Origin of the sequence: Streptomyces sp. NPDC047022 (genome assembly GCF_040644155.1) — a bacterium.
Lineage (GTDB): Bacteria > Actinomycetota > Actinomycetes > Streptomycetales > Streptomycetaceae > Streptomyces.
In genome coordinates, this window is sequence record NZ_JBEYVV010000030.1 from 1 (window position 1) to 56,755 (window position 56,755).

At 69.0% G+C, this 56,755-nt stretch carries 47 protein-coding genes, 7 pseudogenes and 1 riboswitch (1 of these 55 cut by a window edge); of the genes and pseudogenes, 23 read left to right on the forward strand and 31 right to left on the reverse strand.

Going from position 1 to position 56,755, the window contains the following annotated elements:
- The 3 genes from ABZ845_RS25240 to ABZ845_RS25250 all read right to left on the reverse strand — a co-directional run.
- The coding region (locus ABZ845_RS25240; protein WP_360983397.1) for a polysaccharide deacetylase family protein at window positions 1-1,286 on the reverse strand (1,286 nt) is incomplete at its 3' end.
- Window positions 1,287-1,399: 113 nt separating this feature from the next.
- Window positions 1,400-2,131 (reverse strand): hypothetical protein, encoded by a 732-nt coding sequence (locus ABZ845_RS25245; RefSeq protein WP_360983399.1) that lies wholly within the window; start codon window positions 2,129-2,131, stop codon window positions 1,400-1,402.
- A gap of 156 nt (window positions 2,132-2,287) precedes the next feature.
- Window positions 2,288-2,782: a DUF1877 family protein gene (locus ABZ845_RS25250; protein WP_360983401.1), complete on the reverse strand. Its 495-nt coding sequence runs from the start codon at window positions 2,780-2,782 to the stop codon at window positions 2,288-2,290.
- A 530-nt stretch (window positions 2,783-3,312) separates the two neighbouring features.
- Between ABZ845_RS25250 and ABZ845_RS25255 the strand changes: the two genes are divergently transcribed.
- Both ABZ845_RS25255 and ABZ845_RS25260 read left to right on the forward strand, forming a co-directional pair.
- Window positions 3,313-3,945 carry an RNA polymerase sigma factor gene (locus ABZ845_RS25255; protein ID WP_360983403.1) on the forward strand — a complete coding sequence of 211 codons (633 nt, stop codon included), beginning with the start codon at window positions 3,313-3,315 and terminating at the stop codon, window positions 3,943-3,945.
- A gap of 86 nt (window positions 3,946-4,031) precedes the next feature.
- A complete protein-coding gene (locus ABZ845_RS25260; RefSeq protein ID WP_360983405.1) occupies window positions 4,032-4,850 on the forward strand; it encodes a hypothetical protein in 819 nt (272 codons plus the stop codon).
- Window positions 4,851-4,884: 34 nt separating this feature from the next.
- Here the strand turns inward: ABZ845_RS25260 and ABZ845_RS25265 are convergent, their stop codons facing one another.
- A complete protein-coding gene (locus ABZ845_RS25265; RefSeq protein ID WP_360983407.1) occupies window positions 4,885-5,091 on the reverse strand; it encodes a TetR family transcriptional regulator in 207 nt (68 codons plus the stop codon).
- A 172-nt stretch (window positions 5,092-5,263) separates the two neighbouring features.
- On the opposite strand from ABZ845_RS25265, the gene ABZ845_RS25270 reads away from it, so the two are divergent.
- Together ABZ845_RS25270 and ABZ845_RS25275 are read left to right on the forward strand one after the other, a co-directional pair.
- Window positions 5,264-7,231 carry a SpoIIE family protein phosphatase gene (locus ABZ845_RS25270; RefSeq protein ID WP_360983409.1) on the forward strand — a complete coding sequence of 656 codons (1,968 nt, stop codon included), beginning with the start codon at window positions 5,264-5,266 and terminating at the stop codon, window positions 7,229-7,231.
- Window positions 7,232-7,503: 272 nt separating this feature from the next.
- Complete coding sequence (locus tag ABZ845_RS25275; protein WP_360983411.1) at window positions 7,504-7,842, forward strand: alcohol dehydrogenase catalytic domain-containing protein; 339 nt, start codon at window positions 7,504-7,506, stop codon at window positions 7,840-7,842.
- On the opposite strand, the pseudogene ABZ845_RS25280 reads toward ABZ845_RS25275, so the two are convergent.
- Together ABZ845_RS25280 and ABZ845_RS25285 are read right to left on the reverse strand one after the other, a co-directional pair.
- A pseudogene (locus ABZ845_RS25280) lies at window positions 7,797-8,096 on the reverse strand (glycosyltransferase family 2 protein); the annotation flags it as partial. The gene ABZ845_RS25275 and the pseudogene ABZ845_RS25280 overlap by 46 nt on opposite strands.
- 269 nt (window positions 8,097-8,365) lie before the next feature.
- Window positions 8,366-8,971, reverse strand: a complete 606-nt coding sequence (locus tag ABZ845_RS25285) for a methyltransferase domain-containing protein (protein ID WP_360983413.1) — start codon at window positions 8,969-8,971, stop codon at window positions 8,366-8,368.
- Between the two features lie 383 nt (window positions 8,972-9,354).
- On the opposite strand from ABZ845_RS25285, the gene ABZ845_RS25290 reads away from it, so the two are divergent.
- A complete protein-coding gene (locus ABZ845_RS25290; RefSeq protein ID WP_360983415.1) occupies window positions 9,355-9,966 on the forward strand; it encodes a hypothetical protein in 612 nt (203 codons plus the stop codon).
- Window positions 9,967-10,005: 39 nt separating this feature from the next.
- On the opposite strand, the gene ABZ845_RS25295 is transcribed toward ABZ845_RS25290, so the two are convergent.
- Entirely contained in the window at window positions 10,006-10,926 is a 921-nt protein-coding gene (locus tag ABZ845_RS25295; RefSeq protein ID WP_360983417.1) for a helix-turn-helix domain-containing protein, read from the reverse strand.
- Between the two features lie 224 nt (window positions 10,927-11,150).
- On the opposite strand from ABZ845_RS25295, the gene ABZ845_RS25300 reads away from it, so the two are divergent.
- Window positions 11,151-13,706 carry a BTAD domain-containing putative transcriptional regulator gene (locus ABZ845_RS25300; RefSeq protein ID WP_360983419.1) on the forward strand — a complete coding sequence of 852 codons (2,556 nt, stop codon included), beginning with the start codon at window positions 11,151-11,153 and terminating at the stop codon, window positions 13,704-13,706.
- A gap of 78 nt (window positions 13,707-13,784) precedes the next feature.
- Here the strand turns inward: ABZ845_RS25300 and ABZ845_RS25305 are convergent, their stop codons facing one another.
- Together ABZ845_RS25305 and ABZ845_RS25310 are read right to left on the reverse strand one after the other, a co-directional pair.
- Window positions 13,785-14,213, reverse strand: coding sequence for a VOC family protein (locus ABZ845_RS25305; protein ID WP_360983421.1), 429 nt, complete (start codon window positions 14,211-14,213; stop codon window positions 13,785-13,787).
- Between the two features lie 102 nt (window positions 14,214-14,315).
- On the reverse strand, window positions 14,316-15,557 hold the full coding sequence (locus tag ABZ845_RS25310; RefSeq protein WP_360983423.1) for a protein kinase: 1,242 nt from the start codon (window positions 15,555-15,557) through the stop codon (window positions 14,316-14,318).
- Window positions 15,558-16,347: 790 nt separating this feature from the next.
- Between ABZ845_RS25310 and ABZ845_RS25315 the strand changes: the two genes are divergently transcribed.
- Both ABZ845_RS25315 and ABZ845_RS25320 read left to right on the forward strand, forming a co-directional pair.
- Window positions 16,348-16,701 carry a hypothetical protein gene (locus ABZ845_RS25315; protein WP_360983425.1) on the forward strand — a complete coding sequence of 118 codons (354 nt, stop codon included), beginning with the start codon at window positions 16,348-16,350 and terminating at the stop codon, window positions 16,699-16,701.
- Between the two features lie 385 nt (window positions 16,702-17,086).
- On the forward strand, window positions 17,087-17,941 hold the full coding sequence (locus tag ABZ845_RS25320) for a hypothetical protein (RefSeq protein ID WP_360983427.1): 855 nt from the start codon (window positions 17,087-17,089) through the stop codon (window positions 17,939-17,941).
- A 258-nt stretch (window positions 17,942-18,199) separates the two neighbouring features.
- On the opposite strand, the gene ABZ845_RS25325 is transcribed toward ABZ845_RS25320, so the two are convergent.
- From ABZ845_RS25325 to ABZ845_RS25335, 3 genes are all read right to left on the reverse strand, one after another.
- Complete coding sequence (locus ABZ845_RS25325; RefSeq protein WP_360983429.1) at window positions 18,200-20,680, reverse strand: peptidoglycan recognition protein; 2,481 nt, start codon at window positions 20,678-20,680, stop codon at window positions 18,200-18,202.
- 342 nt (window positions 20,681-21,022) lie between these two features.
- Window positions 21,023-21,253 carry a hypothetical protein gene (locus tag ABZ845_RS25330; RefSeq protein WP_360983431.1) on the reverse strand — a complete coding sequence of 77 codons (231 nt, stop codon included), beginning with the start codon at window positions 21,251-21,253 and terminating at the stop codon, window positions 21,023-21,025.
- 21 nt (window positions 21,254-21,274) lie between these two features.
- On the reverse strand, window positions 21,275-22,333 hold the full coding sequence (locus ABZ845_RS25335) for a hypothetical protein (protein WP_360983432.1): 1,059 nt from the start codon (window positions 22,331-22,333) through the stop codon (window positions 21,275-21,277).
- Between the two features lie 179 nt (window positions 22,334-22,512).
- Here ABZ845_RS25335 and ABZ845_RS25340 point away from each other — a divergent pair, with 179 nt between their 5' ends.
- The 5 genes and pseudogenes from ABZ845_RS25340 to ABZ845_RS25360 all read left to right on the forward strand — a co-directional run bounded on the left by ABZ845_RS25340 (window position 22,513) and on the right by ABZ845_RS25360 (window position 30,709).
- A complete protein-coding gene (locus ABZ845_RS25340; RefSeq protein ID WP_360983434.1) occupies window positions 22,513-23,631 on the forward strand; it encodes a hypothetical protein in 1,119 nt (372 codons plus the stop codon).
- 289 nt (window positions 23,632-23,920) lie between these two features.
- Window positions 23,921-24,760 (forward strand): annotated as a pseudogene (locus tag ABZ845_RS25345) (RNA repair domain-containing protein); the annotation flags it as partial.
- A gap of 1,054 nt (window positions 24,761-25,814) precedes the next feature.
- Window positions 25,815-27,674 (forward strand): ABC transporter ATP-binding protein, encoded by a 1,860-nt coding sequence (locus ABZ845_RS25350; RefSeq protein ID WP_360983436.1) that lies wholly within the window; start codon window positions 25,815-25,817, stop codon window positions 27,672-27,674.
- On the forward strand, window positions 27,671-28,609 hold the full coding sequence (locus tag ABZ845_RS25355) for a serine/threonine-protein kinase (protein WP_360983438.1): 939 nt from the start codon (window positions 27,671-27,673) through the stop codon (window positions 28,607-28,609). Before ABZ845_RS25350 ends, ABZ845_RS25355 begins: the two co-directional genes overlap by 4 nt.
- A 1,038-nt stretch (window positions 28,610-29,647) precedes the next feature.
- Window positions 29,648-30,709, forward strand: coding sequence for an alpha/beta hydrolase-fold protein (locus ABZ845_RS25360; RefSeq protein WP_360983440.1), 1,062 nt, complete (start codon window positions 29,648-29,650; stop codon window positions 30,707-30,709).
- A 26-nt stretch (window positions 30,710-30,735) separates the two neighbouring features.
- On the opposite strand, the pseudogene ABZ845_RS25365 reads toward ABZ845_RS25360, so the two are convergent.
- The 4 genes and pseudogenes from ABZ845_RS25365 to ABZ845_RS25380 form a co-directional block, all read right to left on the reverse strand.
- Window positions 30,736-31,098, reverse strand: a pseudogene (locus tag ABZ845_RS25365) (cyclic nucleotide-binding domain-containing protein); the annotation flags it as partial.
- 267 nt (window positions 31,099-31,365) lie between these two features.
- Window positions 31,366-32,061, reverse strand: a complete 696-nt coding sequence (locus tag ABZ845_RS25370; RefSeq protein ID WP_360983442.1) for a hypothetical protein — start codon at window positions 32,059-32,061, stop codon at window positions 31,366-31,368.
- A 307-nt stretch (window positions 32,062-32,368) separates the two neighbouring features.
- Window positions 32,369-34,108 carry a SpoIIE family protein phosphatase gene (locus tag ABZ845_RS25375; RefSeq protein ID WP_360983444.1) on the reverse strand — a complete coding sequence of 580 codons (1,740 nt, stop codon included), beginning with the start codon at window positions 34,106-34,108 and terminating at the stop codon, window positions 32,369-32,371.
- Window positions 34,109-34,432: 324 nt separating this feature from the next.
- Window positions 34,433-35,170, reverse strand: coding sequence for an ANTAR domain-containing protein (locus tag ABZ845_RS25380; RefSeq protein WP_360983446.1), 738 nt, complete (start codon window positions 35,168-35,170; stop codon window positions 34,433-34,435).
- Window positions 35,171-35,299: 129 nt separating this feature from the next.
- On the opposite strand from ABZ845_RS25380, the gene ABZ845_RS25385 reads away from it, so the two are divergent.
- Entirely contained in the window at window positions 35,300-35,680 is a 381-nt protein-coding gene (locus ABZ845_RS25385; RefSeq protein WP_360983448.1) for an ArsR family transcriptional regulator, read from the forward strand.
- A gap of 248 nt (window positions 35,681-35,928) precedes the next feature.
- On the opposite strand, the gene ABZ845_RS25390 is transcribed toward ABZ845_RS25385, so the two are convergent.
- Together ABZ845_RS25390 and ABZ845_RS25395 are read right to left on the reverse strand one after the other, a co-directional pair.
- The gene (locus ABZ845_RS25390; RefSeq protein WP_360983450.1) at window positions 35,929-36,594 is read right to left on the reverse strand and encodes a glyoxalase; all 666 of its coding nucleotides are present in this window, start codon (window positions 36,592-36,594) and stop codon (window positions 35,929-35,931) included.
- A pseudogene (locus tag ABZ845_RS25395) lies at window positions 36,594-36,677 on the reverse strand (AraC family transcriptional regulator); the annotation flags it as partial. The gene ABZ845_RS25390 and the pseudogene ABZ845_RS25395, both read right to left, overlap by 1 nt.
- A 618-nt stretch (window positions 36,678-37,295) precedes the next feature.
- Here ABZ845_RS25395 and ABZ845_RS25400 point away from each other — a divergent pair.
- Window positions 37,296-37,991 (forward strand): DUF998 domain-containing protein, encoded by a 696-nt coding sequence (locus ABZ845_RS25400; protein ID WP_360983452.1) that lies wholly within the window; start codon window positions 37,296-37,298, stop codon window positions 37,989-37,991.
- A 180-nt stretch (window positions 37,992-38,171) separates the two neighbouring features.
- Here ABZ845_RS25400 and ABZ845_RS25405 read toward each other — a convergent pair whose 3' ends face one another.
- Both ABZ845_RS25405 and ABZ845_RS25410 read right to left on the reverse strand, forming a co-directional pair.
- A complete protein-coding gene (locus ABZ845_RS25405) occupies window positions 38,172-38,486 on the reverse strand; it encodes a WhiB family transcriptional regulator (RefSeq protein WP_360983526.1) in 315 nt (104 codons plus the stop codon).
- Between the two features lie 134 nt (window positions 38,487-38,620).
- Window positions 38,621-38,831: riboswitch (cyclic di-AMP (ydaO/yuaA leader) on the reverse strand.
- 316 nt (window positions 38,832-39,147) lie between these two features.
- A complete protein-coding gene (locus tag ABZ845_RS25410; RefSeq protein WP_360983454.1) occupies window positions 39,148-39,546 on the reverse strand; it encodes a MerR family DNA-binding protein in 399 nt (132 codons plus the stop codon).
- Window positions 39,547-39,621: 75 nt separating this feature from the next.
- Here ABZ845_RS25410 and ABZ845_RS25415 point away from each other — a divergent pair, with 75 nt between their 5' ends.
- Window positions 39,622-40,575, forward strand: coding sequence for an alkylmercury lyase family protein (locus ABZ845_RS25415; RefSeq protein WP_360983456.1), 954 nt, complete (start codon window positions 39,622-39,624; stop codon window positions 40,573-40,575).
- 412 nt (window positions 40,576-40,987) lie between these two features.
- Here ABZ845_RS25415 and ABZ845_RS25420 read toward each other — a convergent pair whose 3' ends face one another.
- Window positions 40,988-41,413, reverse strand: coding sequence for a DUF4267 domain-containing protein (locus ABZ845_RS25420; protein WP_360983528.1), 426 nt, complete (start codon window positions 41,411-41,413; stop codon window positions 40,988-40,990).
- Window positions 41,414-41,771: 358 nt separating this feature from the next.
- Here ABZ845_RS25420 and ABZ845_RS25425 point away from each other — a divergent pair.
- Window positions 41,772-41,968 (forward strand): annotated as a pseudogene (locus tag ABZ845_RS25425) (IS5/IS1182 family transposase); the annotation flags it as partial.
- Window positions 41,969-42,002: 34 nt separating this feature from the next.
- Here ABZ845_RS25425 and ABZ845_RS25430 read toward each other — a convergent pair.
- Window positions 42,003-42,353 (reverse strand): antibiotic biosynthesis monooxygenase family protein, encoded by a 351-nt coding sequence (locus ABZ845_RS25430; RefSeq protein WP_360983458.1) that lies wholly within the window; start codon window positions 42,351-42,353, stop codon window positions 42,003-42,005.
- 172 nt (window positions 42,354-42,525) lie between these two features.
- Window positions 42,526-42,972 carry a DUF1772 domain-containing protein gene (locus tag ABZ845_RS25435; protein ID WP_360983460.1) on the reverse strand — a complete coding sequence of 149 codons (447 nt, stop codon included), beginning with the start codon at window positions 42,970-42,972 and terminating at the stop codon, window positions 42,526-42,528.
- 91 nt (window positions 42,973-43,063) lie between these two features.
- Here ABZ845_RS25435 and ABZ845_RS25440 point away from each other — a divergent pair, with 91 nt between their 5' ends.
- Window positions 43,064-43,642 (forward strand): TetR/AcrR family transcriptional regulator, encoded by a 579-nt coding sequence (locus ABZ845_RS25440; protein ID WP_360983462.1) that lies wholly within the window; start codon window positions 43,064-43,066, stop codon window positions 43,640-43,642.
- Between the two features lie 166 nt (window positions 43,643-43,808).
- Here the strand turns inward: ABZ845_RS25440 and ABZ845_RS25445 are convergent, their stop codons facing one another.
- The gene (locus tag ABZ845_RS25445; RefSeq protein WP_360983464.1) at window positions 43,809-44,366 is read right to left on the reverse strand and encodes a hemerythrin domain-containing protein; all 558 of its coding nucleotides are present in this window, start codon (window positions 44,364-44,366) and stop codon (window positions 43,809-43,811) included.
- A 988-nt stretch (window positions 44,367-45,354) separates the two neighbouring features.
- Between ABZ845_RS25445 and ABZ845_RS25450 the strand changes: the two are divergent.
- Window positions 45,355-45,585 (forward strand): annotated as a pseudogene (locus tag ABZ845_RS25450) (chaplin); the annotation flags it as partial.
- Between the two features lie 250 nt (window positions 45,586-45,835).
- Here the strand turns inward: ABZ845_RS25450 and ABZ845_RS25455 are convergent.
- Together ABZ845_RS25455 and ABZ845_RS25460 are read right to left on the reverse strand one after the other, a co-directional pair.
- The gene (locus tag ABZ845_RS25455) at window positions 45,836-46,270 is read right to left on the reverse strand and encodes a DUF6086 family protein (protein ID WP_360983466.1); all 435 of its coding nucleotides are present in this window, start codon (window positions 46,268-46,270) and stop codon (window positions 45,836-45,838) included.
- 350 nt (window positions 46,271-46,620) lie between these two features.
- Window positions 46,621-47,214 carry a TetR/AcrR family transcriptional regulator C-terminal ligand-binding domain-containing protein gene (locus ABZ845_RS25460; RefSeq protein WP_360983468.1) on the reverse strand — a complete coding sequence of 198 codons (594 nt, stop codon included), beginning with the start codon at window positions 47,212-47,214 and terminating at the stop codon, window positions 46,621-46,623.
- A gap of 101 nt (window positions 47,215-47,315) precedes the next feature.
- On the opposite strand from ABZ845_RS25460, the gene ABZ845_RS25465 reads away from it, so the two are divergent.
- Entirely contained in the window at window positions 47,316-48,539 is a 1,224-nt protein-coding gene (locus tag ABZ845_RS25465) for an alpha/beta fold hydrolase (RefSeq protein ID WP_360983470.1), read from the forward strand.
- Between the two features lie 418 nt (window positions 48,540-48,957).
- Here the strand turns inward: ABZ845_RS25465 and ABZ845_RS25470 are convergent, their stop codons facing one another.
- The 3 genes from ABZ845_RS25470 to ABZ845_RS25480 form a co-directional block, all read right to left on the reverse strand.
- On the reverse strand, window positions 48,958-49,959 hold the full coding sequence (locus ABZ845_RS25470; RefSeq protein ID WP_360983472.1) for an ABC transporter substrate-binding protein: 1,002 nt from the start codon (window positions 49,957-49,959) through the stop codon (window positions 48,958-48,960).
- 130 nt (window positions 49,960-50,089) lie between these two features.
- A complete protein-coding gene (locus tag ABZ845_RS25475; RefSeq protein ID WP_360983474.1) occupies window positions 50,090-51,151 on the reverse strand; it encodes an ABC transporter permease in 1,062 nt (353 codons plus the stop codon).
- Complete coding sequence (locus tag ABZ845_RS25480) at window positions 51,148-51,969, reverse strand: ATP-binding cassette domain-containing protein (RefSeq protein ID WP_360983530.1); 822 nt, start codon at window positions 51,967-51,969, stop codon at window positions 51,148-51,150. Before ABZ845_RS25480 ends, ABZ845_RS25475 begins: the two co-directional genes overlap by 4 nt.
- 482 nt (window positions 51,970-52,451) lie before the next feature.
- Between ABZ845_RS25480 and ABZ845_RS25485 the strand changes: the two genes are divergently transcribed.
- The gene (locus ABZ845_RS25485) at window positions 52,452-53,468 is read left to right on the forward strand and encodes a LacI family DNA-binding transcriptional regulator (protein ID WP_360983476.1); all 1,017 of its coding nucleotides are present in this window, start codon (window positions 52,452-52,454) and stop codon (window positions 53,466-53,468) included.
- 597 nt (window positions 53,469-54,065) lie between these two features.
- Complete coding sequence (locus tag ABZ845_RS25490; RefSeq protein ID WP_360983477.1) at window positions 54,066-55,559, forward strand: multicopper oxidase family protein; 1,494 nt, start codon at window positions 54,066-54,068, stop codon at window positions 55,557-55,559.
- 317 nt (window positions 55,560-55,876) lie between these two features.
- Here ABZ845_RS25490 and ABZ845_RS25495 read toward each other — a convergent pair whose 3' ends face one another.
- Window positions 55,877-56,206: a hypothetical protein gene (locus ABZ845_RS25495; protein ID WP_360983479.1), complete on the reverse strand. Its 330-nt coding sequence runs from the start codon at window positions 56,204-56,206 to the stop codon at window positions 55,877-55,879.
- Between the two features lie 129 nt (window positions 56,207-56,335).
- Here ABZ845_RS25495 and ABZ845_RS25500 point away from each other — a divergent pair.
- Window positions 56,336-56,527, forward strand: a pseudogene (locus ABZ845_RS25500) (IS701 family transposase); the annotation flags it as partial.
- A gap of 192 nt (window positions 56,528-56,719) precedes the next feature.
- Here the strand turns inward: ABZ845_RS25500 and ABZ845_RS25505 are convergent.
- Window positions 56,720-56,755: the end of a cation acetate symporter gene (locus ABZ845_RS25505; protein ID WP_360983481.1), read on the reverse strand. It continues 1,581 nt past the right edge of the window; 36 of the gene's 1,617 nt are visible here — the last part of the coding sequence; the start codon falls outside the window, past its right edge — the gene reads right to left on this strand; its stop codon occupies window positions 56,720-56,722.

Consider the following 56,755-nt stretch of genomic DNA (forward strand, 5'->3'; position numbering starts at 1 on the left):
TGCACGATCGTGCGAACGGTGTCGGTTTCGAAGACCGTGTCGCCGTCGACCATGACCACCAGTTCGCAGGAGGCCGCGGCGAGCCCGGCGTTGAGTGCGCCGGGCTTGCCCGCGTTCTCCTGCCGGATCACCCGCACTCCCGGCAGGTGGAGCGATTCCACCAGGTCGGCGGTGCCGTCGGTGGAACCGTCGTCCACCACGATGATCTCCACCGGATGGTCCGAGGCGAGCAGGGAGCGTACGGCGGCCTCGATTCCGGCGCTCTCGTTGTATGCGGGGACGATGACACTGACCGGTTCGGTCACCGGCGGCCCCCAGGACCGGGCCCGGCGTCCGGTCCGCAGCCGTCGGTGCCGGCGGGCCGCGATGAGTACGACCGCCGCGCGCAGCACGCTGATCGCGCCGGCCGCGTACATCAGCACGCCCAGCAGCCACACGGCCCAGTCGCCGGCCTGAAGCACGTTGATGAGGGCCATCCCCTGCAGGTGGTCGCCGAGCCCGGCGCGCTGGACGGGCCCGGCCATGCCGACCGCGGCGCCGACCGTCGCGAACCGGAAGCCCTGCCCTTCGAGCCGTGGGATCAGGACACTGAGCGCGGTGACGGTCTGGGACCGGTCACCGCCGGCGTCGTGCATGAGCAGGATCTGCCCGGCGCGGCCGTGGGGGGTGGCGTTGGCGAGGATGCGGTTCACTCCGGGGCGCTGCCAGTCCTCGGCGTCCTGGGTGGAGAGCACCGTGACGTAGCCTGCCGCGTCGGCCTGCTTGAGGACGGCCCAGTCGGCGTCGTCCAGCGCGTCGTTCTCCGAGGAGTAGGGCGGCCTGAGCAGTGCGGTGGTGACGCCCGCAGCGCCTGCCACTGCCAGCTGCGTCTCCCGAAGTTCCAAGGACCGCTGCCATGGGGCGAGGCTCGCGAGGTCGGGATGGGTGAAGGTGTGGATGCCGATCTGATGGCCTTCGGCGACGATCCGGCGGACCAGTTCCGGGTGGGCCACCACCTGGGTTCCGACGACGAAGAAGGTCGCGTGCACATGGTTGCGGCGCAGCACGTCGAGGATGCGCGGCGTCCAGACGGGGTCGGGGCCGTCGTCGAAGGTGAGAGCGATGGTGCGAGCCTTGACCGGGGCGGTGTGCGCTGAGGCGGCGGCGTCTGCGATCACGGGGCCGCCGTGGGTGACCTGGCCGGGCACCGTCTCGCTGCGGCCACGGGGGCCCGTCACCTCGTCCGCTGTGATGCCGAACATGTGGTGGGTGTAGCCCTGCAGCAGGAGGGCCATCGTCAGGGTCACAGCGAGCACGCTCAGCAGGAGCCAGTGGGGGTGTGGTGTGATCTGGCGGGCGCGGCCTCGGCGGCGGGCAGGAGCCTTCCGGTGTCGACTGTCGGTCACGTCAGGGCCTTGAATCACTTCACGGGTCTGTGGGACGAGCCCAGGGCGCGCCCCTTGGAGGAGGGGGGGCGGGCGACGGTCGCCGTGGGGACCGCGGGCCCGGTCGAGGCCGGGGCGGTGGTCGTGGTGGGCGCAACCGTGGGCTGGGACGTGGTCGCGGGGGCGGCCGGCCGGCCGGCGGAGCTGGGGGCCTTCCGCCCGGTAGCGCCGGAGTTCTTCTGTTCCGCGATGGGTCCGGTGTCTTTCGGGGAGTGTCCGGCGTCAGGCGGGGAGTCGGGTGCGGTCGCCTGGGGCGTGGCCGAGTGCGTGGGGTCCGCCTGCGGGACGAACGGAGAGCTGATGGTGGGGCCGCCCAGCATTGCACTGATCAGCAGGGCGACATAGCCGCCGGCGGGAATCACCAACAGCCGGGCCGCGCGAGCCACGCGACGCTGGCGTCGCCCGGAGGAATCGACGAAGACCGGACGCACGGACTCGCTCGTGGATGTGTCCGGCTCCGGCACAGGCCGGCTGGGTATGCCGACCACCGGAAGCCGCGCGGTGAGGACATCACCGTGCTCGGGGTACCACGTCGCCGTCTGCCCCGTCGGGTGCGTCCACAGGGCGGGCTGGGCCCCGTCCCAGGGCGGCGGGGCGGTGTCGGTGGTGACGCCCCCGCCGTACTCGTGGCTGTAGGCATACGTGTGCCCGACGCCGTCATACGGATCCTCGCCGTACTCCGCTCCGCTTTCGTCTGTCCACCGCACGAGTCGTGTCCCCTTGTCCCGGCCGACCGACACTGTCGCCCGCTTGGAAAGAGCGAATGCGGCCGGAAGTGTTACACCTGGGGCCGGCAGAGCGGACGAACCAGCTGGAAAAGGCATTTCGAGCGAGACCGTGGAGCACAAGTGGCGATCCACAGGTCAGGTCGGCAGCCACTTCACCACAGCGTCACCACACTCGGCCGTCTGTGCGTAGAACGTCCTCAGCTCCTGGTGCGCCGCGGCGAACGCAGCCCATGTCTCGGACTCCGCGGTCGCGCCGCCATAGCGCGGCAGCAGTTCCTCGCGTGCGAAGAGCCACAGCGCGTCGAAATCGGCGGCGCTCAGGAACCCGGCCACACGGCGGGCCTGGGCGGCCGTCAGCACCAGGAGCTGCGGCTTGTGCCGGTCGCGGCGGAACACCGGCCGGCCGCCGAGCACCACCTGGGCTTGGGGCGGCTCCTCGGCACGCTGGAGGTGCGGCCCGGCGTAGATGCGCTCTTGGTCCAGATAGCGCTCGTCCAGAACCTCCTCACGGTGCCGACCGCCTGGGTGCCGGACGGCCTCCAAGCCCTCCTCGAATTGTCGTTCCAGCCAAGTTGCACTGTTGCGCAGGGCCGGGGGCGGCACCGCGCGCAAACGGAGGTACGGACTCATGCTAGAAGGAGCGCACGGCGACACCGAAGCGTCACGCGCCTGCTCGCTCCCCGTCCCTCGGCAAGGCGCTCACCGCTTCGCCAGGGACGGCGCACTGCGGCTGCTGTGCCGCGAGGCGACGGCGACCGCGCCGGACCCCGGGATCCGCGGATGCGGTGAGATCCGCGGTCCGCACCCGATCACCCGCCGCCGCCCCCACGTCCTTCGCAGCGCCCAGGTCCCTGGGGTCTTTCGTTTGGATCAGACCGGGCTCATCCAAACGAAAGACCCCAGTCGCGCCCACGTCCCTCGTCGCGCCGCTCACGGGCGGAGTCAGCGGCAGCACGGAAGGGGGCCGGCGCCGATACCCGGCGCCAGGCCGCACCGGTTTGCTCGCTCGGCGGCTGCACGGCACCGGCCAGTGAAGGACCACCGGCCCCTTGTGACACTTCTGTGAGCGCAGACGCTGTTCAACACAGGAGCCGTCAATGCGATCGGAGCGCGGCGGACGGCAGGGACTCGCTATGAACCCGGTGCGAACGAGGACAGTCTTGGGCCAGGTACGGCAACCCCGGCGCGTACAGTCGTACGACGGGGAATTGGGCGCTGCGGTCGCACGGGCCCAGGACGGCGACGAGGCCGCCTTCGCGGTGGCCTACCGGCTGGTGCAGCCGGGCCTGCTCGGCTATCTGCACGGCCTGGTCGGCGACGACGCAGAGGACGTGGCCTCCGATGCCTGGCTGGAGATAGCCCGCGACCTCGGACGCTTCAAGGGAGACGGGGCCGGATTCCGCGGCTGGACCGCGACCATCGCCCGCCACCGGGCCCTGGACCACCTGCGCCGCCAGCGCACGCGACCCCGGGCCGGCGGGACCGAACAGGACGTACTGCACCTGCCCGCGCGGCACAACACTCACGACCAAGCCCTGGAGTCCCTCTCCACCGAGCAGGCGCTGGAACTGGTCCGCGCGCTGCCGCAGGACCAGGCCGAGGCCGTGCTGCTGCGTGTCGTCATCGGTCTGGACGGCCCCGCCGCCGCACGCGTCCTCGGCAAGCGTCCGGGAGCAGTGCGCACGGCCGCCCACCGGGGCCTGAAACGTCTCGCCCGCCACCTGGGCGTCGACCGCGAGGCGGACGAGGGTGTGACGGATGAGACTTCCCGAACGCTGGGGGAGTGGACATGAATGACGCGGGTGACAGTGGGCGGTTGGAAGGTGCCGGGCTCGGCGCCTCGGCGAATCGATTCGGTCGGACAGGAACGGAAGCGGGCATGGGTGAACGGCTGAGCGGCGACGGAGTTCCGGTCCGTCACCGGCAGGTGCACCCCAATGGCACCTTGCCCGGTCCGTCGGGCGTGCATGACTCCGCAGCGCTGACGACGGTGCTTGCCACCGCCCTGCGCACCGACCGCCTCGACCCCGAGGCCGAACAGCGGGCGCTGGCCGCCTTCCGAGCCGCCGCCCACAGCGCTGGCGCACGCCAGGCTCGTACCCGGCGCCGGGACGACTGGCGGCCGCCCGAGGGGCGGCGTGTCCGGCATCCAGGGCGGATGGCGTTCGGCGTGGTGTTCGCCAGCCTCACTCTCAGCGGTGTCGCGGTCGCAGCCATCGGCTCCGTCGGCTCGCCCAAGGGCGGCGGCGGTACCGGCCGGGAGACCGCCCACCCGTCGGCGGTCGCCCCGGGCCGGCCGGGCGGTGCCGCCTCGTCGACGTCGTCATCGACGTCCTCCGGCGACCCCGGACGGACGGGCCGCCCCTCCCCCGCCCAGGACACCGAGGCCCACTGCCGCGCCTACGAGCAGGCCGAGAAGCACAGCAAGGCGCTCAACGCGACGGCCTGGCAGCAGCTCGTCGCCGCCGCCGGCGGAAACGACAAGGTCGCCGCGTACTGCTCCGAGCAACTGAGGCGGGCGACGGCCTCGCCGAGCAAACCGGCCGGCACAGGCAAACCCAGCAAGCGCGCCGCGGACCCCGGCAACGACACAGCAGGAAACACCGGCACACACGGCAACAGCACCTCCGGTGCCAACCCGGGCAGCACGCACAACGCGACGGGGAACAATCAAGGGGGCAGCGGGAAGCACGAGTAGCCCCGCGCCTTGCCCGATCCACAGCCCCATCGAGTCATGGCGGCACTCTTCGGACATCAGCGAAGTGGTCGTACAGCTGTGACTTGCTCGTACCGCCGGCCGCCCTCACGTCGTCGAGGGTGACGGCATTGACACCCTTGACGTGAACAAGCTCGGCAGCCGCTTGCACGATTCGTGACCGCGTCATTGCACCGCGCGCCGTCAGGCGGCGCTTTTGCCGAACAGCTACCGATTCCGCCATAGTGGAAACGTCACTACCGGAAAACCTGCTGTCGGCCGGGCCGCCGCTCAGCCTCGTGCCCCTCCGCAGCAAGCCAGTCGCACCACCTGCTCCGCGGCAGATACCGGCCGATCCGCTTCGGCCGCCGCACTGGTCGATGTTGTCTCGCTCGGCGATTCCCGGGGAGCGACAGATGGACGCATCGGACGAACTCCTTCAGAGGGCTACCCCGTCGGCTCTCTTGACCCTGGACGGCGCCATCCGCTGTCTCAACGCCGCGATGGCCGAAGCACTCGGCAGGCCCTCGGAACAGTGCGTAGGCCGCCGTTTCAGTGACCTGCTGGCCGAAGACCAACGCATCTCGGCTGAGAGCTTGCTGACGCACGGGGCCACGACGAAGAGTCTTGCGATGCGTGCGTTGGAATTCCCCGGGACAGGCGGAGCGTCTGTGGTCTGCCTTGTCGAGGCGCGACCGGTGAAGGTTCCCGCAGACGGCGAGCAGCTTGTGTGGGTGCATTCGTTGGACGCGGGACATGACCTTGGTGGTCTGCTGATCCCATTCGGTCTTGCGGCCAAGACTGCCGGTCTTGGCCTTTGCATGTGCTCACCCGATGAGCACCAGGTGGAGTGGCTGGGTGGCGCACCTGCCCTGGCCGTGCTCTTCCCGCAGGCGTCGGTGTCCCTGTCCATGGTGATCCGGCGAGTACACCCTGATGACCGAAAGGACGTGCAGCGGCTTGTGCGCTCGTCCGCCGCCCAGTCCCCGTGGATCAGGTCGCGGTTCCTTACCGAGCACGACGGCTGGCGCGTCCTGACCAGCCAAGTCCGCCGGATCAGGCTGGGATACGGCGGTCCCGAACGGGTCTTGTTGGTGATCCGCGACGACACCCAACTGGAGGCGCGCCGGAAGGACATGCTGGCCGCGGTGAGTGCTGAGCGGCAGCGCGCCGAGGAGATCGCCGCGTTCTCCTCCGCGCTGTTCACCGCCGCCACCGAGCAGGAACTGCAGCAGGTCGTCCTGACCCGGCTCGCCGCGGCCCTCGGCGGTTTCGGTGCCCTCCTCGCGCTCGTCGACGACGGGCGCTTGCGGCTCTCCTCGGATGCCGGGATCCCCACCTGGCAGGCCGATGCTCTGCTCGGCCCGTCGCTGGACGAGGACCGGCCGCTGCCCTCTGCGATCCGTACCGGTCAGCCGCAGTTCATCCCCAACCAGGAGGAACTCGCCCGCTGTTGGCCGCACGAAGACAGCCGGCCCTCCCCGGGGCCCGGTCCCGACCTCGCCATTTCGATCACCCCACTCAGCCCGGTGGGCGACCCGCCACTGGGGGCCTGGGCGGTGACCTACGACAGCGAGCGCCCCCCGTCCCCGGAGCAGCTCGCCTTCATGACCACTCTGGCCGAGCTGGCAGGCCAGGCACTCAGATGCATCAGGTTGCAACAAGCCCAGGTCGAACTGTCAACAGCACTCCAACGAAGCATGCTTCCCACACTGCCCGAGCACCTCCCGGGGCTGAAGATCGCCGCCCGCTACCAGCCCAGCCGGGCCGGGCTCGATATCGGCGGAGACTGGTACGACGCGTTCTTCTTGCCCGACGGTGCGGTCGCGCTGGAGATCGGCGACGCCCAAGGGCACGACGTGGATGCCGCAGCTTTCATGGGACAGGTGCGCTCGTCCATGCGCGCGATCGCCGCCCACGAACCGGGGCCGGGAACCGTGCTGACACGCACCAACGAGCTGCTCGTCACGATGGACGCACGACGCTTCGCCAGCTGCACCATGCTGCACATCGATCCGCGAAACGGACAGGTCATCGGCACAAGCGCGGGCCACGTGCCGCTGGTCTTGGCGCGCGACGACGGCAGCCACGACATCCGCATACTTTCCGGCGGGCCGGTCCTGGGAGTCGTGCCCGAGACCGACTACCCCGAGGAGACCTTCACTCTGGAAGAGAACACCGCCCTGGTCCTGGTCACCGACGGCGTCGTCGAAGGGCCGGGGTTGTCCCTGGAAGCCGGGCTGGAACGAGCGGGAACGCTGGCCGGCCAGGCCCTCCACGACCGACTCGACGTCGAGGCGACGGCAGACCGGATCCTCGACGCCGCGGCCGCGGTGGATCACCGCGACGACGTGGCCGTACTGGTCATCCGACGCGGACAGTAGTCACGGTGATGGCGCTCGCAGCGGGATGAGCCGGGTGGCAGCCCGGCGACCACGTGGTGGCGGTCGGTGAACTCCCTTCGGCGTCCCGGCCGTTCACTGGACCCGCTGCCCTTGCGGGCCTGGGCTTCCCGGCCGCCGTCCGATCGGCGAATACACCACGGTGCGTGTCGGCGGCCGCAGCCCGCCGGCAGCCTCGTCAACCTTCACGCGGGCGATGACGAGCCCATCGGCGCCCATCCCCCGGCCGGCCGGACCAAGCGAGAGGCTTGACCATGAAGGCATATGGAGTGTCCGGGGCGGGTTCGGACGTCGCCCTCCTGGACGTGCCCGAACCGCCGTCCCCAGGGCTGGGCCAGCTCCTGGTGGCGATCGACGCTGCCGGTGTCGGCCCGTGGGATCAGCTGCTGAACGACGCCGGCTGGGATGTGGGGCTGCGCCCGCCGGCGGCGCTGGGGGTGGAGGGCGCGGGGAAGGTGCTGGCCGTCGGCGCGGATGTCACCGGGTTCGCCGTAGGTGACCGGGTACTCGCGCACGAGGCCCCGCTACCCGCGGGGCCCGTGCCGGTCAGGACCGTGGCACGGGCCTTGCGGCGGGCGACCTCGCGGGCGTAGCGGGCGTATTCGTTGCGCTGCATCACTCCGAGGAGTCCTGCGCCTCCCTGACCGTAGAACACTCCGCCGATCGCGCCCGCCCCGGGCCGGTCGTGGAGGTACTGGAGTGCCACGGCGGTGAAGCCGGGGCTGATCGCGGAATCGGCATCCATGATCAGGAGGAAATCGGTGTCGTCCAGCCCCTCGAGGATCTGAGGGAGCACCTGGTTGAGAGCCCCTGCCTTCAGATGCTCATTGTTGCCGGTTGTCTCGATGACGTGGCAGTCGTGCTAGAGGGCGATGTCAGCGGTGCGGTCCCTGCAATTGTCGGCAATTACGATAATCCGGTCCACGGGATGCTGGTCATCGTCCAGTGCGCAAATGGCTCCGGACCGTTCATGGTCCGGGGCCTCGCCTACCAGCGCGACGCCTTCCCATCGCGGCATATGCCGCGGCAAGGCTCGGCTGAGTGGCAGAGAGGCGGCCACCGCGGGAGCCACCCCAGCGGCGGAGCGGGAAAGATCAGAAGACGTCCCGCAGAACCTCACCGGCGGTGGACGCTGACGGCATAGCCGCCGCCGTTGTAAGGGTCGGCGTCCCAGGTGGCGAATCGGTCGACGAAGGTGAGCCCTGCCGCGGCGCAGAAGAGGTCGTACTCCGGCAGGGTGATGCTGGGCGGCACGGGCAGGTGGGCTTCGTCCAGGCCGAAGCCGGCGACCATCAGACCGCCGGGGCCAAGGGCCGCAGCCAGACGCTTGACCACCGTGGCCTCGGTGCCGGTGGCGAGCAGGGGGAAGATATTCCCCGCAGCGACCACGAGATCGAAGTCCCCCGAGATGCCGAGCAGATCCGGCTCGAACTCGACCAGATCGACCTGGAACCAGGGCAGTCCCGGCGCCTGCTTCTGCGCCGCTTTCAGCATCGACGCATCAAGATCCACTCCGACACAGTCGTACCCGAGCTCCGCGAGCCGGATCATGACCCGACCGGTACCGCACCCGGCATCCAGCACCCGCGCGCCGACAGGCACGAGCGCTGCGCAGAACCGCGCTTCGCCGTGCACGTCCTTCCCGCTGCGGGCCAGGGCCGCGAACCGTGCAGCGTAGTCCTGCCCGGACGTCCCCCCGGTCAACTTCTCCCAACGGTTCACGAGGTCAACTATAGGTCGACCGTGTGCCACTCGTGGATTCGACCGAGCTCGGGCCGGTGGTCGTGCGCCCGCGCGGTGGAGGCCGCCAGCCCGTGAGTCCGTGCCGGTCGAGAAGTCATCGTCGCTGGTGACATCGGTGACGGTTCCTCGACTGGCAGCATGTCCCGGTGATCTTGTCCCTCGCTGGGCGATCGCGGTCACGGTCGGCGTCTGCGCGTCCTTCCTCTGGGCCACCGAGTCCCTACGCCTGCCCGCAGGGCCGCTCGCGCTGGTGTTCCGCTCCTGCGGTGTCGGTGAGCTGTCGACGCATCGCAAACGGACTGTCGAGGCCTCCCGCAAGGCTGACTTCGCCAGAAAGCCCAGTCCAGCAAGGAGTGGATCGAATGAACAGACGCGTCACCCTCATGGCTGCAGCCGCTCTCGCGGCTGCAGCGGCGGTGGGCACGAACGCCGGCGCCGCCACCGCGGCCCCGCACCACGGCACGGTCGCGACCGCCGCCCGGTCCGGGGCCGCGTCCACCGCGATCGACCGCAACGTCCGCCGGACCCCGGCGGTGACGCCCAAGGCGTTGTCGATGAGCCCCGGCTGCTCCAGCACCACCCTGCCGATCGACTGCACCATCACCGAGCCGGTGGTGACCACACTCCAGACCACCTACAACTTCTCGTTCCTGCCGGGAGACCATGTCACTGTCAACGCCGGCGGCTGCGTGCAGACCGGCGGCCACGGGCTGACCTGGAAGCGGTACGTCGACCCGGCCTCGGACAGCGATCTGTACCACGGCCTGATCACCATCCCCGGCGCGACGGGCAACCTGGCCCGGCTGGTGGACGTCGTGGGACGGCAGTTCGTGGTCGGCGGGCGGGGTGGCAGTCTGATCCTGGGCTACCAGGACGACAACTACGGCGACAACGGGTACACCGCGCACGACAACGGAACCGGCAATCAGTGCCTCAACTCCGTGAACGCCTTCGTTCACATCGTCATCTCCTGACGCACGCGGCGCAGTTGTCCGGCCGGTGGGAGCACCCGATCAGGTACTCCCACCGGCCGGACCCATTGCCGCCTCCCGCACCTGCCGCGGGGTACGCCCGTACGCGCGCCGGAACGCCCGGTGGAAGCTTGTGACGTCAGCGAACCCCGCCGACACCGCAACGTCGATGACCCGCAGGTGTGACCGTGCCGGGTCCTGCAGCTGGCGCCAGGCATGCTCCAGGCGCCGGTGCCGCACCTCGGTGGCGTAGCTGCGCTGCTGGCCGGCGAAGACCGCGTAGAGCAGCCGCGCCGAAACCCCCAGTCGGTGGGCCGTGACCGGCGCGCAGAGGTCGTCGTCGGTGAGGTGCTCGTCGATGTCGTCCAACGCGGCCCGGTGCAGCCGATCGCCCCGCACCGCCGGGATGTCGGCGGCGAGTGGCTGCTCCAGGGCCACGGCGATCAGTCCGCAGGTGTGGGCGGCCAGTCGCGCCGCGGTCTGCGGGGCGAGGTCACCGCGGCTCAACGCGCCCAGCGCGTGCCGGACCGCGGCACCCACCCCGGCACCGGTGTCCACCCGGGTCGCGGTCGGCACGCCCTGTCCGAGCTGGCTCTCCAGCAGCGGGCCAGGCAGGTACAGCGAGAGCTGTAAGAACGCCTCCGGGAAGTCGAAGGCGAACGGTTCCGCGGTGTCGACCACCGCCAGGTCACCGGGCCGCAGCACGGTGGAACGGCCCTGCTGCGTCATCCCGCTGACCCCCTGCAGCTGGAGGTTGGCATAGTAGCCACGGCGCGGCGCGCGGTCGATGTCCCGGTCGGTGCGGCTGACCCGCTGGCGTCGGGAGTCGATCTGGGCCAGGCTCAGGTCGGCGAACTGCCACTGGGTCACTGCGCCGGTGAATCCATCGCGCCGGTCCGACTCCGGGGTCAGCGACAGGAACGCCTCGCAGATGAGCTCGCGCCAGTCTGTGAAGCTGTCCACCCGCGCTGTCTGCCCCGCTGATCTGTGCTGGACCATCAGTGCCCCCCGACCCCGAGGTGGCGGGTCCACAGGCCGGCCCCTGCACGACGGGCAAGTGAACCGCGCAGCCCTTGCAACACCTGGACGCGCGGAATCGTACACCGTGGAGGGTGCGGATGGATCGCCTGTGGCCTTACGGGCAGCGGGAGTTGAGGGTGAAACGTCGACGGGGAGGGGGATCGCCGGTGGCGACCCAGCAGGGCAGATTCGAGTTCAGGTTACTGGGTCCGCTGGAAGCGGTCGGGGACGGCAGGGCGATGCCGCTGGGCGGACCGCAGGTGCGGGGCGTGCTGGCCCGGCTCCTGGTGGATCTGGGGAGGACGGTGAGCGTGGCGGCGCTGGTCGACGAGCTGTGGGGGGAACGGGCGCCGGATGACGCGCACCGGACCGTGCGCACCTACGTCTCGCGGCTGCGCCGGGCGATGGCGGGCCCGCCGCGCGGTGGCCCCAGAGAGGTGCTGGTCACCCGCGCGCCGGGGTACCAGCTGGCGGTGGAACCGGAGGCGGTCGACGCGGTCCGGTTCGAGCGGCTCGCCGCCCAGGGACGCCAGGCCCTGGCCGAGAGCCGCCCCGGGCCGGCTCACGAGTTGCTCACCGCGGCCCTGGCGCTGTGGCGCGGCTCGGCCCTGGCGGAGTTCGAGGGCCTGCCTGCGGTCGGCTGCGAGGCGGTGCGGCTGGAAGGGCTCAGGCTCACCGTGGTGGAGGACCGCATCGAGGCGGCGCTGGCCGCCGGGCAGCACGGGCCGCTGGTCGGCGAGTTGGAGGAGCTGGTTCGCGCCCACCCGGTGCGGGAACGGCTCCGCGGCCAGCTGATGATGGCCCTGTACCGGTCCGGGCGGCAGGCCGAGGCGCTGGGCGCGTTCCAGGACGCGCGGTCCGTCCTGGTCGACGCGTACGGGGTGGAACCCTCACCCACGCTGGTCGGCATCCATCAGCGGATACTCCGTCAGGAACCGGGCCTTGACCTGGGCGCTGTGGTCGCGACGGCCGCGGCGGCCGTCCCCGGACCGATCGCCGAACCCAGACCCCCGGGCCCCGCCACTGCGCCCCTTCACCCTGGTCCCGCAGCGCACCCGGCCGATCCGGGCCCGGCAGCGTACCCCCGGGTCCCTGCTCCCGCCGCCGAGCCCGCGGCTGGGGTCATGCCTGTTCCTGCTCAACTTCCGCTCACCGTGGTCGGCTTCACCGCCCGCAAGGACGAGCTGGCGCAGCTCGACACGGCGGCCCTGGATGCCGTCCCACTGACCGTGATCTCCGGGACGGCCGGCGTGGGCAAGACCTCGCTGGTGGTGCACTGGGCCCACCGGGTCGCCCCGCGGTTCCCCGACGGGCAGCTCTACGCGGACCTCCACGGCTTCGACCCGAGCGGAACCGCCTTGGATCCGGCCGACTGCCTGCGCGGGTTCCTCAACGCCCTGGGGCTGCCCCCGCGCAGCCTCCCGGCAGGGCTCTTGGCGCAATCTGCGCTGTTCCGCAGCATGCTGGCGGGCAAGCGGGTGCTGGTGGTGCTGGACAACGCCCGCGACGCCGAGCAGGTACGGCCACTGCTGCCGGGGTCGTCCGGCTGCCTGGTCGTGGTCACCAGCCGTGACCAGCTGACGCCGCTGGTGGTCGCCCAGGGGGCTGCGTCGTTGAGGCTGGACCCGCTGACCGCCGGTCAGGCCCGTGATCTGCTGATCCGCCGCCTCGGGCACGACCGGGTGGCGTGCGAGCCCGGGGCCGCGGACGAGATCGCCGCGCACTGTGCGGGTCTGCCGCTGGCGCTGGCCGTCGCCGCCACCCGGGCCGCGGTCCGGCCGGGCCACTCGCTGTCGGCACTGTCCGCCCAGATGAGCAAGGCCGCCGCCCGGCTCGACGCCTTCGAGGGCGGGGACGCCGGCACGGACCTGCGCTCGGTGTTCTCCTGGTCCTATCGCACGTTGGGCGCGGAAGCCGCACGGCTGTTCCGGCTGCTGGGCCTGTATCCGGGGCCCGACCTGTCGGCCCACGCGGCGGCGAGCCTTGTCCGGTGCCCGGTGGAGCGGGCCCGGTGGACCCTGGCCGAGCTGTGCCGGGCGAACCTGCTCACCGAGCAGGCACCGGGCCGTTACGCCCTGCACGACCTGCTCCGCGCCTACGCGGCCGAGCTGGCCCTGGCGGAGGAGGACGCGGACACCCGCCGGGTGGCTGTGCACCGCGTCGTGGACCACTCGAATCGGGGTCCCGACGTTCTTGCTGCTGGATTGCACGGTGAGCAAGGTGACGTCAGCCCCGGAAGGCGAGGCGGGGGTCGTCCAGTGTGGCGAGGGAGGGGGTGGCTGGTACGAGGTCGTAGTGGTACCAGCGGCCGTTGCGCTTGGGCACTCCGGTGGCTGGACATCGCCCCAACCGGCGGGAGTCCGGACGCTTCCAATGACAGCGGGCGGTCTCCGAACTGCGGGCACAGCGCTGCTACGGGCCCGAACCGCGCGACGTGCTGCCCGGCTTCGTCGGCCCCGGCCTGGCCGTGCTCGCCCCCGTCCTGCTGCTCGCCCGGCTCCACCACGCGCTCGGCGTCGGCGGCCTGGTGCTCGGCCTTGTCCTCCTTGCGACCGCTGGAACGGCTCCTGTCGGCAAGACGCCTGCGCGGCCGACCCCGCGTCGTCAAGCGCAGGATGTCCAACTACCAGCTCAAGCGAGCTGAACACCGTGACTTGCCACAACCCGCCCGCACCGGCGCACAAGTCATCCTCGTCACAAGCCCGCGACCCACAAGCCCGTGATGCAACGGCATCGGGTCTGAACCCGGCCTATGTAACCCAAGGGAGGCGGCTCCCCAACCTCTCCGGCTCGGAGGATGCTCAGTCGATACAGAACTCGTTGCCCTCGATGTCCAGCATCGGGATGCACGCGTCATTGCCGTCATACAGCGTTTGCACGTGTACCGCGCCGAGCGGGACCAGCCGTGCACATTCGGCCTCAAGTGCGGCGAGGCGCGCTTCACCCACGAGACCGGTGCCGACCCGCACATCAAGATGCACCCGGTTCTTGACGGCCTTCCCTTCGGGGACACGCTGGAAGTACAGTCGCGGGCCCACTCCTGAGGGATCTATGCAGGCGAACCATGAATCCCGCCGCTCAGGCGGCTGCGAACGATTGAAATCGTCCCAAGTGTCAAACCCCTCCGGTGGCGGCGGTACGACGTACCCCAACACCTCGCACCAGAAGCGAGCGAGGCGCTCAGGTTCCGCGCAGTCAAAGGTGACTTGGAACTTCTTGATCGCCGGCATCGGCGCACCATAGCAGGGGTACTCTGCCACTCATTTCCCCAAGCCGATCGACCCGCCACCCGTCGCGCCTCGGGACGGCTGCACGCGGGCTCTCCCAGCCGCTCAGTTTTCGGAATGCCGTTGCCCTCCCTTTCCTCCTTTCCCGTCAGCGTGCTTGCCTGACCACTCACCGCCGTTGTCGCCACCGTGCTCCGGCCTGGGTGACGTCCTGGCGGCGGGAGGGACAGGCGATGGCATCGTGGCCGGGGTCCGACCGGCGGGTGTTGGTGCGACGCCAGTGAGTGAGGGAGAGGCCGGAGGCGTAGGCGCCGTGGCGCCTGAATCCAGCGAGACGCCGATGGCCGTAGCCCCGGCGAACAGCGCGAGGCCGGCGCCGCCGAGAATGGCTCTGGAGGCCAGCTTGCGGCGACCGCTGGGGCGGGAGTGCGTGCCGGCCCGGGGTTCACCGGCGTGTGGGGTCGAAGACCATGGAATTGCCGGGCTGGGCATGAGGGTGGTGCGCTCGTGCTCGGCCGGTCGTGGTGTCCCGTTCTGAGTGGCGAGCCACGTGGCTGCCTGCTCGGCGGTGGGTCGGTGGGCCGGGTCCTTGGCGAGCATGTGCAGCACGTAGTCGGAGAGCGGCTGCGGGATGTCGGGACTCAGGCGGTCGGGCGGTGCTGGTGTGGCACTGACATGCTGCTGGACCACGGCCAGTGACGTGGCTCCGCTGAACGGAGGCCGCCCGGTGAGTAGTTCGTACAGGACACAACCGAGGGAGTAGACGTCGGACGCGGGCTGAGCGGGACGGCCCAACGCGCGTTCGGGAGCCAGGTAATCGGCAGTGCCGATGATCTTGCCCGTCGCGGTCAGGCTGCTGGCGGCCTCCTCGGCGAAGCGCGCGATGCCGAAGTCGGTGATCTTCACCGTGCGATCCGTGGTCAGCATCACGTTGGCGGGTTTGACGTCCCGGTGGACCACTCCCTGCTGATGTGCAGCGCAGAGGCCGGCGGCCGCCTGGGCCGTGATGGCTGCTGCCTCGGCCGGGGCCAGGGCGCCGCGCAGGGAGCGCTCCTGGGCCAGGTTCCAGCCGTCGACGAGTTCCATGACCAGGTGGGGCTGGTCATGGTGCGTGCCGAAGTCGTACATGCCCACGACGTTGGGGTGGTTGAGTCTGGCCGCGATCTGTGCCTCCAGGCGGAATCGCTCGGCGTCTTCGGCTTCCTCGGCGTGCAGCATTTTGACGGCCACGGGCCGCCCGAGGAGTTGGTCGCAGGCCCGCCACACCTCGCCCATCGCGCCGCGTCCCAGCAGCTCCTGCAACTCATAGCGGTCCGCCAGCAGACCCTGCACACCCACCCCAATCATCGCGTTGCGTTGCTCGTTGTTCCCCCAGGCCCGGTGGTTCCGCGGGCGTTCGGGTCCCGGTTGCCCAGGCCGACGCGCACTCCCACTCGGACCGGGCGCCGGGGAGCGCATCGGGCAGGCAGACGACGGGGGGGCACCTGCCTTGCCCCTCATTGCACGACCACCCGCTCGGGATAGGGGGCGAGCAGGTGCCACGAGGTCCCTGGGTCCCTGGATCCACTCCTACAGCGCACTGGAGTGCCGGGCCGTCACACCCCTGGGACGCCCAACGCCACGCGGCTCTTCGGGCTAGTGCCGCAGCAGGCGACAGCCCTAGGTGAGCGGGGCAGGCCCGGCACGGGGGGAACCGGGCCTGCCCCAGCACATCGGCGCCTGCAAACCCTCCCCCCGGAGGATGGGCGCCATGACCCCGCCCGGGGTCACTTCCAACAGCGCGCCGCAGGTCACGAGTGTCACGGGGGAAGGGGAACGGTTGCGAGACCGACAACTCGGTGAAGGAACGCCCCGTTTTCCTTCATAACCTGGTCACGAATTAAGCGAATGCCGGCGGCCGGGGACTGCAACGTTACCCGAATCACACTCCTCCATTCGGTCCGATAAATGCCCGGGCATGCGCACATGGAGGCAAGTTCCTGCATAGGCAGCCACATTTGGGACATCACATACGTCGGTGTAACGCTGCAGTGCATGCGGAACGCAGAAGCAGGGAGAAGCGGGGCACCGGCCGGCTGAATCCGGGTGCCCTGGCGCGAGCGCTAAGACACGGCAGTACGTCAGATCGGATATCCCTGTGAGAAACATCGACCCGGTTCCCGGATACCAGGCATACAACGAGCCGCCGGGCCCGGACCGCTCTCTGCAGCGTCAGGCCAACACACGGCGTACGGCCATCGCCATCTGCACGATCGCCGACATCGCAGCGGGCCTGCTGGGCCTGTGGATCCTGCTGTTCCTCCTCGACGCGAACCGCGCGAATGTGTTCGTCGAATTCGTGCGGAGCACAGCAGGCTTGCTGTCCTGGTGGTCACAGGACATTTTCACGATGAACACAGAGGCACTACGCGTTGTCCTCAATTACGGCCTACCGGCCGTCGTCTACTTGCTGATCGGCCACGGGATCGCTGCCCGGCTCAATCGGGCCTGACAGTGGACCGGCCTCTTGATTGATCGCCACGAAAGCGGGTCGACCATGACACACAGCTCTGCTGGAAACGATCGCTTGCCGATCTATGAGGACCTGATACGCGAGCGTGGTGACGTCGTCGCCGAAGCTCAACTCGCTGTGGAACACACACAGCACAAGGCAGCGGAATTGCTGCCCGGACGGGATCGGGATGCGGGTCAGCAAGCCCGCCGCTGGGACGACAGCACCGTAGCCGCCGCGGCTGGTCAGCCAGAGTGGCGCGGGTCGCCGCCGTAGGGGTGGGCCTCACCTCGGATACATCCGCGCGTCCCCTCCTCACCCCAACACCAAGCCGTGGCCCAGGCGGGCCGACAGCACGTCAACCAGGAAGACCGGAAAGCCGCAGATGGATTACTGCTCCTCATGCCGTCGGCACCTGAACGGCGCACTGGTGTGCCCCGGGTGCGGCGCCTACGCCCCGGACATCGCCCCGCCCGCCGCCAACGGCCACAGCGGCTCGGCCCCGGCGTTGACGAGCGCCGGACCGGCCACAACGGACCACCGGGACCCCGCGGCCTCGCTCACGTGGCACGACAGCCTCCCCGGCGGCGGGGCGGAGTCCAGCGCTGCCATGGACGTGGCCCCACGCGTCACCGCCGACGCCGAGGACCTGCCGCCCGCGCGACAGGGGCGTGCGGCACGCCGTCGCCGACTGGCCCGCTGGAGGAAGAACAAGCGCCGGGCAGCGGTCGCGAGCGCTGTCGCACTCGTCGGAGGCGGCCTGAGTATCGCCATGATGGACCGGCACTCCACCGACCGGGCTCAGGCAGCCACGGCGCCGGACGACCCGAGGGCGGGTGCCGTGCAGGAGCAGAAGCCCGAGCAGAACGGTCCGGTCTCCGCACCAGCGACCGCTCAACACTCCCACCGGCCGTCACGCGCCCCTTCCCAGCCGCAGCCGACGACGACCGACGCACCGCAGCAGCAGTCCCTCGCGGAACCACCCCGCACGACGTCACCGATCGACCGGCCGGACACCGTAGTTCCTGCCCGCACGGCCGCGACGACGACCCCGCAGCCGCAGAGCACCGCCCCGGCCGCCGGAAACACGACCCCCGACCACGCCGGTACGACGGCGCAACAGAGGTCGGCGCCCGCGACAGGCGACGGCACGAAGCCGGGCACGTCCCAGACCACCAGCCCCGCACGGGCGTCGACCTCGCCGGCGGAGGTCTGCCTGCTCGGGTTGTGCCTCGGCTGACCACGCCCGCGCCCCCGCCGTGCCCGGCGGGTCGAGGGAGCGGAGTTCGCGGGCCGTGTGTCAGCCCTTGAACGACCGGCGCCGACCGACGGAAGGGATACGACGGGCCGACCGGCCTCGGCACGGCCAACGGCACCGGCGTCCGTGGAACTGCCGGGTAGCTGACTCGGAGACACTCAAGCCGGATGTTCACACAGGAGCCCTCTGTCCGCGGACTTGCTGCGGGCAGAGGGCTCCTTCGTGAGGTGTGGTCGGCGGTCAGCCGATGGTCGCGATACCGTCGGTGGTGACGGTCGGGCGGCCCGAGGTGCCGACCACGACGATCTTCAGGGTGTGCTTGCCGGAGCTGGACCAGCTCTTCGTCCAGATCGCCTGTCGGTACAGCGTGGTGGAGGACTTCAGGTCCACCGTGGTGACCTTGGTGCCGTCAACGTAGACGTTCGCCTGGCCCGAGGTGGAGGCCCGCGAGACGATCCATGCCACCGAGCGCCCGGTGAAGGTCCAGCTGATCGAGGCCCCGGTGGACGCGGAGCTGTAGGAATAGCCGCCCAGATAGCTGGTGCTGCTCTTGTGTGTCCAGCTGCCGGTGCGGGTGGTGGAGGTCTCCTGGACGATGTTCGGTGTCCGGTAGACGGAGGCGCCCGCCGTGTTGCCGGCCACGTCGTACGCCTTCAGGGCGAACAGATCCGAGGTGCCGGGCTTGGCACTGGTGGCCCATGAGGTCACCGTCGGGCCGAAGGCGGCCGAGGACGGCGAAGTCGCCAGAACCTTGGACAGCGCCGCGCTGTCGGCGGCCTTCCACGTCACCGTGACCGGGACCGCCGTGGAGTTCACCGTGCCGGTGTGCATGCTCACGCCGGGAGCGGTCGGGAAGGTGGGCGCGGTGGTGTCGCCGACCAGGGTGGCCGAACCGGACAGAGTGGTCGCCCCGCGGACGTGGGCGGCGCGCACCTGGACCGTGTGGCTGCCGGCCGCAACAGAGATCGCGGCGGAGCGGGCGGAACCGGAGGCGTGGGCCACGGCCTTGCCGTCGACCAGCACGTCGAAACCGGAGATCACCTGGGACGGTGTGGAGGTCGTCCAGCTCACCGTGGCCGCGCCCCTTGTGTAGTAGCTCGTCCCGGACTTGGTCGCCCCGCCGGACATCCCGGTGACGGAGACCGCACCGACCGGGCCGGCCGCATAGGAGCGGATCGTGCTCAGGGCGTTGTAGAGCTGGTTGCCGGGGCAGTCGGTGGCGAAGCCGTTGCGGTGCCCGGAGATCACGCTGAAGCTGTAGCTGTTGCCCAGGGTGAAGCCGTGACTGTCGGAGGCGCCCTCGGGCAGCGACGCGGTGTCGGTGCCCGGGTTCACGCCGGTCATGCCGAGCTTCCACGCCGCGATGCGGGCGATGGAGCCCAGCATCGCCTGGCTCGGCGCGGCCCCGGGGAAGGTGCTGGCCGTGGAGTCACCGCCGCTGAGGTCGGTGTACGTGCCGATGGCGGCCACGCCCATGCTGTTGGTGTTGAACCCATAGGTCTGGGCGCCCACGACCGGCAGCGCCATCCCGCCGAAGCGGCCCTCGAAGATGGTGCCGCACTTGTCGACGAGGAAGTTGTAACCAAGGTCGCGCCAGCCCTGGTTGAGGTGCTCGGCGTAGATGCCCCGAACGATCGCCGGGGAGTCGGCGCAGGAGTAGTTGTTGGTGGTGTCCGTGTGGTGGACGAACATCACCTTCACCGCCGAGCCGTACGTCGGGTAACCCGATTCCCGGGCGCACTCGTCCGCGCCCCAGCCGGCCCGGGTGATCACGGTGGGCGGCGCCACCGTCGAGGTGGTCGCGGTCGGCATCGGTTCCGGCGGGGTCGGCGACGCCGGTGCGGAGGGGCCGGCCGAGGAGGCCGCACAGGACGGGTACGCCTCGGACATCGACGGGAGCTGGCTGGGCCAGGGCGTCGGGGAGGCGCTCGGCGAGGTGGAGGCGGAGGTCCCCGTGGACGGCGTGCCGGATGCCGTGTCCGTGGCCGTGGGGGTGTCGGTGGCCGTCGGGGTGTCCGTGGGCGCGACGGAGTCCGTCGCGGTCGGGGTGGCCGAAGCGGCGCCGCCCGTTGTGGCCGTCGCGGTGTCGGTCGGGGCGACGCTTTCCGTCGGCGTCGCCGTGTCGGTGGCCGTCGCGTCCATGGCGTAGGCCGCCGGGGCCATGCCGGAGTCCTGCGTCCCGCCGGTGGCGGGCTTGCCCGGGTCGACCAGGTCCACCCGCAGCCCGCCGGGCAGCGCGGTCGTCTTGCCCGCGCCGGTCGCGCGGACCTGGATCCCGTTCGACGGCCCCGACCACATAGGTGACATCCCGCCTCGCACACCGGGACGGTTCAGCTCGGCGGCGTCGGGGATGTCGTCCGGCTGCTGCATCTTCAGCCACGATGTCCAGTGACCGTCGGCGGCGGAACGGGTCCGCACCTCCACCGTGCCGCGCAGCTTGGCGTGCGCGCCGTTCCAGGTGACACCGACCATGCTGAACGGAGCCGTGGACCGGGCTCCAAGCGTCTTGAGCGACGTGTCGGCCCCGCTCAGGGACAGCGAATGGACATGCGTCTTGATGGGTCCTTGGGCGGCCGACGCTCCATGGCCTGGTGAGCCGGCCATGGCGACGGTCGCCACGGCCACGCCGCCACCGGCGACGACCGCCCCCAACGCCACCCACGCGCGCTTGTTCAGACCGGCTCGACGGCGACCGCGCCGAACCCCGTGTTCAGTTCTCATGCCCCACCCGGAAGACCCGTTGTCATTGTCATCAGCCATCGCAGGGCACAGCTGTCACAGGAGTGCCCTGAAATAACAGCGCACCCGAACGTTCAAGCGTCACAAGTCCCGAACCCGGGGGGACAGACGCACGCCAACGGCGGATGTTGCGGCGTTCCGGCCCTCGCACCCCGGAAAGCGCCGCTGGAGTGAGGTCTTCGCGGTCACCCCCGCCATCTGCTCACGTGGCACACCCGCCAAGTCCTGGACAGCCGGATCCTCGGTGGCCTCATCAACGAGTACAGAACCGAGTACAGATGCGCGGCATGACGTGCCGCGACGACTTTTCGAGCGGCACACGGCTCAATCGGTCAGCTGCCGGCGGCTGTCGCCGTCCGTATCGCACCGGTCGATCACCAGTCGCGTGTCCGGTGCCTTCGAGTCCGCGCCCTCGACCTGCATGCACAGCTGGTCGCTGACGACATTGCGGATCCTGACGGTGTCGTCACCGGCCGGGTCGAACCACCACAACTCGCTGCCGTCCAGGCTGGAATGGCAATGCGCCTCCTGGGCCTGGGTGCGGCGATCGGTCATTCGCCCGCCCCGGCCTCCGGATCAGATGGCGGTCAGGATGGCGCGCAGCCGCTCGTCCTCGCGGATGATGCTGTTCGCGACGCCTGAGCCGACGATGCGCTGATCCTTGTCAGCGAGTTCGGCGACGCGCAGGCGCTGGGGGGTGCTCAGGGCGGTGGCGCCCAGGGCCTGGAGGGTCTCGCAAGCGCCGGAGATGTCCGCTCCGGATTCGGCGGAGCGAAGGGCGGCCTCGGCGAGTCGGCCGAGGTCGACGACGCCGGGATCGGTAATGGCGAGCAGGGCGAGGGCGGCGGCGGGTGCCTTCTCGGGGTCGGCGAGCAGCTGTTCCAGTCGGGGGATCAGGAGCCGGGCGGACGCGCCGAGGAGGGCGGCGGCGCGGATGGCACGGACGACGGTCCACCGGTACCAGAGCTGGTTGCCAGTGGTGCGGTCGAGGACGGAGGCCAGGATCGTGACGGCTTCCCCGGCGTCCCCGTCGATCTGCCACAGGGCGGTGGCGATCGCGATGTCGCGGTCCAGTTGCGGGGTGGTCGGCTCGGCATCCTCGCTGACGGCTGCCCGCAGGGCGGGGAGCAGTCCGGCGGCCGTCGCGCCCAGGGCGGCGGCGGCCTGGGCAGCCTCGGCGACCTCGCGCGGGCCGGCGGCGAGCGCCTTGGCGACGGCGTCGAGCAGGACGTCGGTCTCCCCGGTGAGGTCGTGGTGGGCCCGCGCCACCATCAGCGCCCCGGCGGCGGCCCGCAGCACTGCGCCGGCCTGCTCGCGCTCGGCCTGCGGGGCGGCTGCCGCCACGGCGGTGATGGCGGTGGCCGCGTACTGGAAGCGGGGCAGCACGGTGTACAGCTCGGGCAAGGCGGCGGCGGCCTGCGGGCCCCACTGGCGCAGCAGGTGGACCAGATCGGCAGTCTCGTTGTTGCCGAGCCCGTCCGCGGCCAGGCGTTCACGGACGGCTGCGAGCAGGGCCGGGTCGAAAGGGAAGGCCGGGGCATGGAAGTCGCCTGCGGCGTCGAGCGCGCGGGGGCGCCGGTCGAGGTCCCGGGCCAGCAGCGGGGCGGCCTGTCGGGGCGCGACCCGGACGAGCACGGCCAATGCCCTGTCAGCCGCCTCGTCGTCGGGTCGGGCGGCGAGGTCGGCGAGGACGGGCGCGGCCTCGGCGGCGGCCGGGCCGAGCTTGCCGAGCAGGGTTGACGCCGGGTACTCGGCGGCGAGTGGGGCGATGGCCGGGACCAGCCGCTGGGGGGCATTTGGGAGAGGTAGCAGGCGTGGTCGGCCGCGGAGAGCGCCTCGGTCCGCACCTCGGGGCGGCCGTCGCGCAGGGCGGCGTCCAGCAGGGCGAAGGCGGCTTCGCGGTCTGCCTCGGTCTCGCGGCGCAGCAGGCTGTCGACGATCGCGTGCAGCGGCTCGCGGTGGTGCATGCTGTACCGGTCGACGGTGAATTCGCGGGCGGGCAGCAGGCCGAGCGCGGCATCGTGGTGGGCATCGGTCCACGGCTCCACGGCGGCCAGGGCGACGAGGAGCGCGGCCAGTCGCAGCGGCGCGGGAGTGTCCGCGCCGAGCAGCGCGCGGGCCTCGACGGCGGCGCCGGAGAGATCCACCCGGCCGAGGGCAATGAGCAGTTCGGCCCGGACACCGGGATCGGCCTCGGCCGTCCACCGGCTCCGCAGGGCGACCGGGGCGGCCTCGGTACTCCGGGTGTGGCCGAGCGTCCAGGCGGTGAGCAGCCGGACGTTCACGTCTTCATGTGCCAGCAGCGTTGTCAGGAGCGGGATTTGGGTGGCAACGGCGGCCCGGACGGCGCCCGGCGCGATCTCCCATTCGTCATCGCTCTCGGCCAACCCGCCGAGCAGGCAGAGAACTTCGGTCGTCCCGGGCCGGGCGGCAGCGGCGATCCGGGCCAGGTATGGGACGGCGTCCACGCTGGCGGAGTACACCGTGCCCTGGTGGAGGATGCACGAGTACAGCTCGGAGATCGCCTCCTCGGCATCCCCGCCGCCCTCGGCGAGGGCGCGCAGCAGGTCGGGAAGCTCCTCGGCGGGGCCGTAGGCGTGCGAGACGGAGGCCCAGGGGTGGTCGTCGAGGCCGACGAGGGCGTCAGTGAGATCCATGGGCGTGATCCTCGCAGCCGGGTCCGACAGAACGGTCAGGGGCCGGCCTGGCGCTCTCTACGACATCCGCATCAAGCGACTCTTCGAGCGACCGAATACGGATCACACCTTCTGGGCGCACTGGCAGCAGGGATCCGGGCCGACGACGGCTCCCTCTGCCCAAGAACGGGGCGCTGTGGGGCAACCCTGCGTCCGAATTCGATCACTGACGATACGGTCGTGACCGCGCAATGGCGGCTCCGGCTGCAAGACAGATCGAGGGCCCCCACCTCCTGAGACCAGAGCCTGACTCACTCGCCGGTCGGCGGGAAAACTACCAGGGGTAGTTGCACCGTTCCACGACTCCCATCGGCCCCATCAGGGCATCGCGAACGCTCGCCCGCTGCACCCATCGCCCACGCCGATCGCCGATCGCCGATCCTGACGAGACCACTCGCCTCGGCATGCGCCGGCACGATCACGCACCGCACCTGATGCGAAGCGGTGCGAGCGGAACAACGATCGAGGAAGGGGTGGGCGGCACCCTGGAGGAAGGGTAGGGGTGAGGGAGGCAGAGGAGGCCGCGATGCGAACCAGCGACGAGATCTATCATCGGGTCCGCTGGGACCCTCGGTTCGATCCGGCCCGGTTCGTGCTGGGGATCAGCCAGCGCGGGGATGCCTTCAAACGCATCCCGCTGCCTTCCTTCGTGCCCGGGGGCGACATCCCGTGGCACCGGGTGATGTTCATCGAGGCGGACGGCGAGGTGGTCTGGGACCGGGCCACGGGTGTGGACCGCGTCGACGCGGCGGGCGCCGGCCGGGTGAGGGACCCGCAAGCGGACGCGAGGTTCGACACGAACACCGGCTGGCACGAGCCCACCGGCGTCCTCGACGTGTCCCCGACGGCCCGCACGGCGGTTACCTGGATCCCGCCTGCGGAGTTGTGGCCGCCGCTCCAGGACATACGCCAGGATTACGATCCGCAGATCCACCGCTGGCCGCCGCACATCAATGTGCTCTTCGGTTTCGTACCGGAGTCCGACTTCGAGCGGGCAGCCCCGCTGCTCGCCGCGGCGACGGAGGAGACGCCGGTCTTCACCGCCCGGCTGGACGGGGTGCACACCTTCCGGCACAGGACATACTTCACTGTGTGGCTCGACCCCACGGCGGCCGGCACTGCGCCGTGGACGTACCTGCACCACGTACTGCAGCAACGGTTCCCGCGCTGTCGTGGGCCCGCCAAGGACTTCACCCCACATCTGTCCCTGGGCCGGACCCGGGATCCGCGGCGAGTCACCGCCGACTGCGCCGCCCGGCTCGACGCCATGACGGCGACGGTCTGGGAACTCGTCCTGCTCTCACGCAGGGGCGACGGGCCCATGCGGCCGCGGGCCACGGTCGCCCTGCGCACGGGCACGGTCCGCCGGCTGCCCGCGCTCGACCTCGAAGGGCCGGGACCGGACGACACCGCATGGCTCTCCGCGATCACCGACAGGTGAGGCCATAGCCAGGTGGGCCTAGGCACCGCCCCGGAGGCACGTCGCATGAGCGGAGTGTTCTGACGCCCTGCACGGGATGCATCAACACCCGAGCCGGATACGGCGAGGCCCCCCATCCAGACGGAGACGGCGTTCGACGGCGAAGGCCCGGCGATGGCCTCCAGCCTGTACGCGTACGGCGTCAAGAAGTGGTCCACCACCAGCTACACGGGCGACTCCACGGCGACCACCGCCCTCGACGGCGGCTCCGTCCAACGCGATCGGGCACCTTCAGGTCCGCAGACGAGACCGGCCCGGCGGAACCTTGCACGAGTACCAACATGCCGCCAGAGCGGGGCCAGATGATGTATCGGCACCCCCAATGCCGGCCGACCTCGCCGTCCACGGCTCGACCCGCCCGGTCATGGCCCGCGCACCGGCCACTCCTCCACCGCCCACGCCCCGCGCGCCGAGACACGCGAGTTGGCCGCCACCATGCCGGCTCGGATACGGGCCGCCGTAGCCAACATCGCACACGCCCGCCGCGACCTGCACCACCACGAAGACGCCTTCACCACCTACTGCATCTGAACAACCATCACCGAGACGGACAGGGCAGAACAACGCCGGGGCCGTGGAACTTACCCCGTTGGGAGTGCTCAGCTTGCGGGGTCCGGAACCCCACTCGAAGATCATTGCAGGAAGCGGTACCGAAAGGAGAACACCATGGCCGTACTTGGCCTCGTGGCACCCGCGCTCCGTAGTGGAGGACGTGGCAGGACGACAACCACCACGACGACGACGCACACGCGTCGCCGCCACCGTCGTCGTCGCTCGCGGCACTCACGCCATTCGCGCGGCTGATCGAACGCATCGTGCTGACCATGGTCGGGATTCGCACCCGACCATGGTCGCGTTTATGGGGAAAGGTGATCACGATGCCGGGTGTGGGCCCAGTTCTTCTTCGAGCGGAGAACCGCCAGATCAGGGAATCCGCAAGATGACAGCGATGCCCGCCGCATGGTCGGCCCTTCGAAAGTTGCTGCCTGCCACCGAGCACTCCGATGCGATCGTCGCCGCCGCGCCGGCGGTTCCGCTCAGGGATGTGTTCCGGCGCTTTTGGCCCTACACCCGTGGCGGTCGGCACTGGTTCGTGCTGATCCTCGCCTTCATCGTGGTGGGGCCGGTCATCGACGCGGCAGAGCTCTTGCTCTTCAAGGCCGTGATCGACAATGTGCTCGTCCCACGCAACCTTCACCTCTTCTTTCCTATCGCCTTCGCGTACGTTGGTTTCGCCCTCTTTTCCGGCGCCTTGACGTTCGCTGACGAAGTGATCTCCGCGTGGGTCAGCGAACGTTTCCTGCTGACCCTTCGGTCCGATGTGTTCCGGCACCTGCAGGGCCTCTCGCTCGGCTTCTTCGAACGGCAACGGCTGGGCGATGTGCTCTCCCGGTTGACCGGCGACGTCGACGCGGTCGAGACATTCATGCTCTCCGGCGTCGTGGGCGCGATCTCACACGTCCTGCGGCTCGGCATCTTCCTCGGCATGCTCTTCTACCTGCGCTGGGATCTGACCCTCCTGGCCCTCGCCATCACGCCGATGTTCTGGTTCACGGCACGGCGCTTCTCCCGGCGGATCAAGGCCGCCTCACGTGAGCGGCGCCGGCGCAGCGGTTCGATCAGTGCGATCGCCGAGGAGGTGCTCGGCAACATCTCGCTCGTGCAGGCGTACAACCGTCAGCGGTGGGGGTACGGCCGGTTCCAGCGCGAGAACCTCGGCAAGTTCCGCGCGGCCATGATTTCGACACGGATTCGCGCCCTGTTCGGTCCGGTGGTCGACCTCATCGAGCTGAGCGGTGTCCTGGTGGTCATGGGCCTGGGCACATGGGAGCTGACGCGGGGTCGGCTCACCTTGGGCGGGCTGATGGTCTTCCTGGCCCTGCTGGGCAAGCTCTACAGCCCGATCCGCGGCATCTCCCGGCTCAGCAACACCTTCTACTCGGCATCTGCCTCGGCAGAGCGGATCATCGAGCTGCTCGAGCAGCGGCCCCAGGTCCGCCAGGCCGCCGCCCCTCGTCGGCTCCGGCGGGCCCGCGGCGGCGTGGAGTTCGACGACGTCTGCTTCCGCTACCCGGGAACCGCCCGGCCGGCGCTGTCGGACATCTCGTTCCAGGTAGCACCCGGTGAGACACTGGCGCTGGTCGGGGCCAGCGGCGCCGGAAAGTCGACCGCTGCCAAGCTGCTGCTGCGCTTCTACGACCCGCAGCGCGGGTCCGTCCGGCTCGATGGGCTCGACCTTCGCGATGTACGACTCGCCGACCTGCGCAACAACATCGCCGCGGTGCTCCAGGAAACCCTCGTCTTCCACGGCACGGTCCGGGACAACATCGCCTACGGCCGACCTGGGGCCAGCGAGCGGGAGATCATCGCGGCCGCCGTCGCCGCGGACGCGCACGAGTTCATCGAGGGACTGCCGGAAGGCTACGACACCGTGGTGGGCCACAGCGGCCGGCTGCTCTCCGGCGGACAGCGGCAGCGCCTTGCGATCGCCCGCGCGATGATCCGGGACGCCCCCGTACTCCTCCTCGACGAGCCGACCACGGGCCTGGACACCGAGTCGGGGTGGCGGATCCTGGAACCGCTGCGCCTGTTGATGACTGGCCGCACGACGATCATCATCTCCCACAACCTCCTCACCGTCCGCGACGCCACCCGGATTGTGGTGCTCGAGCAGGGGCATGCCACCGAGCACGGCACACACGAGGAACTGCTCGAACGAAGCACCGCCTACGCGCGGCTGTACCGGCTGCACGAGCACAGACCGGTGAGTGCACCACCTGCCCTGGAGGCGCTGTCATGACCCGCACCAAGGCGCCGATCCCGCCGCCGCTGACGACCGGAGCAACGGTGGTCCCCCACTACGAAGTGCTCGCACACCTGGCGCGCACCGGCTGGCTGGACCTGTACGACGCCTGGAGCAAGGAACGGGAATGCCGGTGCGTGGTGAAGGTGCTGCGGCCGGACCGGCGGCACGAGCAGCGGATGGCCGACCGGCTCGTGCAGGAGGGCCGCTGGCTCCAGACGTTCACCCATCCGCACCTGGTCCGCGCGTACGAGACGATCGAGGGCCCAGAGCCGTTCGTGGTCCTGGAGACACTGACCGGGGAGACGCTGTCGCACCTCATCCGCCGTCGGCGCCGCCGGCTGGCCGCAAGCGACCTCGCCTTCCTCGGCTTGCACCTCTGCTCGGCTGTGCATTACCTGCACGGTCAGGGCCTGCTGCACCTGGACATCAAGCCGTCCAACGTCGTGGTCGGCTGCCGGCGTGCGATCCTGCTCGACCTGAGCGTCGCACGCCCGCCCGGCCCCGCCCGCCCAGGTGTCGGCACCTTCTCCTACCTGGCCCCCGAACAGGCAAGCGGCGGAACGCTCACCACCGCTGCAGACGTCTGGGGGATCGGCATCACGATGTACGAGGCCGCCACTGGCGACGTCCCGTTCGACGATGGAGAGACCTACGACGAGAGCGAGGATGCGGACGAAGGGTCAGTGGCAGGCAGCGACGACTGGCCGTCGGAGGACGGCTTCGCCGAGGACGACTGGTATCCGCAGCTCGAGGAACGGGCCCCATCGGTCGGGACCCGTCGGCGCCTGCCACCCAGCCTCGCCGCCGCGATCGACATCTGCCTTGAGCCCGATCCCGGCGACCGGCCGACGATCACCGAGCTCGCCGCCGCCTTCAACGGATTGCTGACGCACGGTCAGCGCGGCGTCCTGCCGCCGCCGGTCGACTGACGTCGTCACTCGACCAGGATCGCCTCGAGGGTCAGCCCGGCCAAGAGGGAGTTTGCGCGATCTCTGGCCGTTGGCCTGCTCGGGCTGGGGTCGAGCAGGCCAGGAGGCAACCACGCCCGGACCGCCGCCAGCCTGGTCGCCGACCTGCTGGGGCGGCGCGCGATCTACTTCGTCTCCGCGGCGCTGATGGTCGTGCTCAGCGTGGTCCTGCGCCGCGTACTGCCCAGGCGCCGACCCGACCGCAGGGCCGGGTACCGATCGCTGCCGGCGAGCATCGGGGAATGGTGCGGCACGAACCCGTGCTGCGCCGCCGCGCCCCGTGCCAGGCGACGATGTTCGGCGCGTTCACCGTGTTCTGGACGGCCATCGCCTACGAGCTCATCGACGAGCACGGCTTCAGCCGGGCCCAGATCGCACTGTTCGCACTGGTCGGTGCGGGTGGCGCGGCAGCGGCACCGATCGCGGGCCGGATCGCCGACCGAGGGCACGGCCGCCGCCACTGGCCGGACTGCTCGTGTGGGCGTGGGGCGCGCGGTCCGCGCGACGCGCCCGGCGGACGGAGGACACAGCGCACCGGGCCGCCGGGACGGTGCGGACCGCGGACATTGCCTGACCACGTCAACCGGCCGCACGGGCACCCGGACAAGCACCTCGCAGGCGGCCGGCTCCGGCTCTCCAGCCACAACCGGGTGTCGGCGGTCCCGCTGTCGCGGGAGGGGGCGGGGCGACGTCGGGCGTCCGCAGCCGGGTGGTCTTCCGACGCTCGATCGGCTCGCGTGCGCGGCCGCCGTTCTCCACCAGGCCGTGATTGCGCATGCGACTCTCTTGACCTTGGTGAAGATCCGCATCGGCTCGATCGGGCCCGCCCACGAGGCACGGGCCGGGGCAAAGGCACAGTCCGGCCTTTGCTCTGTCCTGCCGGACGGAACCAGTGATCGTCGGGTTCCCTCTATCCAAGTAGCCAGCATGCATGGACTTTGCGGACATAGCATGCGCGATCACCCGCTTCGTCCGCAGAGGTCAAGAAAGGTACTCGCGTTGTCCCTCACCGGAATGCCGTTCTTCATCGGCCTCATCGTCGCGACGGTCGTGGCGATGGTCGGCACGATCGCCCTGTGGGCCAGGATCCGCGGGCCCAGACCGGCGCGTTGGCTGGCGCATGCCGTGATGATCGGCGTGTGCCAGCTCACCGCGATCAGTGTCGTGGCCACGTGGATCAACAACAGCTACGGGCTGTACGCGTCCTGGGACGACCTCATGGGCACCACGCACAACACCAACGCGATTGCGATGCCGGGGCCGCCGGCTCAACGCGCGAAATTCAACCAGAGCACCAAGGACGGTGTCCTGGACACGTACTTCCACGGCCGGAAGTCTGCCCTGTCCGGACAGGTGTTGGTGTGGACGCCGCCGCAGTACGACCAGCCGGCCTACAAGAACAAGCGGTTCCCGGTCATCATGCTGCTGCACGGCGTGCCCGGCTCCCCGCAGTCCTGGCTGGAGCACGGCGGCATGCCGGGTGCCTTCTCGGACTTGCTGAACCAGAACAAAGTGCACCCCTTCATCCTGGTCATGCCTGAGGTCGACCCGGGCAGTGTGGACACCGACTGCACCGACCTGCCCGATCGTAAGGTCGCGACCTGGATGTCGGTGGACGTCCCGGACCTGATCAGCCACAAGTTCCGCACCCTGCGGAGTGCCAGTGGTTGGGGCCTGATGGGCTTCTCGACCGGCGGCTTCTGCGCTGTGAAGCTGCCCCTGCAGTACCCGAAGGTCTTCGGCGCGGGCGCCGCTCTCGACCCCGACCCACTGACCGGCGACAGGTCCGTCCTCCCGGACTCGACCGTGCGCCGGCTCAACAGCCCGACCTACCTGGTGCGGCACACGAAGTCCAACGTCAGCCTGTTTCTCGCCACGTCACGCCAGGACCGTCTCAGCCCGCCCTCCTACATCACGCAATTCCAGGCGGCCGCGACGTACTCGCCAGTCACGGTGCGCACGCTGTTCCTGCCGAACGGGGGCCACAACTACAACACCTGGTCCGCAGAGTTCCCGCCGGCCTTCGTCCTGCTCAGCCAGTGGCTCTCCGTCCCGCACTGACCCCGGCCGTTTCCCAGCTGTACATGGGCGAGAAAGCGGTCGCGGTCGGTGATCACGGCCTCCACCTCCCCGAGAGCGGTCACCGTGGCCGAGCGAGGATGGCCGCTGACGGCGGAGGCCTCACCGACGATGTCGCCGGGGCCGCGCAGAGCGAGCAGTGCCTCGTACCCCTTGGCCGCTGTACGCGTGACCTTGGTCCAGCCACTGAGCACGATGATCACACGGGTGGGCCGTTCCTCCTGACGCAACAGGACGGACCGCGCGCCGTACGCCATGGGACAGCCAAGTTCCAGCAGGGCAACGCGCTCCCGGTGTTCTGACCGTGCCAGGAAGGGCACCTGGTCGTCCAGCCTGGCCCGTCCCTGAGGAGTCACGGTCGACTCCCACACCGGCGGCCTGCTGGCCGACTACTGCCGCCGAGCCGGAATCGAGGTCGTCATCCGCGGAGTCCGCAACGTTCAAGACCTGGACTACGAAATGCCGATGGCCCGCATGAACCACAAGCTGGCGGGAATCGTCCTCTCGATCACCCACCGGCGCCGTCCGAGCCGTTGCGCTGACTCGACGCCTTGGTCGCGTACTTCACTGACCAACGCCTGAGCGGCCCTTGATCGATGGCACGACAGAGCAAGACGCCGTGGTGGTCTGAGTCGTTGTCAGAGCACGGAGCCAAGAGCGTCCAGGATCGGGCGGACCGTCTCGAATCCGGTCGCCGCGACGCTGGCTATGCCACGGAGGCGCTCCAGGATGACCGGGATCCGGCTCGGCTCGGCACCTTCCAAGTCGGCTCCGGCGCGCTCGGCAGCCTCTCGCACCTGCGGTTGTAGCTCCGTGTTCCGCGCTACCGCACTGAGCGCGGTGATGAGTTGGGACAACAGCGCGGACTGGTCGGCGCCGAAGTGCGTCGTGACTTCTCGCGCCTGGTTGTGGTCGCCGATCTGCATTACGCCGGCCTGGTAGTTGTTCACCGTGCGGGGCTGTTCTGCAGCGCTCACGATGCGTTCCATCCTCGCTTCCTCAACGCCCTTGTCGGACAGCCGGATTCTGGCGCCGCCGCCGGGAGTGCTGCGCGGTGTCGGCGTGTGGGTGATTCCCTGCTGATGCAGAATGCGATAGACCGACAAGAACCACGTTCCGGGAAAGTACGGCTGCTGCCGCAGATAGTCAGTGACGTCGATCCACTCACCCGTGGTGTGCGACCGTGCGTAAAGCTCCCGACGCAGGTCAGTGGCGAAAGCCTGCAGCTGGGCCCGGGTGAAGTGCTTGCCGCGCTTGCTCATCTGCCGCCCTGCGAAGCCGAGGAGGGCGCCGCCGCCAATCACCAGCACCGGTAAGAATGCAGACATGCTCACGCCCATCAGTCTAGGGGCGGTCGAGTCCCGGCACACGGCCATCTTGCGCGTTCGGCCTGCGCCGGCCGGAGGCCTCCGCGCATGACGAGGAGCTGCGGATTGCCGCGTACCGGCTCATGGACCGCGCCGGCCTCCAACGGGGGCGTCTCATCGGCGTCCTCGTCCGCGCCGAGGACTTGGTGGGCGCCGAGACAGCGGCGCAGCAGTCGCCGGCCGTCCGCAAGTGTTCGTGTCCGTGCGCCGGTGTGCGTCGGCGCGTTCTTCCCGGTCTTCGCCTCCGAGCAGCAGGGCACTCCCAAGAACGGCGTCACTCGAGGCTGCCGGCTTCCCTGCGGGTCTTGCTCGGCGTTCGAACGGCGAGGAGGGCGACGTCGTCAATTCCGGGTGGCTCGACGCGGAGAAGGAGTTGGTCGATGAAGGAAGCAAGCGGCCGGTGCGCGAGGGCGGCGGCGTGCTGTCGGAGCCGATGGAGGCCTTCATCGAGGGTATGGCCGGGGGCCTCGATGAGACCATCGGTGTACAGCAGCAGAGTGGATTCGGGCGGCAGCACTGTGGTGGCGTCGGGGCGGGAGGTGCAGGCTTCGGTGCCCAGCAGCGGGCCGTGGCCATCGGTGAGGTAATGGGTCAGACCGTCGCGGGTGATGAGTAGGGGGGGAGGGTGGCCCGCGTTGGTCCAGTTCATTTGCCATTCCCCGCCGTCCGTTTCTGTCACCCGGGCAAAGGTGAGGGTGGCCATGGTGACATCGGTGATGGGGGTCATGGCCTCATCGAGGCGTTCGACGACCCGGCTGGGAGGTATTTCCTGCTGGGACCAGGCGTAGGCGCGGAGGATGTTGCGCAGCTGGGCCATGCCTGCGGCGGCATCCAGGTCGTGGCCGACGACATCACCGATGGCCAGGGCGGTGGCACCGTCTGGGAGGGTGAAGGCGTCGTACCAGTCGCCGCCGACCTGGGAGGCGTCGGGGGCGGCCAGATAGCGGACCGTCATCTGCAAGCCGGGCACCTGGGGCATCTGCGGCAGCAGATGGTTCTGCATGGTCTCGGCGACCTTGCGCTGACGCTGGTAGAGCCGGGCGTTGTCCAGAGCAACGCCGGCACGGCGCGCGATGTCCTCCAGGAGGGTGAGGTCGGCCCCGGTAAAGCTTCCCGGCTTCTCGGCACGCCCCAAGGTAAGGGCGCCGAGGACTTCGCGGGTGCCGCGCAAGGGCACGATCGCCGCGGAGTGCATGCCCGTGGACTCGAACAGTCGGCGCTGCTCCACTGCGATCCCGGAATCCGGGGCGTCCTGGTAGGTCTCGGGTCCGGCCAGGGCAGAGGCGACGCCGCGCAGCGCCCGGGACAGGGGCATCGGGGACGCTTCCGGAACCGGCGGCATGGGCCCCTGCAGCTCCTCGTGCCGCACCAGGGTGTCCCCGTCTGCCTGGACCACGCAGGTGCGCCATACCTCGTCGCGTTCGGTGATCAGGTCGACGACGACCCAGTCCGCCAGCCGGGGCAGAACCAGGGACACCAATCGGTGCAGTGCTTCGTTCACAACAAATGTGGAGGTCAGCTTGCTGGTGGTTTCAGCCAGCAGGGCCAGTCGTTCGAGTTCGCTCAGCCGCTCTGCGGTTTGTTCCGGGCGTGGGTCATGGGCCTGTTCCGCGGCGTGGAAGATCACGAGTGTTCCGGCGTCCGGGCCACCGGTGTCGTACGGCGCAATGAGCCACGAAATGAGCAGGAGGGTGCCGTCGGCACGCGCGAAGTAGTCCTCATCGCTCTGAGCTGGACGCCCGGCATGGAACGCCTGCCGCATGCCGCACTGACTCGTGGAGAGCGGCTGGCCCTGGGGCCCTCGGTGCAGCAGGTCGTGGGCGTCCTGGCCGACGAGCTCTTCGGCGGATCGACCCAGCAGATGCTCTGCAAGGCTGTTGACGGCGACGATGCGGCCCTGCTCGTCGACGATGTAGGTCGCGGCGCCGATGGCCTCCAGGGCACCGGCGAGCCGGGGTTCGGGCACACCACTCGACTGCCTGAAGTCGGTCTCCGTGGTTTCCGGCTCCGTCATGTCCCTGCCTCCAGAAGATCGGGCTTCCGCGCTCGGCACCACTTCGGGCGTCGCGCGAAGTCCCCGCGTCGCTATCCATATGCCCGCTGTCGGGAGAACCAGATCTGTCACTCGACGCACGCCGGACAGCCGGCTGGTGCGGGCCGGCTGTATTGCTCGCGCTCGCCGCTGCTCGTCCGGGGCAGGAGCGCGACGCCCGGGCCGCAGATTGATCAGCTCGGCGACTCCGAGACGTCCCCGGGACGCATGACCCCTCAGCGCTGGTGAGTGGCTTCATCCCACCAGACCCCGCTCCCTGATCCGGCCTGATCCAAACGAAAGACCCTAGCCCGCCGAGTTGCGGTGCGCTTGCACCGCCGCAGCCAGGTGATCGGTAAGGGGCTCGGGCAGCGACTGGCCGTTCGTCGCCTGCACGAGGGCGTCGGCAATGAGGTGCAGCTTCGTGTTGCTGTGCTGGGACGCTGTCACCAGCACCTCCCAAGACTGCGGGGCGGTCAACTGGAACGACGCCATGAGCATGCCCCGTGCCATGTCGATCGTTGCGCGAGTTTCCATTGCCCGGTGCAGTTGCGCGTTTTCGGCCGCGAGATCATCGCCGGCGAAATCAGCGGGTTCTGCCTCTGGGCGCTCGTGCGCCGAGGGGCCGGCCGGATGCCCGCCCAGCGGCTCAGGCTCTGTGGCGAAGAGTGTGAGGGTGTCGGTGAGGGTCAGCAGGCGTTCCACCGCCGGGCTGGTGGCGCGCAGGATGAGGCTCTTGGCTTCCGCGTGGGCGCGGCGGTTCACACGTAGCAGCACGCTGAGGGCGGAGCAGTCACAGAAAGCGACGCCCGCGAGATCGAGTTCCAGACCCGCGGTGGCGTGGTCGAGTGCGCCGCTCAGCGTCCGCTGCAGCAGTTGATCGCAGCCCGCATCGAGCTCACCGGTGATCGCAACCACAAGCCGGTCGCCGATCAGGTCGACCTTCAAGGTCGCCACCGGTGCCTGCACTTGCGCATGTTCGAACGCGGTAGCGCACTCCAGGCACGGCCCCTCGCCTGGGGAAAGCGTCGCGCGATGGGACATTTCAAGCTCCCGGTCATGCCGTCTTCTCGAGCACTCCCAGCATCACCTCACCCGTCTTTCACGTCAACCAAACCATGAAAAATGATTCAGCCTTTTGAATGCGTGAATCGAGGACCGTATCGTGGGGGCATGGACCGAGCGCCGGAACCGCATGCAGGCTGGACGTTTCTCACCAATCACTCCCGGGTGCTGGCTGCCATCGCCGAAGATCACACCACCCGCGTTCGTGACATCGCCGTCCGTTGCAGGCTCACCGAGCGGGCCGTGCTGAAGATCATCGCTGACCTGGAAGAGGGCGGGTATCTCACCCACGTCCGGCAAGGTCGTTCGAATGTCTACCGCGTAGCCCCTGACACGCCGCTGCGTCATCCCGCCGACGCTCCGGCCACGGTGGCTGAGCTGCTGTCGATCCTGGTCCGCCACGAGTCCGCGCGGCCCGCGGTGGCTTCGGCCTCCGAAGATCGCGACGCACCCCGACCGGCGGGCTCGACCGACGCCGCGGCGACTTGAGTTCGTGGAACCCCGGCCGACGGAAGGACGCGGCCACCGCCGCCCCATGCCAGGGCGCGAGCGCCGACCCGGCTGGACTTCAGGCTCACGGCCTTCATGATGAGCGCGCTGAGGCGCCTCAGCGGTGAGTCCGTTGCGCTGCTCAGCGGTCGTGCCAGGGTTCTCGTCGGAATGCTTCGGTGGGCTGCACGGAAGGTTTCGTCTCGTACAGGGGCAGACAGGACGTGGCAGTAGCGCAGGGCCAGGAGTCAGGAGGTCGTGGGGGCGAGTGGTTCAGCGGCCTCCCAGGCGAATCCGTCCGGGTCGGTGAAGGGGCCGGCGGTGCTGCCGAGGACGATACGGTGCGAGCCGGCGCCGTCGGCGGGTACGCCGAGGTCCTTGGCCAGGCCGCGGCGCTTGTACAGCGCCAGCTTGACCGGGCTGGACTCGCCGGGGTTGAACTCGGCGTACTTGCCGCCGAAGCTTCTGGCCACGGTCAGGCCCCGGCCTACGTAGAACTGCTTGCTGGCCTTCACGTCCTCGACGCCGAGCAGGAGGACGATCTCGTCGATCTCACCGGTGGCCGGGCCGGTGTCCTTCTTTGCCGAGGTCGCGACCTTCCAGATCGTCCCGTCCGGGGCCTGGACGACGCCGCCGTAGCCCCACAGCGACTTCGCGGCGGGCTTCAGCACCGTGGCACCGGCGTCCAGGGCGGCGCCGACGAAGCTGTCGACTGTGGCCGGCCGGGACACCGTGAGCGCCAGGGTGAAGCCACGGAACCCGGTGGAGTGTGCCTCGGACGCCCGCAGGCGTATGCGCGTGTCCACTCCGAATGCCCTGTAGAAGCGGTGGGCGCCCTCGGGGTCGGCCACCTCCAGGATGACGGATGCGATGGACGTGTGGGATGCGGTGGAAGCGGTGATTGCCATGGCCATCACGCTAGAGGCTCCTCGGCGGCCGGGGCTTCTCGATTCCTGACCGGTCTTGTCACTCGCTTCGCCACACACGCCGGCACCCCCTCCACCGTCATCGCAGAGCTCGCATCGTGGGCGTCACCCACGCCCTCAGCATGGTCGGCCGCTTCCGCCGCCTGGCGCCGGAAGGCCCCGGGTGACGCTGAGGTCCCTTCGTTTCCACCTGTGGCAGGGCCTCGGCAGGGCCGTGGAGACCTGTGTCGCCGCCCACCGCGGGTGCTTGCGTGCTCTAAACCGCCCAGGCCGCCGGGCGACTTGGAGGTGGACGCACCGGGGGGAGCCAAGCACCAAGGTGCTTGCTTGGGACCATGGTTGCGCTCCGCACGACGAGGGGGCATGGGTGCTGCCGGAGTGCAAGGTCGATCTGCACGCAGCGATCCGCGGTGGCTCGCGCTCCGTTCGCCGCGAGAGACGCGCCGAATCGGTGTTGCCGGCCAACTGGACCTCACTCCTGTGCAGTTACGGAAGCACCGCAGGACAGCTGCGCAGAAGGGCCTTGCGGATGCCTCGCACTCTGGTCTTTCGGGGCCTGCGCGTACTCGATCCCATGAGCGTCGCGGCCGACGCGGAGGCCGGCAGGCCGCGGCGTCCGCGAACAGGACTTCTGCTTTGCGTCCCGGGGCAAAGATAGGAAGGCAGGCCGCAGGCACGGGAGCCGAAAGATGAGCGAGGACAGCGCAACGGGGCCGCCGGGCACCGGCACCGACCGCACGCGGTGCCGTGGCGCCTCGGGCATCCTGTGGCGGGTGGCGGCGGGGCTGCTGCTGGCGGCTTCCGTGACCTACAACGACTGGCTGCTGCAGTTCTGGGTACAGACGGGCCTGGACCAGCGCGATTCCTACGTAAGTGAGGCCTTCGCCGCCGATCAGCCCCATCGAGTGCTGTTCAGCATGGTGGAGCTGGTCACGGCGGCTGCGGTGATCGCCGGTGCGGGTCTGGTCCTGGCGGCGCTGCCGCAGGGCTCGTCTCCCATCGGGTGGTGGGCGCTGGTGGCGTTCGGGGCCTGCTCCGTGGCCGACGTCGCGCTGCCGATGCGATGTGCGCCGTCCCGGGAAGCGGGTTGCCCCGCAGACAACCTCGCGCACACGATGACCAGCGGCCTGGTTCACCTCGCCTTGTTCACCTCGATGGCCTCCTTCTTCCTCTTCGCCGACTCGGCTCCAGAGGGTGGCTGCTCGGCGGGACGCTGGGCACGCTGGCTCTTGCCGGTGTCCATGGCCGCGGCGATCTCCTCCGTCGGCCCCTACATCGGCCGGCCGGGTGGACAGGGGATCGCCCAGCGGATTCACCTGCTCACGGTGAGCCTGTGGTTCTGGTTGCTAGCGGCCGAACTGTTGCGGGAGCGGCAGCGCACGTGACTTTCGCCGGAGTTGCTCGTCATGCAGCCGCTGTCGACGCCCTGCTGTGCCCCTCTGATCCCCGAGGCCACGGGGCTGGACGCCCTGAACGCCTCATACAGGGCGGCCAAGGAACAGCGTGCCGTGTCCGTCGCCGTCGAGTGTCAGGCCGAGCGCTGGACGGTGAAAGCCGACGCGGGGTTACACCTGGCGGCCGGCAGCCGCGCCGGTCCGCCGTTGGTGCTCCAGGCGGGCGGTCTCGAGCAGGCGCCGCCAGGAGCTGACCGTCGGCCTGCGGCGCAGCAGCGCACGGCGCTCGCGCTCCGTCATTCCGCCCCAAACCCCGTGCTCGATGCGCTGGTCGAGAGCGAGGGCAAGGCATTCCGTACTGACGGCGCAGCCGACGCAGACAAGCTTGTTGATGTGCTGCGCGGCTCCCGTGACGAACAACTCGTCCGGATCGATGGTCAGGCACGCCGCCCGCTCACTCCAGTGGTTGTCCGTCACCGACGGGATGACGTTCCCACGGTGCTCCGGCCCGTGTCTGGGTTCAGCGCCTGCCGACACCGCGTCGTCGATTCGCTGCTGAGCGCGGGAACGCGGTCGAAGTGGAGGCTTCTCGGAGCTGGTACGAAGATGCTTACCCATGGTGCGGTCCTCACCGGCGCCTACGAGGTTAGCTGTCGGGTTCGGACGTGAGTTGCCCGGCCGGGGCCGCGATGCGCGGCCTGTTCGGCTTCACCCCGAGCCGGACTGTCGAACGTACCGCAGCCCTTTGGCACCAGGTGCCGCGCTGCGTCCGCTCTCCCGTCCGGCGGAAGACTTCGGGTCCCCCGCTCCCGCCTGCGGCGCTTTCGCGTCTACTGTTCCCGTCGGCCGGTGGCAGGACTCGGCGTTCCGCGCCGGCGGGGCTCGTCTGGCGCGAGCTGAAAAGAATCAAGCACACCTCCGCAGAGAGTTCAACCTCGGGTATTCGACCGAGCAGTCCGGCCTGACGAGAGGTCGTTCTCATCCGTACTGACCGCACATCAGATGATTCCCGGTGTGTGGGATTGCGGCGCGGAAGAGGCGGAAGGTGTGGTGGTGGTCGCGAGTCGGGCGGTTGCTTGATCCTGCCTCATCCGAAGACGCCCAGACTTCGGGGGTCGGGTAGCAACGGGCCGAGAACCATGCCGACTCAACCAGAGTTGAGGATGCGGCAGATGTCCCCTTCGGTGCAGGTAGCAGGGTCGGTCGCGGAAGCGGTGCGGGCCAGCTCGCGCAGCTTGGCGCGGGTCGCGTCCAGTTCGGCGATCCGCTGCTCCACGTCGGCGAGGTGTCGGCCCAGGAGCTCGGTGACGTGACCGCAGGGCGTGTAACCGCCGTCGCGGATGGCCAGGACGTCGCGGATCTCGGCGAGGCTGAGGCCGGCCGCCTGGGCGGAGCGGATGAAGCCGACACGGTCCCGCACATCGGCCGGGTAGTCGCGGTAGCCACCCGGGGTGCGGGGCGGGTCCGCCAGCAGCCCGGCCTGCTCGTAGAAGCGCAGGGTCTTGGTGGTGGTGCCGGTGGCGGCGGCGAGGGTTCCGATGCGCATACCTCCACGGTAGCCCTTGACCTTCCAGTGCAATGGAAGGTCTAGCGTCGGCCTCGTGACCTGGAGGTGCCGCTGATGCGCCTGGAACTGCTGACCGTCCCGGACTGCCCGAACGGCCCGGTGCTCAAGGAACGCCTGATGCTCGCCCTCGCCGGCTGCACGGACGTGGAGCTGACCGCGCACGTGGTCGAAGGCCAGGCCGAGGCCGAGCGCAGGGGCATGCACGGCTCGCCGACGCTGCTGATCGACGGGCGCGACCCGTTCGCCCCTCCGGGTACCGCGGCCAGCCTGTCCTGCCGGACCTACGGAGAAGGGGACCGCCAGGCCTGCGGGGCGCCATCCGTCGAGCAGCTGCGGCAGGTTCTCGGCATCACGGTCACCAGAGGGGTGGACCAGACTGTGGGCCGGGTCCGGCGCCACCTTCTCGCGCCGGCCGAACGGGGCCTGCGGGCGGTGCAGCAGGCCATTCTGCGTTCCTTCGCCACCACGGGCTCCCCGCCCAAGGCAGCCGAGCTGGAGTCGGCGGCCGAGCCCTTCGGCCCCGCCGCCAGGGTGCTCGTCGAGCCGGCCGCCGAGGGCTTCCTCACCCCGGGCGGCACCGGTCGCGTCCAGGCCGCGTACCCGTTCTCCGCGATGCCCACCGAGCACGCCGTGCAGATCGCCGGGGGCCCGATGGTGTGGGCGATGGGGGCGATCGACGCACTCGGCATCCCTGCCATGCTGGGCACCGACGCCGTCATCACCTACACCGACCCGGTCACCGGCAACCCTGTCCGCGTGGGGTTCACCGGCGAAAGGACCACCTGGCAGCCGGTCACCTTGGTGGTCTACTACGTCGCCCGCCCCGGCGACGACCCGGCCGCCGCGGTGTGCTGCGGCTACCTGCGCTTCTTCACCGCGCGCGCCACAGCCCAGCAGTGGACCGGACAGCACTCGGACATCAGCGGCGCCGTCCTGGACAAGGCCGAGACCGAAGCCGAGCGCGGCGCGAACGTCTTTGGCCTCCTGCTGGGCGCACCCGCGCAATAAGCCGAACCGTCATGAACCCACCCCAACGCCACGACCCGACCACCCAAAGACGAACAGCGGCCCTGCTTTGACAGAAGGTCGTCACGGCCGCCGGGACGCTGCCGTGGCTGCTCTTCGGGGTCGGCCTCGCGCGTCAGGCACTGGTGCGGACGGCCACGAACCAGATGTCCTGGTCCGGGGCCGTCTTCGTACGGGTCAGCGGCCGGCGCGCAGGTGTCCCTGCCGGGACTGGACCAGGCCGCGCCACGCCTTACGGACGTCCTCCTGGCTCGTGGTCCGGCGGACAGCCGTCGGTTCCGGCAGGGGAAGACCGCCCATGAAGCGGGCGATGTCGCAGAAGCAGGCGAAGTCGCCGGAAGTGAGTCCTCGCAGGCGGCCGATGGTGGCCGCCAGGTATGCGGCGTACGTGGCGTCAGGCGGGCTGCGGGGCGGGCGTCGCCGGAGCGGCCGCGGCCTTGCGGGTCTCGCGCATCATCAGCAGGCCGTTGACCACCATCAGCGTCGCGGTCAGGCCGTGGACACCGAGCGCTTTGGCCATGGAACCGTGGTGGGCCAGCACGGTGGTCATGTCTCCGTACGCGGCGAGGGCCTCTACCAGCAGCACCCACCCCAGCGCCCGGCGGTAGCCCGTCACCAGCAGGATGCCCAGGACCAGGGCCAGGACGACGTCGCGGATTCCCTTGATGATCAGGAAGCCGTCGCCGTCGCCGGACGGCCAGCTCGGCAGGCCGAAGCCCGGCGCCGTCGTCTCCGGGCTCAGGATGAACTCCATCCCGAACCAGAGGATGAAGAGGATGAAGGCGGCGGCCAGGACAGTGTTGATCTTCTTCAGCGGCACTGTTCTTCTCCTTGCGGGTCTTCGTCGGCTTGGTGAGCTTGGTGAGCTTCGTGGAGCCTGGTGAGTCGTGTGGGGCCTGGTCAGCCCGGCCCGGACGCGGCTGATGTGGCGGGCGTGGCGGGGGCGGCCCATGATGTGCCAGATGCCGCGTACCCGCGCGGGGAGGGCGGACAGGAGCGTGGCGCGCTCGGCCGGGTTCGCGTCCTCCAGGGCGAGGCCGAAGAGGGTGAGCAGGGTGAGCTCGGGTGTGTTGGCCACCAGAAGGTCCGTCTCGCCGCCGACCGCGTGCCGGCCGCCGGCGTTCGTCTTGACCGCGGGAGTGGCGGCCGACAGCCCGCAGTTCATCCCGGCGCTGGGTGATGACGGTTTTGCCGGACGTTCGGTCGGCTGGGCCGCTGAGACCCTGGGTACGACCGTCAGCGTCGTCCGTAAGCCCGGGGACCAGACGTGCTTCTCAGTGCTGCCCTGGAGATGGGTGGTGGAACGGATGCTGAGTGGCTGACCGCGCATCGCCGCCTCGTCCGCGACTACGAACGCGATCCCGCCACCAGCGAAGCCATGATCCTCCCCGCCCTCTACAGTTGCCGTGTCATACGTCGATCCGCTCGAAGATGTGCGGGTACGACACGATGTCGTCGGGGAACTCGGCCGCCATGCGCTGGAACTCCGGGCTGCCGAACGCCGTGGCGAGCGCCTCGGTCGACTCCCAGACCGCGACGTTCATCAGAAGCTGACTGTCCGCCGTTCCCTTGTGCATCTGCAGGGAGACGAATCCCGGCTGGGTCTCCATGAACTCGGCCTGCCTCCGAAAGAGGGCCAGGAACGATTCGGTCCTCTCCTTCGGGACGAAGAAGGTGTTCGCCAGGACGATGGGCCCGGTCTTCTCCCTGAACTGCGCGAACATCGGCGTGTGCGGGTCGAGACTCTGCAGCTTGGCCATTTTCGGTAGTTCCTCTCGCTATCGGTCAGTGGGTGTCGCAGGGGCCCGCGTCCTGGGGATGCCGGCGGAGGTCGAGGGTGTTGATGTCCGGGTCCTGGATGTTGACGCTGCCGCGCTGCGGGCGCACGGTCGAGCGGTTACGGCTGACGACCGGGCGGGTGAGCCCGTGGACTCAGGTGAGGGCGGCGGCCAGCAGGGCGAAGGCGGCGATGATGACGGCGACGCGGACGTAGTGGTAGCGGTCCCAGCGGTTCATCTGCTGCTTCCAGTCGGCGGGCCGGTTGTCAGGGGTCCACGACTTGCTCCGGTTGTTGATCGGGACGAGCAGCAGAAGCGACATGATCACGCTGAGGATCAGCAGCGCGCCGGCAGTGACGACCAGGCCGGTGCCGCGGTGGTGCCACCCGGCGACAGCCCAGATGCCGACGAGGACGAGCGAGCCGATGTACCAGACCGGCATCACGGCGCCGAGCATCCGGCCCCCGTGGGCGCGGCCGAGTTGGCCGCTGTCCTCCGGGAGGGCGTTGAGGATCGGGTTGATGACGAAGGCGACGGAGAACTCCACCCCCACCATCACGCCGACGACCACTGTGGTGACGACCTCGAGTGCGTTGAGCATGATGACCCCTCCCGGCATCTAGCATTGCTAGCTGATGTGGCAACGCTAGTACTACTGCCGCTCGATTGTCTAGCAATGCTAGGATCGAATCATGTCGGTACAGGAACGCAAGGAGCGCGAACGGGCGGAGCGCGAGCGCCTCATCTTGGCGACGGCCCGTGAACTCGCCGAGGAGCAGGGCTGGGACGCGGTCACCACCCGTCGGCTTGCCGAGAGCATCGAATACAGCCAGCCCGTCCTCTACAGCCACTTCCGCGGCAAGCGGGAGATCATCGGCGCCGTCGCCCTCCAGGGCGCCACCGAGATGGCCGCGGCGGTGCGGGCCGCGACCGCCGCCGCGGACGGCCCGCGCGCCCGGGTGTACGCCCTCGCCCGCGCCTACCTCGACTTCGCCGCACGCAACCCGGCGGTCTACGACGCCCTCTTCCAGCTCGACGGCGGTCTCGCGTACGCACAGGAGGACACCCCCGAACCTCTCAAGGACGCATTCGCCGCGCTGCTGGAGTGCCTCGGCGAGGTCGCCGGGGACGGCGTCGACCCGGCGCTGTTCACCGAGGTGTTCTGGGCGTCCCTGCACGGGGTGGCGACCCTGACCCGGTCGGGACGGCTGCCGCCGGAGGACACCGAGCCGAGGGTGGAACTGCTGGTGGACCGGCTCGCCGTGGTCTGACACACCATCCCGCAGCCGGGGCCCTCGGGCCCCGCCCATGCCGGCCTGCGGCTTCGCTTCCGGTCACTCCGCCGCATCCGCGTACCCGGGCTGGGGTCAGATGGCTGCCGCCCTTGATCGCCTGGTCGGGGATGTGAAGCGGATCGACAGCCCGTCCCCGAAGCCGTCACCGTCCGCGGCCGGTGACATAGTCACGAACGCGGTCCACCAAGCCGAGGCCCGGGGCGAGTAGTTTGTTGAGCGGCGGCGTGGTGGGAGCCGCGGGGTGGGGCCGCGTCGGGGCGGTTTTCTTCGCTTCCTGGACCTTCTTGCCAAGGCTCTCCAGCACGTAGGGATGTACTCCGTCGCGCAGTCGGGGGAAAAGGTTGGTCTCCTCGTCCTCGATGTGCGCGGTCACCTCGGTCCTGAGTTTGACGAGGAGCCGGTCGAATTCGAGGTCGTCAGGCTCACGCGACTCGAGGTCTTTCAGGAGTTGCTCGACCCTGTCGTGGTCGGCGAGTTCCTTGTCTGCCAGAGCACCGCCGTCCTCCAGGTGCTCGCGGACAGCCGGGTAAAGGTGCTGCTCCTCGGCCACGGAGTGCCGCACCAGCTCAATCGTCAGTTCCTCGACCAGATGCTTACGGTCATGGCTGCCGGGCATAGCACCGGCGAGTTGCTCGAAAAGCCTCCTGACCTCACGGTGGTCCGCGGTCAGCTCGGTGATGACATCCTCGGCTTCACTCACGACACGCTGCCTTCCCTGCGGAACCCGGCCCTGTCCGGACATCTTCAGCATGTGTTCCCACGTACCGGGTGGGCGATATCAGCGCTTTATCGCGCCTCACTCCGCAGGGCGCCGCCGAAGGCCGGGGGCCGACACGCATAGTCGGTGAAGCGCTCGCAGCGGGCGCAGGGGCACAGATCCCTGGCGTGCGCCAAGGAACCAGCCAGCGGAACTGCACCCCTTTAACGCTTGGGATGCGGCGAACCAACGGTGAGGGTGAGAGCAGTCGCACCGCTGTCCGTCCGCGCCGACAGCCTTCGGCACCGTTGCCCGCGAACCAACGGCTGGGACTTCTGCACGCTCCGCCCCGCACACGCTTCCGCCATGCCCGCCCCGAGACCGAAGGACCCTGGCATGACCATCCGCCTGCCCGCACGCCGCCTCATCGCCTGGACCGTCCCAACCGTCGGCTTCGGTGGCCTGGCACTGACCGCCAACTCCTCTCTGGACTCCCCCGCGTGGGTCGTCTGGCTCGGCATCGCGATCGGCAGCGGTGTCAGCACCATGGCGAATGTCCTGCCAGCACTTCTGCCGCAGGCGTCGGAGCACCGACGTGACGCCTGGCGGGACTTGCTCACCCACCGGGAGCGCATGGCACGGCTTCGTATCGCCGTCGCAGCGGGCAGGGACCTGCGCCCGCCCCCGGCAGCCGCCGACACCGACGCGGAAGAAGAGACCATCGGAGCCCCGACAGCGCCCAGGCCGCAGCCGACCGGTCGTGACATCGGCCGCCCCCGCAGCACATTCGAAGAGCCGCACACCTGCGAGAGCCCAGGGACGGCCAGGGGGCTCCCACTAGGACGTGTTGAGCTATCTGGGTACATATGCCGGAAACTGTCCCGTTCGCAGTGGCCGAGAAGGCGCTGTGGTCGTTACTACGTCGGCACTCCTGGGATCAAGTTGTGCTCACGATCACTCCGTCTTACGGCGCATTGCCGAAGGGAATCCGATGAAGCTCAGGAAAACGGCGGCCGTGGCCGCAGGCATGTTCGTTGCTCTCGGGGCTGCTGCTGCTCCGGCCATGGCTGACTCCGGTGCCTCGGGCAGGGCTGCCGGCTCCCCCGGAGTCCTGAGCGGGAACGCGGTCCAGGTCCCCATCGACATCCCGGTAAACGTCTGCGGCAACACCGTGAACGTGGTCGGCCTGCTCAACCCGGCGTCCGGCAACGCCTGCTCCAACGGCGGTGGCCTCCCCGGTCGTGGCACCACGACGGGTACCCAGAGCGTTCCGGCGGCGGACTGCGGTTGCACCACGACGGGCACCCAGACCGCCCCCGCCCCCGAGGAGCCCCCGGCCCCGGCCCCGGCCCCGGCCCCGGCGACCGTCCCGCACACCACGAGCGCTGACAACGCTCTCCTGGACTGCCTCACGCACTAGCGAGCTCGTAAGCGGCGGTTTCTTCTGGCTCGCTGACCGGTGGCGTGACCGTTCAGCGAGCCATGAAGCGACTCAGTTCGCGGGCCTCAGCTCGGAGCCGGTCCGGTCGCGTGCACGCGCTGATGGTGCCCGATGCAGCGCTGGGCACCTGGACGTCCTTGCTGTTGTCGTAGGCCACTGGACTGCCAGCCAGCCAGGCGAGATCAATGCCGGCCCGTTCGGCCAGGATCAGCATGATCGCAACGAAGCTTTCAGAGAGGGCGATCATGACCGCATGGCTCGTTCGAAGGTGCTGCTCAAGCAGAGCTTCAACGAACGTCTTCAGGACGGCGGCGTCGATCTGGCACTCGTCATCGCGCATCTGACCGATGCCGGAGGGCAGGCCGAGTTCAGCCTCGAAGACAGAGACCTGCCGCAGGAACAGCCTCGCCGCACCGTTGGATGGATTCCAGAGGGTCTGCTCGCCGAGGGCGAAGTACTGGCTCACTGCTGCATCTCCCTGCTGTCCACGACGGAGTCGTAGTCAGACTGCGGCAAGACGCCGGTAGCAAATGAAGACGGCAGCGATTCCGACGAAACCGAGGAAGTGCTCGGACTCGCGCAGCACCCGGGCCCCCTCGTCGTGCAGTGCACGACCATGGTCCCGAAGCAAGCATCCAGGTGCTCTCAAAACCCAGCGCCGTCACTCTCCCGTGAACGAGGGTGCTTTCGCCGCTGAGCAACAGGCGCAGCACTCTCGCAACTCGCCGACAAAGCCAGGCGGCCGACAGTCCGCCTTCACCCACCGGACCCGACACCACGGCGGACACGTGAACCAGTGGTCCAGAGGGGCATTGCTCAGGCTGTGGCCGGCTCACTCCCGTTGCCGAGCAGTCTGTCGACGAGGAGTTCTGGGTAGCCATTGGCCGGCGGGTCGATGCCGAAGATCGCCCGCATGTAGAACGGTGCGATGAGCTGGTCGAGGATCTGCTCCAGGGGTGGTGGGTCCTCACCTCGGGCCGTGGCCCGCTCGCGGATCTGCTCGATGGAGCGCATCCGGCGCCGGAAGTGCTGTGCACGCTCGGCCTGGGCCTGGGCGCTGTTCGGCATGGACAGGACGACGGCGCGCACGAGGGCGCGTCCTTCGGGTGTGCGGATGCTCGCGACGCTGGCTTCGGCCCAGGCGAGGAGGTCGCCGCGCAGGGTGCCGGTGTCGTTCAGCGGTGAATCGCGTTCGAGGCGGGTGGTGACCATGTCGGCCAGGAGTGCGTCGAGGCTGCCCCAGCGCCGGTAGACGCTGGTGTGGTTGACGCCGGCGCGTTGCGCGATCGCGGGGATGTTGAGGTCCTCGCCCTCCGGGTCGGACAGCAGGTCGACGACTGCCTGGTGGACGGCCTCGCGGACCTGTTCGGGGCTCTTGCGGATGCGTGCAGACGCTTGTTTCTGAGTCACACCCCCATCGTAAGCACAAATATTTGCTTCCGAGGGTCCCGAGGGTCTACGGTTCCTCCCACAAGCACAAATCTGTGCTTGCTCCTCAAGGAGAGTGTGCGATGAAGCAGCTGCTGTTCCCGAACAACATCCAGTTCTGGTACGAGACCCTGCGGTCGATGAGCCACATCGCCTACGGCGGCGCGGACTTCGGTGAGGTCGTCTCCACGGGCGAACGCATCGTCGAGGGCGACTACGACAGCTGGTACACCGAGTGGCTGGCCACCGCCGACCGTGTGTCCGGCCAGGCCGACAAGGCGCTGGCGGCCGGCCACGGGGTGAGTGCCCGGGACGGGTTCCTGCGGGCGTCGAACTACTACCGCTCGGCGGAGTTCTTCCTCCACGGTCACCCCTGCGACCCCCGCCACGACCACGCCTACGACCGCTCCGTGGAGTGCTTCAAGGCCGCCGCGGCCCTCTACACCACACCGCGCATCGAGCCGGTCAGCATCCCGTACGAAGACACCACCCTGCCGGGCTACCTCTACCGCGTCGACGACTCCGGGACGCCGCGGCCGACGCTGATCATGCACAACGGTTTCGACGGCACCGCCGAAGAGCTGCACTTCTTCGGGGCGATGGCGGGCGTCGAGCGTGGCTACAACGTGCTGGTCTTCGACGGTCCGGGTATGCCCGGACCACGACACCACCAGAACCTGGTCTTCCGCCCCGACTGGGAGAACGTCATCACCCCCGTCGTCGACTTCGCCGAAACCCTCCCCGAGATCGACGACAACCGCATAGCGCTCCTGGGCATCAGCATGGGCGGCATCCTCGCCCCGAGGGCCGCTGCCTTCGAGCACCGCCTGGCCGCGCTGATAGCCGTCGACGGCCTCTACGACCTCGGCCAGACCTCCGTCCGCAACATCCCCGGCACCCGGCAGGAAGCTGAACAGCTCCTGCGCGCGAAGGCCGCCCCGGAACTCGACGCAGCCCTCGAGCAGATCATGGCCAAGGACCCGATCGCCCGCTGGGCCATGAACCACGGCATGTACGTCATGGGCGTCGACACCCCCCGCGCCTTCAACGCCTCCTACCTCGACTACACCCTCGCCGACGGCATCGCCGAACAGATTCAGTGCCCCACCCTCGTCTGCGACGCCGCCGAGGACATGTTCTTCAAGGGGCAGCCCGAACAGCTCTACGACCACCTCACCTGCCCCAAGACCCTCATGGTCTTCACCACCGAAGAGGGAGCCGGCGCCCACTGCCACCCCGGCGCCATGCGTCTGTCCCAGGCCCGCATCTACGACTGGCTCGACGACACCCTCAAGCCGGCCGTGTGAAGGGGCTGATGACCCGACATCCTGACGGGTCCCTGTCCGCGGACCATCCGTTGACTGAAGAAAGCATGGGGAGGCTGAAGTGCGTCTGATCGTCGGAATGACGGGAGCGACCGGCTCCGTACCGGGAGTCCGGCTTCCTGCGGAGTCGTGTCGGCATCCCGAAGTAGAGACGCACTTCGCACTCGGTGCTGTCGCGCCGGGCGCGAGCCACCGTCGACCTGAGACCAGGGTGGTTCCAGCGCCTCCTTCTGGCCGCTGTCAGCATCTACGCGTCGAGATTCTCTGATGGAGCCCGTGGGGTATGGAGTCGGTGCCGACCCGGTCGTCCCCGTTGTCCCGGGCAAGTTTCACGCGGGCCAACCTGGCGGACCCTCTTCCGATGCATGTGAGGTGGGTCCACCAGGTTGTTGAGGGCCATTCAGCAGTGCGACTTGTAGAAGTACTTGCTGACGGCCGGGTCGTTCATGTTGGCCTTGGTGATGGCCACCATGCTGGTACCGGCCGACTTGGTGACGGACTTGCCGTCAAAGGAGGCGGCGAGTTGGTCGACTGCGTCCTTGCCGATTGCTGCCGGGTCCTGTGCGACCAGAACCTGCAGGGTGCCGGCCTTGAGCGCGGCTACCTCGTCGGGTTCCGCATCGAACGCGGCGACCTTCACGGTGCCTTGCTTCCCGGCGTGCTGGAGGCCGGAGGAGATGCCCTGGCCGGTGTTGGTGTTCCCTGCGAAGACACCGCCCAGGTCCGGGTGGGCAGCCAGCGTCGACTGGATCTGGGAGGCCGCTGTGGCCGGCAGGTCATTGTCGTAGAGGGTCGGCAGTACCTTGATGTCGGGGTACTTGGCCATTTCCTCGGTGAAGCCCTTGATCCGCGCGTCAGTGGTCGACACGCCGGGCTTCACGCTGATCACGACCACCGAGCCCTTCCGGTTCATCAGTTTGGCGAGCGCGTCGGCCGCGACCCGGCCGCCCTTTTCGTTGTCGGACGAGATACGGGTGATGCCGACGGAGGGGTCGCTGACCGTGGTGTCCACGAGCGCGACCTTGGTTCCGGACGACTGGATCTGCTTGAGCGAGGGGGTGAGGGCACTGGTGTCGACCGGGGAGATCATCAGCCCGTCGGGCCGGGCGGCCGCGACGGAGTCGAGGAGCGGACGCTGGATCGACACGTCCCACTGCGCGGAACCGTCGGCTTGGAAGTCCATGTCCTTGGCCTGGGCCTCACTCTGCGCGGCGCAGGTCATGGTGATGTAGAAGGGGTCACTCTTTACACCGGTGATCAGTCTGACCTTCTTGTGGGCAGCGCCTCCAGCCGCCCCCGAACCTGCCTTGCCGCTCGACGACGTGCATCCGGCGGCGGTGGCCAGAGTCAGCACAACGCCTGTGGCGACCAGCAGGCTGCCCTTGCTGCGGATTCTCGACATACGGTGTTCTCCTTAGCTGCGCGCTGGGCGCCGTGGGTGGTTGTCCCGCCCTGACTGCCGAGTCAGGGCGACCAGACCTGTGGTGGGTTTGCCGCCCGAAGATGTAGGGGGCTGAGCGGGTGCGATGCGGCTATGCGCGCTCTCGGGTCTTCCTGCGCACCTGGTCGATGTAGACAGCTGCGACCAGCACGACGCCTACTGCCACGTCCTGCCAGTACTGCTGAACGCCGATGACGATCAGTCCGGTGGTGAGTACCGCGGGGATGAACACGCCGATCACGGTGCCCAGCACCGATCCGCGGCCGCCGAAGAGGCTGGTACCGCCGAGGACCACTGCAGTGATCACCTTCAGATTGTCGGTGGAGTGTCCGGCGATGGATGTCGTGCCGTACGAAGCCAGCCACATCACCGCTCCCAGCCCGGCCAGCAGCCCCATCAACCCGTACACCTTGACCAGGTGCCGCCCCACCGGTATCCCCGCGCGGCGTACGGCGGCCGGGTTGGAACCGATCGCCAGCGTGTGGTTGCCGAACTTCGTACCGCCCAGCACCGCGCCGAAGACGACAGTGACGACAGCGGCGAGGATCACCAACCAGGGAATGCCGAGCACCTTGCCGAAACCGAGGCTGTTCTGCAGGTGTGCGGCTGCCGCACCGGCTGGATCCTGGCCACCGGTTGCTAGTTCGGCCAGTCCCAACGCTGCACCCAGGCCGCCGAGCGTGACGATCAGCGGGGGCACCTTCTGGGTTGCCACCACCAATCCCTGGAGTGCGCCCCAAGCGAGGCCGACGGCCAGTGCGATGAGCGCACCGACCGCGACCGTGCCCCAGCCGGCGGTCGCCCCGCCGTGGTGAATGTTGTACTCGCCCGCCGCCACCGCGGCCAGAACAAGGACCGAGCCGATCGACAGGTCTATGCCGGCAGTGATGATCACGTATGTCATGCCGACACCGAGCACCAGGTAGATCGCCGCGTTGACGGCGATCTGCGTGAGGTCGTACGCGGTGAAGAACTTGCCGGGCGCGGCTATGGTGAAGAACGCGACCAGCGCGACGAGGATCGTGAAAGTCCACAACTCGCTGACGGAGGCGGCCCGCCTCAGCCAGCCGGGTACCGCGATCCCCCCGTTGCCGGACCGAGGCGGATCCTGCGACTGCGCGGTTTGCTGGATCTCCTGGCTGTCGGCGGTCATCGCCCTTCCTCCGCTTCCGTCTCACCGGCCGAGCCGAGGGCCGGATCCTTCTGCGCGGGGCCGTCCAACGATCCGGTCATGGCCCCGACGAGTTCCTCGATCGTGGTGTCGGCCGCCGTGAACGAGGCGACCCGCCGGCCCAGCCGCAGCACCTCGACCCGGTCCGCCACCGACAGCACTTCGGGCATGTTGTGACTGATCAGGACGACACAGATGCCCCGGTCGGCGACCCGCCGGACGGTGTCCAGTACCCGGGCGCGCTGTACGACACCCAACGCTGCGGTCGGCTCGTCCATGAAAATGACCTTGTTGGCGAACGCGACCGCACGAGCCACGGCGACGGACTGCCGCTGCCCTCCAGACAACGTTGTCACAGCGGCTGTCACGTCTTTCAGTTCGACGCCGAGTTCGGCGAACGCCTTGACCGCCTGCTCCCGCATCGCGGGTCGGTCCAGAACACCCAGGCGGCCCAACAAGCCACCACGAAGGAGTTCTCGGCCGAGATACAGATTGGCCGCCGCATCCAGATCGGGCGCCAACGACAGATCCTGGTAAACGGTCTCCACGCCATGACGCTGCGCGTCCACCGGCCCGCCGAACCGTACCGGCACTCCTTCCAGGCGGACCTCGCCCCCATCCGGGGTGATCACGCCCGACAGCACGTTCACCAGAGTCGATTTGCCGGCGCCATTGTCACCGATCAGTGCGACGACCTCACCGGGATACGCCGTGAAATCGGCGCCCTGGAGGGCCTGGACATGACCGAATCGCTTGACCAGGCCCTGTGCGGCGAGAAGTGGTTCTTTGGCAGAGACCATGTTGCGCCTTCGGGTTGGTATCGTTAACAGTGGGCCGATTCTGGGGTCCCTCCGGAGCAGTGTCAAGGGTCGGCGCAAACCAGGTCTTGTTCTACGCCAGTGCGGTGAGGCGCCATCACATACGTTCGCCACGCACTCGACCACATGCCATCCCCGGAGCCTTCGGGAACATGTCTCGCCGCTCACGCCCCAGCGGGGGGCTGCTGCGAACGGACCATCGTGGCCAGTGGAGACGGCGTGGCGTCCAAGCCACTTGATGACTACGCACAGAGGCCGCGTCTTTGGCGCCGGGCTTGCGGACCCTTCCCTACCCGGCACAGGCATCCCAGTCGGTGCGCCACCGATCATCCGCGACGCTTCTGAAACACCTGCCGCCGCAGGTTCGCGGGGCGAACCTGCGGCGGCGCGACGCCATCCGGAGGCGGGGAAATGGTAACGTTAACCAAACGAATGCCGAACGTTACCTGCCTGGAGGATGCAGCGTGGCCACCCGGCCCACGATGAAGGACGTAGCCGCAGAAGCAGGCGTCAGCACGATGACGGTGTCCCGGGTCGTCAACGGTGACTCGGGCGTCGCACACCAAACCGCTGCACGCGTAGAGGCTGCGGTCCGAAGGCTGGGCTACCAACGCGACGACGTGGCTCGCCAACTACGCCGCGTGGATCAGCTGAGCCAGACCATCGGGCTGGTGGTCGACAACGTCGCCGACCCCTTCATGGCCGCCGTCGCGTCAGCGGCGGAGGACGTCGCCCGCCAGCGCGGCAGCATCGTGCTGATCGGCTCCAGCCGCGACGACCTGCGCCGAGAACAGGAAGTCATCGCGGCCTTCACCGCGCGCCGCGTCGATGGACTGATCCTCACCCCCGTCGCAGGCAGCCACCGGTTCCTGCGCGCGGCTCAGGCACAGGGGACCAAGATCGTGTGCGTGGACAGGGCGGCGGCCGGCCTGAAGGTCGACAGCGTGGTCGTGGACAACTTCCGTGCGGTCAAGGAGGCCGTCCAGCACCTGATTGCGCACGGCCACCGCCGCATCGGCTACCTTGGCGACAAGCAGAAGATCTGGACCGTCGGCGAACGCTATCGTGGCTACCTCGCGGCTTTGAAGGACTCGGACATCGAAGCCGATCCGGCACTCGTCCGGCACGGACTGAGGTCGAGCCCGGACGCCGCAAAGGCCGTCAGCGAAATCCTCTCCTCACCCCAGCCACCCACTGCTGTTCTGGCCAGCAATGACATCGTCGCCTCCGGGGTGCTGGCCGTCCTGCCTACCGGTATCGCATTTCTCAGCTTCGACGACTTCGCCCTGGCCGCACAGATGACACCACCGGTTACCGTGATCGCCCAGGACCCGGCCGCGCTCGCGACGAGCGCCGCCCACCTGCTGTTCGCCCGCATCCACGGGGACACCTCCCCGCCCCGCACCGTCGTCATGCCTACCAAACTGATCCCACGAGGGTCAGGGGAAATCCCGGGTCCCTACGCACCGCACAGGCATTGATCCACTTGAGCGCCGTCCTACTGGGCAGCGAGCCGTACACCATCCAACTCACCGGTTTCCTCGAAGAGTTGCTGCGTGCGCTACCCGCCGGCGTTGCTGGAATCCTCCTCAGGATGCTGCGCGGACTTGGTTGACGAATTCCAACTATCGGCCCCTCAGCCGCTCAGCAAGCGGGATTGGCCAGGTGGCGTACACCGGCTCCCACCAGCCCGGATGCGATATTCGGCAAGGGCAGGGCACCAGCGCGTCCTGGTGTACCAGAAGATGAACGTGCGCCGATGGAAGCGCATCGTCATGCCTGGGCCATTGGCGGTCAATGGACCCTCGCCGGAATCCACCCACGGTGTCGCTTTCTCTGGATCCGTGTCTCCCGCCGTATCCTCGGCTGGGCGATGGCCGGCCACATGAGATCTCAGCTGGTCACCGACACTTTCACCATGGTCGTCACCATCCGCAGACCCCGCCCCAGCCTCACACAGTGACTGCCCGACACCTGCTCCGGGCCTGCCGACGCCGCATGAAGACCGACCAAGGCGGCCTTCTCCGACTTGTCCAGACCTGGCTACCTGAGTACGAGCCCCACCGGGAGAGACGGTCATGCGCACATCTTCCAGAGCTGCCCGGCTCCTTACCGGCTTGGCCCTCGCCGGGATCTGGCTGTCCGCCTGCGACGAGCCGCCGTCCGAGCGGGCTGCACCCGGGACCTCTCCCGCCGGGCGGCTGGCCACGGGCGCCGATCTGCAGGACCCCCCAGAGTTGGTGAGCCACAACGGGGTGCTGCGGACCACCCTCGTGGTAGACCGGCGCAAGGTGTGGGTTGGTGACCGTCAACTGTGGGCGCTGACCTACAACGACCGCTACATGCCGCCGACGCTCCGCGTCCAACCGGGCGACCGCATCGAGCTGGCCATGGTGAACCGTGTCGGGGCCAAGTTGCAGGGGGTCACGACCGACACCAACCTGCACACGCACGGGCTGCACGTCTCACCCCGTCAGCCCGCCGACGACCCCTTCATTTCCATCAAGCCCGGTACGACCTACCACTACTCATACCAGCTGCCGCGGGACATCACGCCGGGCACGTACTGGTACCACTCGCACATCGACATGTACTCGGCCGCTCAAGTGGCCGGTGGCGAGTCGGGAATCATCATCGTCGACGGCCTGCGAAAATACCTGCCGACCTCCCTGCGCACCATCACCGAGCACGTGATCGCCCTCAAGGACGACCAGGTCCTGGGCGACGCAATCAAGATCTATCCGCTGTCCATCCAGGCGAAGACCAATCGCACGGTCAACGGTCAGCAGAATCCGGTGATCCACATTCGCCCGGGAGAGACCCAGCTGTGGCGGCTCGCCAACATCGGCGCCAACATCTACTACAAGCTGCGCCTCAAAAACTCCACGTTCTACGTGATTGCCCAGGACGGCTTCCCCGTTCACCGGATCTACTCCGCAGACACGTTGATCATCCCGGCCGGCGGTCGGTACGACGTACTGGTCCAAGGCGGGACAGGGGGCATCGCCCGGTTGGAGACGCAGCCGTTCTACACCGGGCCGGCCGGCAACAAATTCCCGCAGGCGAACCTGGCTACGGTCATCACCAGCGGCCCTTCCATGGTTCGAGCCCGCGTCCCGTCCCTCTTCGGGCCTCTTGACGACCTCAGCCACGCCGAAATCAGCGCCCGCAAGACCTTGGTGTACACCGAAAAGACGAACCCCGACAGGTTCTACATCAACGGCAAGGCGTACAACCCGAACCGCGTCGACTTCGTTTCCCGGCTCAACACCGTCGAGGAGTGGACGGTTCGTAATGACACGCAGGAAGACCACTCCTTCCATGTCCACACCAACCAGTTCCAGGTGATGTCCCTGAACGGAAAGCTCGTGGATCCTGCCTACTCCTGGCACGAGACGGTCAATGTCCTTCGCGGGCAGAAACTCGTCCTGCGGATCCGCTTCACGGACTTCACCGGCCGAACCTTGCTGCACTGCCACCTCCTGAACCACGAGGACAGGGGCATGATGGCCGTCCTGGACATCATCGATGGTCGTTCGGACCGCGAGAAGGGTCAGAATACGGATCGCTGAGCCGTTCACCTCTTGTGCCTGCGGGGTGAAAGTGCAGGTCAGCGGGGTGATGTGACGACGCGAAACTCCTGGGCGTTGCGGGAAGGGCGGACACGCAAGCTGCTGAGCAGGCGTTGACCACGGCCAGTGGAATCCGCTCCCCACGCCGGCTGTGAAGCTTCTGGAAGCCTGCCCGGTGCCGGAGCTGATCCGCTCACATCAACGACCCCGGACTACGGCGACACACAGCAGCCACGTACGGCATCGGTGCACGAGGCGCCCCCGGCCAGGCCGAGTGGAGATCGAGCTCCTGAAGCGGTGCTCTCCTTCCGCTGTGCTCAGGGTGAGGGCGTGAAGCCAGCAGACAAGTCGAGGCAGAAGGGAGAGCCTGGAGCCGTCGGGGTCCAGCCCTCGCGCAGAGCGAGTTCGATGGCTTCGGCGACGTCGGACGGCAGTACCGGCTTGCCCTTGTGTCCGATCCAGTTGCTCAGGTGCGGCTGTCCGGTGGTAACCACGAGCGTTGTCCCCGGAACGTCCGCATGCTCGACCGCGAACGTGCATGGTGTCCAAGCCAGGCCCTGGAAGTAGGTCGGCCTACGTCGCAGTCGCCAGCGATACACCGTACCGCCAACGACGATGCGCCGTGCGCCCTTACGCCCCAGTGCCATGCCTGCCCTTCGCCGTGGAAGATGCTGGCGGTTCCGGCACAGCGGTCCATGGGACGCAGACGTGCCGGACCCTGCCAGATCGTGCGGGGAACCGCGGGGAACACCGGGTGCCGGCCCGACGAACGGTAGCACGACTACCGCGAACTCAAACACGGCCTGGGCCTGGACCACTTCGAAGGGCGTACCTGGCGCGGCCGGCACCACCACGTCACCCTCGTCACCGCCGCCCAGGCATTCCTCACCCTCCGGCGGCTCGACCCAAAGGCACACACGCCGGCCTGGCCCTCTACCAGGTCCTGGACGAGCTCCAGGACCTGTTGAGGTGCTGGACCGGCACCTGCACCACCTGCGGCCGGCTCCTCACCTCAGCGAGAGCCAGAACCTAACGAGGCACTACTCGGGCGGCCCGGTGAAATTCTTCAGCCTTCTCGACCATCCAGGAGCCGCATCCGGCCCGGGTCGATGTCATCAGGGCATCTGGCGTCAAAACGCTACTGCCGTGAATGGCCGTGCTCATTCGGCCGCGGCAAGCAGTCGTGCCTCGCTCTC

Excerpts from the sequence above, each read along its gene's own strand:
- ABZ845_RS25250 (WP_360983401.1), bottom strand. The coding sequence starts at position 2,782 with ATGAGTCCGTACCTCCGTTTGCGCGCGGTGCCGCCCCCGGCCCTGCGC.
- ABZ845_RS25260 (WP_360983405.1), top strand. The coding sequence starts at position 4,032 with ATGGGTGAACGGCTGAGCGGCGACGGAGTTCCGGTCCGTCACCGGCAG.
- ABZ845_RS25265 (WP_360983407.1), bottom strand. The coding sequence starts at position 5,091 with ATGGCGGAATCGGTAGCTGTTCGGCAAAAGCGCCGCCTGACGGCGCGC.
- ABZ845_RS25270 (WP_360983409.1), top strand. The coding sequence starts at position 5,264 with ATGGACGCATCGGACGAACTCCTTCAGAGGGCTACCCCGTCGGCTCTC.
- ABZ845_RS25275 (WP_360983411.1), top strand. The coding sequence starts at position 7,504 with ATGAAGGCATATGGAGTGTCCGGGGCGGGTTCGGACGTCGCCCTCCTG.
- ABZ845_RS25290 (WP_360983415.1), top strand. The coding sequence starts at position 9,355 with ATGAACAGACGCGTCACCCTCATGGCTGCAGCCGCTCTCGCGGCTGCA.
- ABZ845_RS25305 (WP_360983421.1), bottom strand. The coding sequence starts at position 14,213 with ATGCCGGCGATCAAGAAGTTCCAAGTCACCTTTGACTGCGCGGAACCT.
- ABZ845_RS25310 (WP_360983423.1), bottom strand. The coding sequence starts at position 15,557 with ATGATTGGGGTGGGTGTGCAGGGTCTGCTGGCGGACCGCTATGAGTTG.
- ABZ845_RS25320 (WP_360983427.1), top strand. The coding sequence starts at position 17,087 with ATGGATTACTGCTCCTCATGCCGTCGGCACCTGAACGGCGCACTGGTG.
- ABZ845_RS25325 (WP_360983429.1), bottom strand. The coding sequence starts at position 20,680 with ATGAGAACTGAACACGGGGTTCGGCGCGGTCGCCGTCGAGCCGGTCTG.
- ABZ845_RS25330 (WP_360983431.1), bottom strand. The coding sequence starts at position 21,253 with ATGACCGATCGCCGCACCCAGGCCCAGGAGGCGCATTGCCATTCCAGC.
- ABZ845_RS25350 (WP_360983436.1), top strand. The coding sequence starts at position 25,815 with ATGACAGCGATGCCCGCCGCATGGTCGGCCCTTCGAAAGTTGCTGCCT.
- ABZ845_RS25355 (WP_360983438.1), top strand. The coding sequence starts at position 27,671 with ATGACCCGCACCAAGGCGCCGATCCCGCCGCCGCTGACGACCGGAGCA.
- ABZ845_RS25375 (WP_360983444.1), bottom strand. The coding sequence starts at position 34,108 with ATGACGGAGCCGGAAACCACGGAGACCGACTTCAGGCAGTCGAGTGGT.
- ABZ845_RS25380 (WP_360983446.1), bottom strand. The coding sequence starts at position 35,170 with ATGTCCCATCGCGCGACGCTTTCCCCAGGCGAGGGGCCGTGCCTGGAG.
- ABZ845_RS25385 (WP_360983448.1), top strand. The coding sequence starts at position 35,300 with ATGGACCGAGCGCCGGAACCGCATGCAGGCTGGACGTTTCTCACCAAT.
- ABZ845_RS25390 (WP_360983450.1), bottom strand. The coding sequence starts at position 36,594 with ATGGCCATGGCAATCACCGCTTCCACCGCATCCCACACGTCCATCGCA.
- ABZ845_RS25400 (WP_360983452.1), top strand. The coding sequence starts at position 37,296 with ATGAGCGAGGACAGCGCAACGGGGCCGCCGGGCACCGGCACCGACCGC.
- ABZ845_RS25410 (WP_360983454.1), bottom strand. The coding sequence starts at position 39,546 with ATGCGCATCGGAACCCTCGCCGCCGCCACCGGCACCACCACCAAGACC.
- ABZ845_RS25415 (WP_360983456.1), top strand. The coding sequence starts at position 39,622 with ATGCGCCTGGAACTGCTGACCGTCCCGGACTGCCCGAACGGCCCGGTG.
- ABZ845_RS25430 (WP_360983458.1), bottom strand. The coding sequence starts at position 42,353 with ATGGCCAAGCTGCAGAGTCTCGACCCGCACACGCCGATGTTCGCGCAG.
- ABZ845_RS25435 (WP_360983460.1), bottom strand. The coding sequence starts at position 42,972 with ATGCTCAACGCACTCGAGGTCGTCACCACAGTGGTCGTCGGCGTGATG.
- ABZ845_RS25440 (WP_360983462.1), top strand. The coding sequence starts at position 43,064 with ATGTCGGTACAGGAACGCAAGGAGCGCGAACGGGCGGAGCGCGAGCGC.
- ABZ845_RS25465 (WP_360983470.1), top strand. The coding sequence starts at position 47,316 with ATGAAGCAGCTGCTGTTCCCGAACAACATCCAGTTCTGGTACGAGACC.
- ABZ845_RS25470 (WP_360983472.1), bottom strand. The coding sequence starts at position 49,959 with ATGTCGAGAATCCGCAGCAAGGGCAGCCTGCTGGTCGCCACAGGCGTT.
- ABZ845_RS25475 (WP_360983474.1), bottom strand. The coding sequence starts at position 51,151 with ATGACCGCCGACAGCCAGGAGATCCAGCAAACCGCGCAGTCGCAGGAT.
- ABZ845_RS25480 (WP_360983530.1), bottom strand. The coding sequence starts at position 51,969 with ATGGTCTCTGCCAAAGAACCACTTCTCGCCGCACAGGGCCTGGTCAAG.
- ABZ845_RS25490 (WP_360983477.1), top strand. The coding sequence starts at position 54,066 with ATGCGCACATCTTCCAGAGCTGCCCGGCTCCTTACCGGCTTGGCCCTC.
- ABZ845_RS25495 (WP_360983479.1), bottom strand. The coding sequence starts at position 56,206 with ATGGCACTGGGGCGTAAGGGCGCACGGCGCATCGTCGTTGGCGGTACG.